Raw genomic sequence first — 57,671 nt, 5'->3', positions numbered from 1 at the left:
GAGGTCAATTCCGGCGGCGAGGGATTCGACCCGGGGCCAATCCTCGCGGTCGAGAATGCGGACGTCGTAGTCGGATTGGCGGAACCAATTGGAGAAGAACCGGCCCATGTTGCCCAGCCCGCCGACGATGAGAACCTTGGCGCCGGGGCGGACACTGCGTCGGCTGAGGGTGTTCAGTTGCCCCACGCGGGAATGGCGGAGGACAGCGCGAAACAGGTCCTCCACATAGTCCGGGTCGAGCCCGGCTTGGGTGGCCTGGACGCGGCGGGCGGAAATGAGGTTTTCCTCGCGGGCAGGGTGGAAAGTGGGCAGGTCGTGCTTTTGTTTGATAGCGGTGACCTCCTGGACGACGCGAAGTCGCCGGGCCAGCAAGTCCACCAACTTCTGGTCAATGCTGTCTATCTGCTCGCGCAATTGGTCCAGGCCCGCGTTGGAGACCGTCGGGGTGGCCGGGGCGGCCTTGGCGGATTGGGGGGACTTCGAGAGGCGCTTAGTCATAGCGGGGGCGCGGCGGGTGTATTGGAGCGGTCATCGGACCCAGACTAATGCGCGGGCGGAGCAAAAGCAAGGTTGCGGCCGGGAGAGTGCGCGGGGTGGTTTTTCGTGGCGAAAGCGGGTGGGGGCGCTAGACTTGGGCCATGCTAAGTCAACGTTGGCGTCCCGTGCTTGTTTCCGGGGGTGTGGTCTGCGCGATCTGGCTGGTGGCGCTGGCCGGCTACCGGATTGCCAGCAATGCCAAAATGACAGCGGAGAAGGTAAAGGCTTACGGCGAGTCGGTGGATATCAGCAAGTTGAGCGGAGCCGCGCGAGCGAAGGCGATACGAGAACTGGCGGACAAGCTCAACGCATTGTCATTGGAGGAGCGCCGCAAAGCGCGGCTGGATCGCACGGCCAGGGATTGGTTCGACCGGATGACGGAGGAAGAGAAGGGGGCGTTCCTGGAGGCGACGATGCCCAATGGCTTTAAACAAATGCTGACGGCCTTCGAGGAACTGCCGGAGGAGAGCCGGCGCAAGACGATTGACGACGCGCTGCGGCGTCTCCGGCAGGCGCGGGACCAGGCCGGCAGCGGCGCGCGCCGAGGCCCGCGCAATGGCACCAACTCGCCGCCGGTGCTCAGCGAGGAATTGGAGGCCAAGGTGCGCTCCATCGGGCTGAAGACGTTTTACAGCCAGAGCTCGGCGCAGACCAAGGCGGAATTGGCGCCGGTGCTGGAGGAGCTGCAGCGGGTGATGGAAAGCGGCCGGCCATTCCGGGGAAGGTGAGCATGGTGAGGGTGGCGAATCGCGAGCGGCGAGCGGCCAGGCGCCGCGCGGGGAGCACCCGGGCCGCGCACTCCTTCACGCTGATTGAGTTGCTGGTTGTGATTTCGATCATCACCATCCTCGCCGCGCTGTTGCTGCCGGTTTTGAGCCGCGCAAAGGAAGCGGGCCGAGCGACGGTGTGCTTGAGCAACCTGCACCAGATTGGCGTGGGGCTGCAGATCTACGTGGGAGACAACCACAATCGGCTGCCGGTCATGCGGGACAAGTCCGTGACGACGCTGATCAATGATCTGCCCGGCCCGGACCAGGTGCTGTCGAATTGCGTGGGGAATGTCAACGTGTTTAAGTGCCCATCCGACAGGTGGCCGGGGAACCAGGCCAAGCTGAGAGCCGGGGCGGGGGAAACCTTCTTTGGCCAGACCGGCTCCAGCTTCTCGTGGAACAGCCTGCTCAATGGCGAGAACGCCGATCATCTGTCCGCCATGGGCCTCAAGTTCGACCCGCACCAGATGCCCCTGATGTACGACAAGGACAAGTTCCACATCGCGCGTGGGGAATCCAAGGCGCAGAACTGGCTCTACGCGGATGGGCACATTAAGAACCTGCTCCTGTTCGAAGGGACCATTGAAAGGAAGCAATGATCCCGATTGCGCGTGGCTGATCCGAACATCAGCGTGGCGCCTGAACCCGTGATTCAACTCAACAACCTGTGCAAGAAGTTTGGCCGGCGCCCGGCGGTCGAGGACATGACGCTCCAGGTGCCGGCGGGCGAAATCTACGGCCTGCTGGGGCATAACGGCGCTGGCAAAAGCACCGCCATCGGCATGATGCTGGGGCAGGTTTGGCCAACCAGCGGCAAGGTGCGCGTTTGCGGCCACGACGTGACGGCCCACCGCCGCCTGGCGCTGCGAAAGGTGGGGGCGATCTTCGAGAGCCCGGCGTTCTACGAGTATCTGAGCGGTTGGAGAAACTTGGAGATACTTAGCTCCTACACGGCTCGGACCCCGCCCCAGCGAATGCGGGAGGTCATCGAGTGGGTGGGATTGAGCGGGCGGGAAGGCTCCAAAGTGGGGACCTACTCCCACGGCATGAGGGCGCGGCTGGCGCTGGCCCAGGCGCTCCTGCCCCAGCCGGAACTGCTGATTCTGGACGAACCCAGCGACGGCCTCGACCCGGAGGGCATACACGAAATGCGCCAGACGATCCTGCGACTGCACAAGGAACTGGGGCTGACCATTCTGTTATCGTCCCATTTTCTCAACGAGGTGGAGCAGCTATGCACGCGCATCGCGGTGTTGAACCAGGGCCGCAAGGTGTTTGAAGGCTCGCTGGCGGCGACAAAGCAGCGCGAGGCCTGGATACGGCTGCGCACCGGCGATTTCGGGCTGGCGGTGCGGGAACTGCGACAGGCAGAACTGATCACGCAGGAACGCGATGGCCGCCTCATTTCGCTGTGCCCGGGCGTGGGAACGGATCAGGTTGTCCGGCTGTTGGTGGAGCGCGGTATGGCCGTGCATGAGATTGCCCCGGCGGAGGAAACGCTGGAGGACTTCTACCTGTCGCTGATGAACGGGCAAAGGGAGGCCAGGTAAGCATGTTTTGGCGTCACCTGCGCAACGAGCTGTGGAAGCTGTTTGGCAAGAAGCGGACCTACATTGGCTTTGGCGCCTTTCTGCTGGCGCAGAATGCCATGCTGCTGACCTTCCGTTTTACTCGCTGGCAGTCCAGCATGGAGCGAATGCTGGCGGGCAACGGCTACCTGGCGCAGGAGTTCGTGTCGGCACTGACCGTGGCGGTAATCATGTTGATCCCCCAGATCCTGCTGCTGATGCCGCTGTATGCGGCGTTAGTGGGGGGAGACCTGGTGGCGAAAGAAGTTGAGGACGGGACGCTGCGCATGATCCTGTCGCGGCCGATCTCCCGCTTTCAACTGTTGCTGGTGAAATGGATCGCCGGGGTGATATTTGCGGCGGTCCTGGTGGTGGTGCTGGGCGGGACCGCGCTGGGTTTTGCGCGCCTGTGGTTCCCGTGGAAGGGCATGTTTGTATTTGTGCCGGGCGAGGTCTTCAATGTCCTGCCGGCGGGCGAGGGGCTGAAGCTCTATCTTTGGTCGCACCTGTCCATGACCTTGAACGCGAGCGTAGTGCTGGGCATCGCGTTCATGTTATCCTGCTTTAACATGAAGCCCGCAGCGGCCACCATCCTGTCACTGTCACTTCTGTTTGTGAACCTGGTGATGGAAGGCATCCCCTTCTTCGAGGCGTATCACGAGTACTTGCTGACCTATCATTTCCACGCCTGGCGCCACGTGTATGCCGAGCCCATTCCCTGGGCGCAGATAGGGCAATCCCTCTGCGCCCTGGTCGCGGTAAACCTCACCACCTTCCTCATTGGCGCGGCCGCTTTTCAGGCGCGCGACATCAAAACCTAGGTTGCTTTGGCGGGCTTGAAAAGGTAAGTTGTGGCACTTGGGACGGGCCCTCCAAAAGGCCCAATATATAGGCTGGGGCTGGTGGCGGCTCCACAACTAATGGTGCTTTCAGGGGCAGAAAAGCCGGAAATACCAGTTGTGTCAGGCGCCCATTTTCCCTAAAATTCGTACACCTTGAGCGGACGGATAAATTGCCCGTCCCAGATGACTTTATGGCTGACCAGAACGTGGATGACGAGACACAGAAAACACCTGCGCCCCTCGGCGCGCCGGAAAAGTACGACGCGTCGAAAATCGACAAGTTGGAGGGGTTGGAAGCGGTGCGCAAACGTCCCGGGATGTACATTGGCGACCCGGACGAGCGCGGCTTGCACCACAGCGTCTTTGAGGTGCTGGACAACTCGATTGATGAACATCTGGCCGGCTACTGCAGCAAAATTGAAGTCAGGGTGCACGTGGATGGCTCGGTGTCCATCCGTGACAACGGACGGGGCATCCCGGTGGACATCCATCCGAAGTGGAAAATCCCGGCGGTAGAACTGGTGCTGACCAACCTGCACGCGGGCGGCAAGTTTGGGCAGGGGGCCTACAAGTACTCCGGCGGCCTGCACGGCGTCGGGGCCAAGTGCGTCAACGCCCTGTCGGACTGGTTCAAGGTCGAAGTGTCGCGCGACGGCAAGGTCTACTCCATGGAGTTTGCGCGGGGTGTCACCACGCAGAAGCTGACCGTGGTCGGCAAGTCCAAGGGCACCGGCACCCTCGTCACCTTTAAGCCCGACCCCACCATCTTCACGATCACCACTGAGTTCAAGTTTGACATCCTGGCCAATCGCCTGCGCGAGCTGGCGTTCCTGAATCCGGGCGTTGAAATCGTCCTCGTGGACGAGCGGGACGAGAAGACCGAGACCTTTCTGTACAAAGACGGCATTGAGCAGTTTGTCAAACAACTGGGGCGAACCAAGCAGGTGCTGCATCCCAAGCCGATCGTCATCGGCCGGCAGAAGGAAGAGGTGTTTGTGGACTGCGTCATGCAATACACCGACAGCTACAACGACCAGATCCTGTGCTTCGCCAACTCGATTGCCAACCCGGACGGCGGCACGCACCTGACCGGCTTTCGCACGGCGCTGACCCGCGCGGTTAACCAGTACGCCAAGCAGAATGAGCTGCTGAAGGAAAAAGACCCCGCGATCTCGGGCGACGACGTGCGCGAGGGGCTGGTCTGCGTGCTGAGCGTGAAACTGCCGAACCCTCGTTTTGAATCCCAGACAAAGGTGAAGCTGGTCAACACGGAAATAGACGGCATTGTGTCGTCCGTCGTCTATGACGGCCTGATGACGCATTTCGACGCCACGCCGGCGGTGGCGAAGAAGGTGGTCGAGAAGGCCTTGCTGGCGGCGCGTGCGCGCGAGGCGGCGCGCAAGGCGCGGGAGACCGTTCGCAAGGGGGCGCTCACGGGCGGGGGGCTGCCCGGGAAACTCGCCGATTGCTCGGACCGCGACCCCGCCAACACGGAGCTTTACATCGTGGAGGGCGACTCCGCCGGCGGCTCGGCCAAACAGGGCCGCGACCGGAAGTTCCAGGCGATTTTGCCCATCCGGGGCAAGATCATCAACGTGGAGAAGGCGCGCCTGGACAAGGTGCTGCAAAACAATGAAATCCGCACCATGATCACCGCGGTGGGCACGGGCATTGGCGACGGCGAAGGCGAGGGCGCCTTTAACCTGGAAGGCCTGCGCTACCACAAGATTATTATCATGACCGATGCGGACGTGGACGGCTCCCACATCCGCACCCTGCTCCTGACGTTCTTCTATCGGCAGATGCCCGAGCTGGTCCGCCGCGGCTTCATCTACATTGCCCAGCCGCCGCTCTACCAAATCGCGCGCAAAAAGCGCGTGGAGTACGTGGATGACGATGCGCGCCTGAACCGGATTCTGATCGAGCTTGGCACCAACGAGGTCCGCCTGCGCAATTTGTCCGATGGCAACGAACTGACGGACAAGCAACTGGCCGAAATCCTGGAGATGCTTGAGTCGCTCGACAAATACGCCATCGCCTTGCGCCGCCACGGCGGCGACTTTGCCACCTACGTCGAACAGCGCCACCCCAAGACCCACGAGCTGCCGCGGCACCTGGTGAAGGTGCGCGACGGCAACGACGAAACGGTTCAATATTTCCACACCGAAGAGGAGCTGGAGGAATTTGGCTCCAAGAACTCCGATTTGCACCTTTTCGGCGAGGAGGAATCCGACACCAGCCTGCTGGAGAAGTCGAAGAATGGCCACACGCGCCGCGCCCGCCATGTGGAATTGCATGAGAGCAAGGCGGTGGCGGAACTGCTGGCCAGGCTCGCCAAGAAGGGGCTGAGCATCGAGCACTACTCCGCGCAAGACAAACCGCTGTTTGAAATTCTCGAAGGCGAGGGGGACAAGGAGCAGGTCAAGCCCCTCTTCTCGATCCCCGAAATTCTCTCCAGCGTCAAAGAGGTTGGCCGGCGCGGGTTGTCCATCAAACGCTTTAAGGGCCTGGGTGAAATGAACCCCAAGGAACTTTTCGAAACCACCATGAACCCGGCGCGGCGCAAGCTCCTGCGCGTGGACCTGACCGACGCGATCGAAGCGGAGGAGATGTTTGCGAAACTGATGGGCGAGGAAGTCGAGCCGCGCCGGCAATTCATCGAGGATAACGCGCTGAACGTGAGGAACCTAGACATCTGAGCGGCGCAGCGCCGATCTGCCGGCGCCGTCCGGCCGACCCGATTGGCTGAACCCGCGACCGGAGCCGCCAACCAGCATTATGCCCGAACCGACCGAACCTAACGAGACACCGGCAGTGCCCGCGAGCAGCACGCCCTTGTTCGCCGCCAACGAAAAAGTGGCGAAAATCAACGTCGCCGAGGAAATCAAGAACTCGTTCCTGGATTACTCCATGTCGGTGATTATCTCTCGCGCGCTGCCCGACGCGCGGGATGGCCTGAAGCCGTCCCAACGCCGCATCCTCTACGCGATGAACGACCTGGGGGTTATGCCCAACCGCAAGCACCTCAAGTGCGCCAAGATCGTGGGCGAAACCATGGGCAACTACCATCCGCACGGCGACCAGGCGATCTACCCGACCCTCGTGCACATGGCGCAGCCGTGGGCCATGCGCGAACGCCTCGTGGAAGGGCAGGGGAACTTCGGCTCCGTCGAGGGCGATCCGCCGGCGGCCATGCGCTACACCGAAGCGCGCCTGGCCCCGCTTGGGGCCATAATGATGGAGGACATGGACAAGGAAACGGTGGATTTTGTCCCCAATTACGACGAGACCCGCACCGAACCCACCGTCTTTCCCTCCGCGTTCCCCAACCTCCTGGTCAACGGCGGCACCGGCATCGCGGTCGGCATGGCCACCAACATGCCGCCGCACAACCTGGGCGAAATCATTGACGGCGTCTGCGCACAGATTGACAAACCCGACATCACCCTCAAGGAACTCATGCAGCATGTCAAAGGGCCGGACTTCCCGACCGGCTGCATGGTCTGCGGCCTGGAAGGAATCAAGCAGTACTTCCTGACCGGCCGCGGCAGCGTAAAAGTCCGGGGCAAAGTCGGCCTCGAAGAACTCAAAGGCGGCCGGGAGCAAATTATCATCACCGAAATCCCGTACAACGTAAACCGCGCCGTGCTGGTCGAGCGGATTGCCGACCTGGTCAACGAAAAAACCATCACCGACATCACCGCCGTGCGGGACGAGTCGGATGAGAACACGCGTGTCGTCATAGAAATCAAGCGCGATGCGGTGCCCAAGGTGGTGATCAACAACCTTTACCGGCACACCGCGCTCGAATCGGCCTTTGCCGTCAATGCGCTGGCCATTGACCATGGCCGGCCCAAGACCCTCGGGCTGAAGGACCTGATCAACTGCTACATCGAACACCGGCGCGAGGTGGTTGTCCGCCGGACCCGGCACGAGCTGCGGAAGGCCGAAGAGCGGGCGGAGCTGCTGGAAGGCTACCTGATTGCCCTTTCCAACCTGGACGAGTTCATCCGCATCATCCGCCACTCAGCCACCCGCGAGGAGGCGAAAATCAAGCTGCTGGCCTTCGACTTTACGCGCGCGCAGGTGGAGAAGATAGGCATCCTCATCCGCAGCGAGGCGCGCCTGGTGAGCGGCCGCTACTCCTTCAGCGAGGCGCAAGCCAACGCCATCCTCGAACTGCGCCTCTACCAGTTGACCGGGCTGGAAATTGACAAGGTGCGGGCCGAATACCGCGACTTAATGGCCCGGATCAAGGACCTCCTCGACATCCTGGCCAAAGAAGCCCGCGTGCTCGCCATCATCAAAGCCGAGCTGCAGGCCATCAAAGAAAAATATGCCACGCCCCGCCGGACGGACCTGGTGCCCGACGAAGGCGAAATTGCCATCGAGGACCTCATTGCGAACGAAGGGGTTATCATCACCCTGACGCACACCGGCCTCATCAAGCGGACCAACATCAGCTCCTACCGCGCCCAGCGCCGCGGCGGCAAAGGGGTGATTGGCATGACCACCCGCGACGGCGCGGGCGAGGAGGACCGGGACTTCATCGAGCACCTGTTCAGCGCCGGCACGCACGATCACCTGATGTTCTTCACCAACACCGGGCGGGTGTATGTGGAGCGCGTGCACGAGATCCCCGACATGGGCCGTGTCGCCAAAGGCCGCAGCATTGCCAACCTGCTCGAGCTCAAATCCGACGAGACCATCGCCGCCCTCATCCGCATCGAAGCCCGCACCGGCCCCAACAAGGAAGACACCACCTGGCAGCAGCCGGGCTTCCTCTTCTTCGCCACCCAGCAAGGCACGGTCAAGAAGACCCCGCTCGAGGACTTCGCCAACGTCCGCAAAGGAGGCATCATTGCCATTGGCATTGAGCCGGGCGACGCCCTGATCGAGGTGAAGCTGACCTCGGGCCGCGACCAGGTCGTTCTCATCACGCGCGACGGCATGAGCATCCGCTTTTCCGAAGAGGACGTGCGCGCCATGGGCCGCCCGGCCGCCGGCGTGCGAGGCATCAACCTCGAAAGAGACGATGCGGTCGTGGCCCTGGCCGTGACCAACCGCGACGCGACCCTGCTGGTGGCTGGTGAAAACGGCATTGGGAAACGCACTCCCTTCGACCTCGTCCGCGAGGATGGCACCGTCGAGCAGGTTTACCGGCTGCAATCCCGCGGCGGCAAAGGCATCATCACCATGAAGGCCAACGAGAAGACCGGCGCGGTCGTCGGCGCGCTCACCGTGCGCGATGCGGATGAAATCATGCTGATTACCTCGGGCGGGCAGTTGGTGCGCATCTTTGTCAAGGACATCCGCGAAGCGGGCCGCAACACGCAGGGCGTCAAGCTCATCAACCTAGCCGAAGGCGACAAACTGCAAGCCATCGCGCCGGTGATCAGCGAGCAGCAGGAAGACGATGCGGCCGGACAGGCCGGCGCCAGCTAGGCCGCGCCAAACCGCGCCCGCTCAAGGGAGCGTGGGGGGGGGCGGCGGCGGCTGGCGCAGAATGTCCTGCAGCAGGCTGGTGACATGGTCGGCGCGGCTGGAATATGAATCGAGCGAATCCGGCATTGTGTGCCGGGTCTCCTGGGGCACCTGCGTCACGTAAACAACCTCCCCGCGGTGCGCGGCCTGGCGGAGCTGCTGGGCCTTGGGCCCCTCGAGGTTGCCTGGGCTGGGCTCCGCCTCCAGCAATCCCGCCAGCATGCCTTCCCGCTTGGCCCGCTGGGCCAGCCAGCGATCGAGCCACTCCTTGACGGACGGCGCAAAATCACCTTCCGGCGCGGCGGCGACCACGACCACCTCCGCCTCCGCGGCCCTTTGCGCCGCCTGGCTCGCCGAGCCGAGCTCCGCCAGCAGCTCGAAGGACCACCAGCTTACGTCAAACTTGCATCGCTCCCTGAACCGGGCCGCCAGTTGATCGCAGAAGTCCACCGCCCGCTCGCGCGCGGCTGAATCCTCATACACGACCACCACTGACCGGGGCGCTTTTGCCCCCATCCGACTTTCGCTGTCGTCTGTCCCTGTCATGATTGCGTCGGCTCCGGCATGCCTCCCCGCACAACGGCGCAAGCGGCATAACCACAGCCACATCCGTGAATTTGCGCCCGCGCAGCGGGAAGGCAAGTTAAATATTGCGTTAAATGTAATCCCTCCAGGGCGATCTCGCCGAGAGCGTCACCGTTTAGCCGCCTCGGCAGGGCGGCCCCAACCAGGACCAAGGCCTTGCCGGCAAATCTGAGAGCTTGTTTGAGAATTCGCCCGGTCAGGGGACCGGGCCTACAGGATGGCGCCTTTTCGCCGATTCCCTGCAGGCCGGGTGTCCGCACCCGGCGTTAGACCGGCATTTTCAAACAGGCTCTTACGGCGACAAGCGCTCGATCAACCACCGCGCATCTGCCTGCCGCGTGTAGCGAAACCGGTCGTGCAGCCGGTTGGGCCGCCCCTGCCAGAATTCGAGCCGCCCGGGCGCAAGCACGTACCCGCCCCAAAACGGCGGACGCGGCACTTCCCGGCCCGCGTGCTGGGCCTCCACCTGCCGCCATTGTTCTTCCAGCGCCGCCCGGTCGCGTATCACCGCGCTCTGGTGCGAGGCCCAGGCCGCCACGCGGCTGCCTCGCGGGCGAGACTGAAAATACGCGTCCGACTCCGCCGCCGGCAGCGGCCTCACCTGTCCCGTCACGCATACTTGTCGCTCCTGGTGAGACCAGTAAAACACCAGCGCCGCGTGCGGGTTTTCGCCCAGCTCCCGCCCTTTGCGGCTTTCGTAATTGGTGAAGAACACAAACCCGCGCGCGTCCACCCCTTTGAGCAGCACCACCCGCGCCGACGGCCGCCCCTGCTTGTCGGCCGTGGCCAGCGTCGCCGCCGTCAAGTCCAGCGGCTCCCCGCCTGCGGCCAGCAGCAGCGCCTTGTAAGCGCGGATGCAAAACTTCCGCACCCGGCCGCCGGCCCGCGCCCCCGCCGCCTGGTCGAACCAAAGCTTGAACTGCGCCATCGGGTCCGGGTCCAAATCCCTTCGGCGCAAACCGGTCAAACTATATTCTCGTCGCAAGTCCGCGATTGCCATAGCTCCATGCTCACAGTGCCGGCTCCGGAACCCGCGCCGCCTCCGGCGCAAAATGAACCGTGCCGCGCCGGTAATCTTCCCTCCGCCACTGCAGGAATGTCGAGCACTTTGCGGTGGTGCCCTTGTTCCGCCGCGGCCAGTATCGGCGAAACTCCCGGTCCAGTTCGTCCAAAGCGCGCACGCCTGCGCGGGCCAGCCGCCGCGCCCCCGGCCCTCCTCCCCCGGCGACCGCCTGCTGCCAGAGCATGATCCGGCACGACTCCGCCGCCATCCGCGCCGCCAGGTCCAGCTCCAGCGCGAACATCTCCCCCCGGCGGCCGGACGCGGGCGCGCGCGGCAGCGTCCCCCGCAGCCTCTCCACCTCCTCCAGCGCCGCGCGGACCTTCGCCGCCGGAATGCGCGCGTAATACTTCAGCCCGTCCCGGCAATCCAGCTCCCCGGTGCGCGGGCGCGGCGCGGCGATCACCGCCCCGAACGGCGTAACGTTCAGCGCGCAATACTCGAACTTCCGGTGCGCCCAGCCCAGCCCCAGCGCCGCCTCGGCCAGGCGCCGGCTGGGATCCTGGAACACATCCCGGCTGATCACCGGCACCAGCAGCCGCTCATCCGCCGTCGCCGCGCACCAGCTCAGCGCCGCGCCGAGCAGATACGGCAGGTAGCTCACCGCCAGCGGCTGCGGGTGCCCGCCGTTGCCCCAATCCGTGTTCAAGTAACCCTGCGCCCCGTGGCGGGACCCCGCGGCCGCCGCCTGGCGCAAGTTGGCAAACGCCACGTCATGCTTCCCGATCAGGCTCATCCACGTGGACGTCCCGGGGCAGACGTAAAACGGGTGCCCGGCTTGCGCCCACCGTTCCGCCTCGACCGCGAACGGGTAAGTTGCCTCGTAGCCCCAGGCCAGCGCGACCATCTCCCGCGGCAGCTCCCGCACCAGCTCGGGGTGTTTCAACATCATGTCCCCCCAAAACATCATCCGCCGGTCGCGCGCCGAGACTTCCCGGTGCACTTGCTTCAAGAAATCCACATACACCCGACCGGCCCCTTTAGCCTGGCAAAGCCGCCGGCTTTGGCCGCGCCCGAGGTCCCACGTCTCGTCGCAACCGACATTGAACCGCCCGCTGCTGAAATGCGGCAGCAGCTCGTCATAAAGCCCGCGCAGGAAGGGCAGGGTGTCCGGATGGTTCGGGGCCAGCGTCGCCGGGTAGCGGAGATACGCGCCGCCCGCGCAGGCGTAAGGCGCGCGCACCTCCGCCAGCTTCCGGAGCGGCGGGTAGGCCAGCCAATACCGCAAATGCCCGAACGAGTTTTGATTGGGCACCAAATCAATCCCCAGCTCGCGGCACCGCGCGTCCAGCCGCAAAATGTCCTCGCCTGTCAACGGCCCCCAGCCGCGCCAGACTGGCTCGTAGTTCCGGTAAGCGAACGTGTGCTCCGTGTAAAGCTGCAGCTCATTGACCTTGAAATCAGCCAGGTCCCCGGCCAGCTCCAGCAACGTGTCCAGGCGGGGCACCCGTCCGCGCGACACATCCAGCATCACTCCCCGCCGCGCGAAATCCGGGTAATCCCGAATCCGCACCCGCGGCAGCCGCCGCCCGTGCCCGCGCAACAACTGGCGCAGCGTCGCCGTTCCCGCCCGCAACCCCCCTTCCTCCCGGTACAACAACGTCACCCCATCCGAACCGATGCGCAGCTCATATCCCTGGGCTTGGGCCGGTGCGGCGGCGCTCTGCACCGCGCGAATCGCCAGCCGCGGATGCTGCGCCGGTCCCGTTGCTACCTCCAGCTCGACCCCCGCCTCCGCCGCCGCCGACTTCACCCGCGCCGCCACGGGCCACAGCACCCGCTCCCGCGGCAGCCCGGCGTCCAGGTGCAGCACCCCGCGCTGCGGCAGCCGGTAACATCCCGGCAAACGCCGCACCCAGCGGGGATAAGGAAGCAATACCAAGCCGTTCAAGAACTCAAATCCTCGCCCGGGTCAGACCGTCCATTTTTCCGGTTGCCGCATATCGGCTCCTACTCTTCCCCAACCCGCGCCCCAATTCAAGCGACCCGCAACCCGCACCCGCCGCCGGCGGTGTACAGCGAAACCGCCCTGCCTTCGTCGAGGATTGGGGCGGCGCCTTCGGCGAGAGCAAAGGTTGGGCTGGGAATTGGCAAGCAGGGGGTGTAGCATCCCCGCCAATTGTCGTAATGCTTGTTCCAGCATTAATTCTCGGCCCCATCGCCGCTGGTGCGGGGCTGCTGTGGTTGAAGTCCGACCCGTTTCGCAAGATTCTGGTTAGCGCCGTCACGTTGCTGATCTGCGCCGGGGTGCTGGCGCTGGCGGTGCTGCCCGCGCCGGACCTCCTGCCGCTGGATTATCACTGGCTGAACGCCGCGCTCATGGCGATCGAAGGGGCCATGGGGCTCTACGTGATTTACGTGGGCCTGCGGGCGCGGCGCCCGTGGATCGTGGGGCTGATGCTGGCCCAGGCGGGGCTGATGGCCTGGCTGGAATGGGCGCACGGGGCGGAATTGAAGGCCGCGCACAATCTCCTGGCGGACAAGCTGTCCATCACCATGGCCCTGATCAACGGCCTGGTGGGCGGGGGGATATGCCTCTACGCGCTGGGCTACATGCGCGAGTATCACCGGGCGGCCCATCCCGAAGTGCCGGACCGGCGGCCGCTGTTCTTCGGGCTGCTGTTCATCTTCACGGGCGCCATGTTCGGCCTCATCTTCAGCAACAACCTGCTCTGGCTGTTCCTGTTCTGGGAAATCACGACGCTGTGCTCCTTCCTGCTGATCGGCTACACGGGGACGCAAGAGGCGCGGGCCAACGCCCTGCGGGCGCTGGTGATGAACCTGGCCGGGGGGCTGGGGTTCGCGCTGGCGATCGCCTGGTTTGCGCGCCAAAGCGGGAGCATCGAGCTGCGGACGCTCGCCGGCTCCCAACATTCGCTGGCCCTGCTGCCGGCCGCGCTGCTCTGTTTCGCGGGCATCACCAAGTCGGCGCAACTGCCCTTCTCAAGCTGGCTGCTCGGCGCCATGGTCGCGCCCACGCCCATCTCCGCCCTGCTGCACTCCAGCACGATGGTCAAAGCCGGCGTTTACCTGGTGCTGCGCATGGCGCCGGTGGTCACCGGGACGGCGGTGGGTTACCTGGTGGCCCTGGTGGGCGCGGTGACGTTCCTGGCGGGCTCCCTGGCCGCCATCACCACCAGCGACGCAAAGAAGGTGCTGGCGTGGTCCACCATCGCCAATCTGGGCTTGATCGTGCTGTGCGGCGGCATCGGAACGCACGAGGCGGTGTGGGCGGGCATCCTGCTGATCATTTTCCACGCGGCGGCCAAGTGCCTGCTCTTCCTCTGCGTCGGGGTGGTGGAGCACCGCCTGCACAGCCGCGACATCGAGGCGATGAGCGGCCTGGTTCTGAACATGCCGCGGGTGGCGGTGATGATGCAGTTGGGGATGGCGGGCATGTTCCTGGCCCCCTTCGGCATGCTGATCAGCAAATGGGCCGTGCTCAAAGCGGTAGTGGACGCCGCCCCGTCCCTCTCCATCTTCCTAGTCTTCGGCAGCGCGGCCACGCTGTTCTTCTGGGTCAAGTGGATCGGCAAACTGCTCGAGGTCCAGCGGCCCCGGCAAGCGGTCGCGCAAACGCTGGCCCTGGGCCAGAACATCGCGCTGTCCGGCCTGTCCGTGGTCACGGCCCTGGCCTGCCTGCTGTTTCCGCTCATCTCGGCCTGGCTCATCCAGCCCTACGTGGTGTCCGTTTACGGGCAATGCGGCGTGTTGACCCACGGCAACGTGGTCATCATGACCATTATGATGGTGATGATTCTGCTCTTCCCGCTCAGCTTCATCAACTACGGGCGCGGGGTCCGGGTCACAGACGCCTACCTGGGCGGGGCCAACCTGCACAGCAGCACGCGCTTCCTGGGCGCGGGCAACACCGAGCATGACGTGGCGACCAACAACTACCACCTGCACGGCCTGTTGAGCGAGGCGTGGCTGGCGCGCGGCGGCGTGATTTGCGCCGCGGCCCTGCTGGTGCTCCTGGCGGCCGCGGCCGTGTGGCCGATGCTATGAGCCCCTGGCTTCGACTCATCATCTTCCTGGTGGGGGCGCCCCTGCTGGGCGGCCTGCTGGCCGGGTGGGACCGGCGCCTCTCGGCGCGCATGCAGGCGCGGCGCGGTCCGCCCCTGCTCCAGCCGTTCTACGATGTGCTGAAGCTGTGGCAAAAGGAAAACGTCGTCGTCCGCCGCTCGCAGAACTTCTACATCTTCTTTTTCCTGCTGCTGGTGATCTTCACCGGGGCGCTGTTCTTCGCCGGGTCGGACCTGCTGCTGGTGATTTTTGCGCTGACGCTGGCGGCCATCTTCTTCGTGCTGGCTGCCTGCAAAGCCAGCTCGCCCTACAGCTTTGTCGGCGCGCAGCGGGAGCTCATCCAGTTAATGGCCTACGAGCCAATGGTGCTGTTGACCGCCATCGGGATGTACCTGGTCACCCGGAGCTTCTACGTGCACGACATCGCCGCCCATCCCACGCTCCTGGTGCTGGCGTTGCCCGGCATTTTCCTGGGCTTCCTCTACACGCTGGAGATCAAGTTCCGCAAATCGCCGTTCGACCTCTCCAGCTCGCACCACGCCCACCAGGAGCTGGTGCGCGGCCTCACGACCGAATTCTCGGGGCGGGCGCTGGCGATGATCGAGATCGCGCACTGGTATGAGACGGTGTTCCTGCTGGGCTGGGTTTACCTCTTCTTCGCCGCCTCCCCGCTGCTCGGGGTGCTGGTGTCGCTGGCGGTGTTCGGGTTCGTGATCCTGGTGGACAACGTGTTTGCCCGGCTCAAATGGCAAACCGCCCTCCGCAGCGCGTGGGTCGTGGCGCTGGTGCTGGGCTTTGGCAATATCCTGGTGCTTTCCTGGCTGCGGCACCTGTAGGCGAAGACACGAACTGACATGCACGGCATCAAAAAATCACCCTGGATCATCCACTACGACGCCTCGAGCTGCAACGGGTGCGACATCGAGACGCTGGCCTGCCTGACGCCGCTCTTCGACGTCGAGCGCCTGGGGGTCGTTAACATGGGCAACCCCAAGCACGCGGACATCTTCCTGGTCACCGGAGCCGTCAACCCGCAAAGCCAGGCGGTCATCCGCAACATCTACCACCAGTTGCCCGAGCCCAAAGTCGTGGTCGCGGTGGGCATCTGCGCCTGCAGCGGCGGCATCTTCCGGGATTGCTACAACGTCTCGGGCGGGGTGGATAGCGTCATCCCGGTGGACGTTTACGTGCCCGGTTGCGCCGCGCGGCCGGAGGCCATCATTGACGGCGTGGTCAAAGCCTTGGCCGTGCTGGAGGCCAAGCACCGCGAAATGAAGGCCCTGGCCAACAGCCTCGACCAAACCCTCTACCTGCGGGCCGACAAGAGCGATGCGCCGGAGATTCTGGCCCTGCAAAAGATCGCCTACCAGAGCGAGGCGGAGCTGTATGGGGACGACAGTTTGCCCCCACTGCAACAGACCCTGGCCGACCTGTTGGCCGACTTCGAGCGCACGCCCGAGCGGGTGGCGGTCCTGGCCCATGCCCCGGCGGCGGAAGACACCCACCCGGACGCGGACCAAATTGTCTTTCTCAAGGCCGTGGTCAACGGCAAGATCATCGGCTCCGTGCGCGGCTTCGCCATCGGTGCCACCGCCTACATCCGCCGGGTGATTGTCCACCCCTATTTTCGAGGCCGGGGCATCGGCCGGCGGCTGCTGCGAGAGATTGAAAATGCCTTTCCCGACGTTCAACGCTTCGAGGCGAAGACGGGCCATCAAAGCAAGCGCAACCTCTTCCAGCTCACCCACACCGGCTACCAGGTTTTGCGGACTGAGCCCTTCACGCCCCACATCAACTGGGTGTTCCTGCAAAAGGAGCGCGCGCCGGCGCCCGCAACAACCAAAAACGTAAAATGAGCAACGGACCAGCCCAGACTTTTGAGATCATACCCGTGTCGGCCCTCCTGGAGCGGGCAGGCACAATGCACAAACAAGGATACCGGCTGGTGCAGATCGGTGCCACGCGCCTGCCGGAGCAAATCGAGCTGACCTACAGCTTCGATCGCGACAGCCGCCTGGCCAATCTGCGCCTGCACCTGCCGGCCACGGCGGCCCGGGTGCCGAGCATCAGCGGGATTTACTGGTGCGCGTTTGTCTATGAAAACGAGGTCCACGACCTGTTCGGCGTCCAGGTGGACGGCATGGCGGTGGATTTCCATGGCCACTTCTACGAGACCGCGGTCAAGTTCCCGTTCGGCACGACCAAAGTCCCCGTGGCAAAGCCTGCGGCCGCGCCTCCAGTCGCCAACCCTCCCCCCGCAGCCGCCAAACACTGACCCGCACGCCATGGCCCGCACGATCATACCCTTTGGTCCGCAACACCCGGTGCTGCCCGAGCCTATCCACCTCGACCTGGTGGTCGAGGACGAAAGAGTAGTCGAGGCGCGCCCCTCCATCGGCTTCATTCACCGCGGCCTGGAGAAGCTGGTCGAGAAGAAGGACTATGTCGAGTTTGTCTATGTCGCGGAGCGCATCTGCGGCATTTGCAGCTTTATTCATGGCCAGACCTACTGCCAGGCGGTGGAAACGATCATGAACGTGGCGGTGCCGCCGCGCGCCCTTTACCTCCGGACGATCTGGGGCGAGCTCTCCCGGCTGCACAGCCATCTGCTCTGGCTGGGGCTCATGGCGGACGCCGTGGGCTTTGAAAGCCTGTTCATGCATTCCTGGCGCGTGCGCGAGCGCGTCCTCAATATCATCGAGGCCACGGCCGGCGGACGCGTCATCTTCGGCTCCTGCAAAATCGGCGGCGTACGGCGGGACATTGACGCCGCCGGCCTCCAGGCCATGCTGGCGGACCTGGGCCAGATCGAGGCGGACCTCCGTGACCTTACCAAGGTCTTCATCCGCGACGATTCCGTCAAAAGCCGCCTCTGCGGAGTGGGCGTGTTAACGCGTCAGGACGCCCGCGACCTGGGGTGCGTCGGCCCGACCTCGCGCGCCAGCGGGGTGGCCCAGGACATGCGCCAGTTGGGCTACGCCGCTTTCAAGGATCTGCCCGTCGAGCCGGTCACGCACACGGACGGCGACTCCTACGCCCGCTGCGCCGTCCGATGCGACGAGCTGTTCCAATCCATCAATCTGATCCGCGAGGCCGTCGCGCGGATGCCGGCGGGGGAGATCGCGGTGAAGGTGGCGGGCAATCCCAACGGTGAGTTCATCGCGCGCACCGAGCAGCCGCGGGGCGAGGTGGCGTATTGTGTGAAAGCGGACGGCACGAAGCACATCCAGCGCTTTCGCGTGCGCACGCCCACGTTTGCCAACCTGCCGGCCCTGGTGAAGATGCTGCAGGGCTGCGAGCTGGCGGACGTGCCGGTGCTGGTGCTCACCATTGACCCCTGTATCAGTTGCACCGAACGGTGATCTTATGGCCTATTTCGAAATGTCCCGGCTGGCCCTCAAGTGGGCGCTGACCAAACCGCCGACGAGCCGCTACCCCTTTGAGCCGCGGCGCGAGCTGGCCGGCTCCCGCGGGTGGCTGGTCTTCACCAAAGACACCTGCGTCTATTGCAACGTCTGCGCCAAGAAGTGCCCCACCGGCGCGCTGGTGGTAAACCGCGCTAGGAAGGAGTGGGCGATCGACCGCTTGCTGTGCATCACGTGCGGCTGCTGCGTGGAGGTGTGCCCGAAGAAATCGCTGGAGCTGGCCGCCAGTCACGGCACGCCGGCGGTGACCAAGGACGTGGAGATTTACTGACCGGCCATCTCCGGGACCTGTAGTTAGCCCGCGTCACTTGGGGATCATCCCCGTCTTGCGGGCGTAATTGAACAGCCCCCCGGCGTCCACTACCGGGCGCACATCGCCCAGTGGCTTGAGCTGGCAAACCTGGCCCGTGCTCTTGATGGTCACCGTGCTGGCGTTCAGGTCCACGGTGGCCACTTCGCCGGTCTTCAACACGTCGCAAAGCCGCTCGACGGTTTCGCAGGGGTAGAGTTCCCCGGTTGCGACGGAGTTGCGGAAGAAGATGCGCGCGAAACTCTGCGCGAGGACCACCTTGCAGCCCGCGGAGCCCAGGGCGATGGGCGCGTGCTCGCGGGAGCTGCCGCAACCGAAGTTGCGACCCGCCACCACGATCGGGTAATCGCTGTCGAGCTGGCCTTCCTGCACGTAGCGCTCCGGGTACGCCGATTCGGGCAGGCCGGCAAACGCGTAAGCGCCCAGCTTCTCGTACTCCTCGGGTATCGTTGGCACAAGATTCAGGTATTGCGCCGGGATGATCTGGTCAGTGTCTATATTATCCCGCACCACAAAGACCGGACCTGTAAACACAGATTGCATGGCGGCAGCTTGGCCGCTGGCGGGCGATTATTCAACCAGATTTGCAGGGTGTCAGATTGCGTCAATTTGCATTGCCTTCGCCGGATCGGTCTGGCATCCTGAGCGCTTGAAAGTTATGCGCCAGAAGAGTCGAGTTTCTGCCCCGCCGCTGGCTACCGGCCAGGTCTGGCGCATGGAGGATTCCGACCTGCACGTTGACCTCGTCGGCAAACACCTCGTTCATTACAAGCTCATCAAGCGCGACGCCAAGCGCACGCCCATGTCGCTTTCCAACAAGAAGGCCGTGGAGAAATACCTCAAGACCAACAAGGCCGTGCTGGTTCGAGGCTAGTCCTGTTTCAGGCTAACGGAGCACGCTCGCGGGCGGCAGGGGAGTCAGGGCTTGCGCTGGGGTGTGGTTGGCCGTAAAACGACCCGCATGAACCGAAGGGAATTCCTCCAGGCTGGCGCGGCGGGATTGGCGTTGTCCGCCCTCGGCAGTTATGCCGCTGAGTTCGCCGAGCAGCGGAAGCGCGTTGGCCTCATCGGCTGCGGCTGGTACGGCAAGTGCGACTTGCTGCGCCTGATCCAGGTGGCCCCGGTCGAGGTCGTCTCGCTCTGCGACGTGGACCAACGGATGCTGGCCGGCGCGGCGGACATTGTCGCCTCGCGCCAAGCCTCGAAAAAGAAGCCTCGCACCTACCATGACTACCGGCAGATGCTCCGCGAGCAGGACCTGGACATTGTCCTGATCGCCACGCCCGACCATTGGCACGCGCTGCCGATGATTGCCGCGGTCGAGGCGGGGGCGGACGTCTATGTGCAAAAGCCGATCAGCGTGGACATCATCGAGGGGCAAGCCATGCTGGCCGCCGCGCGCAAGCACGGGCGGGTGGTGCAGGTGGGCACCCAGCGCCGCAGCACGCCGCACCTGATCGAAGCGCGGGACACCATCATCCGCGAGGGGAAGCTGGGCAAGGTGGGCCTGGTGGAAATCTACAGCTATTACGGCGGCGGTGCCGGGCCTGACCCGGAGGACAGCGATCCGCCCGACCACCTCGACTGGGAGATGTGGACTGGCCCGGCCCCCATGCGGCCCTACAACCGCATGAAGCATCCCCGCGGCTGGCGCTCGTTCATGGAGTATGGCAACGGCACCGTGGGCGACCTGTGCATCCACATGCTTGACGCCGCCCGCTGGATGCTCGACCTGGGCTCGCCCCGGACGGTCAGTTCCTCCGGCGGCATCATCATGAGAAAGGGCCGCAAGGCCAACATCGCGGACACGCAGACGGCTGTGTTCGACTTCGGCGACCTGCAGGTGGTCTGGCAGCACCGCCGCTGGGGCCAGTCACCGGACCCGCGTTACCCTTGGGGTGTTACGTTCTGGGGGGACAAGGGCAACCTGAAGGCGAGCATCAACAGCTACACGTTCGCGCCCACCGGCAACGGCCAGCCCGTCCATCGCGAGGTCACGATGGAGTTCGACCAGTATCCCGAGGACCGCGACGAGAAGGACCTGGAGAAGCAAGTCGCCCCTGCGATTCGTGGCCACATGAGAGACTTCCTGGCCGCCATTGCGTCCCGCGGCAAGCCGGTTGCGGACATCGAGCAAGGCTACATTTCAAGCACCGCGTGCATCCTGGCAAACCTGTCCATGAAATTGGGCCGCAGCTTCGCGTGGGATGCCGCCGCGGGCAGGATCATCGGCGACGATGAAGCCAACCGGCTCTTGGAGCGGCCCTACCGTGCTCCGTGGGTGCACCCGCAGCCGTCGAAGGGCTGAGACCTTGTTTGAGAATTCGCCCGGTCAGGGGTCCGGGCCCACAGGATGGCGCCTTTTCGCCGATTCCCTGCAGGCCGGGTGTCCACACCCGGCGTTAGACTGGCATTTTCAAACAGGCTCTGAGACGCGCCGGCGGCGGCGGCGGGACCTGAATCAGACCTTGGCCGGAACGACAAACGGCGGGCGGTAATTGCGGCTGAGCAGTTCGTTGGCCTGTGCGTTGTCCACGAAGCGCTCCTTCCGGGGATCGAACTTCAGCGGCATGCCCAGCTGCACATTGTCTTTGGTGATGTCCACGCCGTTGGCGTCCAGGTGGCCGGCCATGCGGTTGTAGGCTTCGGTCAGGCTCCGGTTGTCGGCGAGCGCTTCCTTGATTTCGCCCGGCGCCTTTCGCGCGCCGAGGCGGTAGGAGATGTTTCCGGTGTGGACGAGGCCGGCCGAAAGATGGCCCTCCAGGATCTCCGCGTGCAGGTCTTTGCTTCTCCGGCTCCGGACTGCGGCGATCCAGTTGCCATGGTGGCCGCCGGATTCGGCTGTCAGCCCGACTGGGGTCTTCAGGTCCGGGACATTGCTCCTCCGCTTGCCAGTGAAGCGGGTGATTTCCTTGTTATACTTGTCATAAACGATGGCCTCGGTGTAGCTGGGGACCACGACGTAACCCTGTTCGCACTCGATGACGTTGCCCACGCCCACGCCCTTGTATTTGTCCATGTTCCAACCTTGCTCCTGGGACGCTTTGTCCTGCGGCAGGCCGCGCACCTCGAACAAGAGCGGCGTTTTGTAGCCGTGATAGACGACGAGGGTGTTGGGCGTTTCCGCGGAGTCCCGGTAGCCCAGGCGTCCTCCGACGGCGAGGGAGAAAGGCGCGATGGCCGTTTCGCCCAGGAACCAGCGCGCGATGTCCACCTGGTGCGGGGCCTGGTTGCCGTAGTCGCCGTTGCCGTAGTTCCAGAACCAGTGCCAATCGTAGTGGATCGTGCCAAAACTGGTGTTGCGGCGCGGGGGGTCTTTCGGAGCCGGGCCGCACCAGAGGTCGTAATCAATGTAATCGGGCACGGGTTGCGGGCCGTCCACCAGGCCAATGCTCTTGCGGGCTTTGTAGCAGAAGCCGCGGGCGAGGACGATCTTGCCCAGACTGCCGCCGCGCACGTATTCCACGGCTTGCTGCAGTCCCGCTGAAGAACGGCACTGTGTGCCGCACTGGACGATGCGTTTGTACTTGCGGGCCGCCTCGACCATTTGCCGGCCCTCGAACATGTTGTGCGATGCGGGCTTCTCCACATAGACGTCCTTGCCCGCCTGACACGCCCAAACAGTTCCCAGGGCGTGCCAATGGTTTGGCGTGGCGATGGAAATGGCGTCCACGTCCTTGTTTTCAAGCAGCTTGCGGATGTCGGTGTAGGTCTGGATTCCGCCACCCAGTTCCTGGGCTTTGGCATCGAGCACATGCCGGTCCACGTCGCAGAGGGCCACGAGGCGCACGCCTTTCAACTTGCTTAAGGTCTTGATGTGACCGGCACCCTGGCTCCGGAGGCCAACCTGCGCAACCCGGATGTCGCCGTTCGCGCCGGCGGCCCGGCTCCAGATGCGAGCGTCAAAGGTGAGTGCAGCGGCGCCCATGGCGGTCGCCTTGAGGAAATTACGGCGTGTGAAGTTCATGATCGTTTGCTTTATCGTTTGAATATCTATTAGGGGAAAGCGGCTCCCGCCTCAACTCCTTTCTCGTGTCGGACTTTGTCCGGCAGGACTGCTGGGCAGCGCGGGGACCAATCGGTGCCAGAGGCTGTGCAAGTTGAATCGTTGCAGTGGTTTGCATGGATGGTGCTGTAAAGAGCGCCCATTCCGGGCCCGAATTCGTGTAAGTTGCGTAACGACAGCGGTGTACGCTGGAATTTACCTCGGATGTCAAGGCTGTATCCACGGTGATGATACGGTGAGTATACGGTGAGTATTCGGTGTGACTGGCGTGGGCAGCGGGGGCGGATTCCGGCCGGTAACCGATTCGACCGCCTGGTTTGCGTAGAGTGGCCCACCGTTTGGCCGCCTCGACGAAGCGGCCGTGGCTGACTGAGGGATTACGCCAGCAGTGGGAAAAGTTTTGCGTCTGGCGGAGCGAGGCTGTTAGGCTCCGCTAATGTCTAAGCAGAAGCCTTCTCCTTCAACTGGGCCGTCCGGTCTGTCCCCCAGTAGCTCCTGGGGGGCAGGCTTAACCCGCCGGGATTTTCTTCGGCGCGCTGTGGTCGCCGGTGGTGCGGTGGCCGCGCCCTGGTTCATCCCGGCCTCGGCGCTGGGGCGGAATGGATTGGTGCCGCCGAGCGAGCGGATTGTGCTTGGGGGGCTGGGCGTTGGCGGGCGAGGCACCGGGGTCTTAAAGTGGATGCTGCCGGAGAAGGATGTGCAGTTCGTCGCCATCTGCGATGCGAAGAAGTCCCAGCGCGAGGCCATCAAGCGGCTGGTGGACGAGCAGTATGGCAACAAGGATTGTGCGATGTATCGCGACATGCGCGACTTTCTGGCCCGGCGCACGGACATTGACGCGGTGCTTATCGCGACGGGGGACCGCTGGCATGCGACCGCCTCCGTCATGGCGATGCGCGCGGGCAAGGATGTCTATTCCGAAAAGCCGTCTTCGATGACCATCGCCGAGGGGCAGGCGGTCGTCGCGACGGCGCGGCGCTACGGGCGCATCTACCAAACCGGCCTGCAGCGGCTCAGCGAGGACAACTTCACCTTCGCCAACGAGCTGCTCCGCACCGGCCGGCTGGGGCGGGTGCACACGGTTCGGGCGCATATCGCGCCGTGGGATGCCGCCGAGATGAAATTCGATTGGCTGCCCGCCGAACCCGAGCCGGCTAAGGATGAGGTGGACTGGGACCAGTGGCTGGGGCCGTGTCCCTGGCGGCCTTACAATGCCGCCTACACGCGCGGCGGCTGGCGTGGCTACTATGATTTTCACACCAGCTGCATCGGCGAGTGGGGCGCCCACACCTTCGGGCAATGCCAAGTCGCGATGGGGGCTGCGGATACCTCTGCGGTCCGTTACGGCTACGTCAACAACCCCACGGGCGATGGCATGGTTACCGTCTTTCCCAACGGCGTGAAGATGATTCTATCCCGCGGCGAGCAGTGGTGGCACGGCTCGTGCGGGGTCCGCTACGAGGGCTCGGAAGGGTGGGTGGCAGTGGCCGACGGCTACTCCAAGCCGGAAGCCTCATCGCCCGCGCTGCTGGCCGACTTCTCCAAGCTGGTCAAGGATTACATGGCGCGCACGGGCCGCCCGATGAGCCATGTGCGGAACTTGTTTGACTGCATCAAGTCGCGCCGTCCCACGGTGGCCAATCCCGAAGTCATGCACCGCTCCATGTCCACCGTGCACGCCGCCAACATCTGCATGTGGCTCAAGCGCGACATGAAGTATGACCCTGTGAAAGAGGAGTTCATCAACGACCCGGAGGCCAACCGCCTCCGCTCCCGCGCGATGCGGGAGCCTTGGATAATCGAATCTGCGTAATTTCCAATTATAACAACTATGCATCTCATTCGTCATTCCCTGACCCTCACCCTGACCATCGCCTGTGCGACTGCCTGCCTGGCAGAAAGCGCCCCGCTTACGACTAAAGAGCTGGTTAAGAAGCAAGTTGCCGTCCTGGAGTCTGGCGCCACTCAGAAGGAGAAGGCGGACGCCTGCCGCGAGCTGGCCCGCATCGGCACCAGTGACGCCGTGGCGCCGCTGGCTGCGCTGCTGTCGGACGAACAGCTTTCCCATATGGCCCGCTACGGTTTGGAGCCGATCCCCGGCTCCTCGGTGGACAAAGCGTTGCGCGACGCGGCTGGCAAACTCCAGGGCCGCCTGCTCGCTGGCGTCGTCGGCAGCATTGGCGTGCGCCGCGATCCTAAGGCCGTAAAGCTCCTGACCAAGCTGCTCCAGGCTCCCGACAACGACGTGGCCCAGGCCGCGGCAAGGTCCCTGGGCAGCATCGGCACTCCTGCCGCCGGCAAAGCGCTCCTGGATGCCTTGCCGGCTGTCTCCGCCGCCAACCAGCTCGCGTTGTGCGAGGGGCTGCTTCGCTGCGCGGAAACGCAGGCAGGCAAGGGCAATCGCAAGCAGGCGGTGGCGATTTACGATCGTCTGCGTGCCACAGCGGCGCCGCACCAGGTGCGCACCGCGGCCGTGCGTGGGGCCATTCTTACGCGACAGACGGATGGCCTGCCGCTGCTAAAGGCAACATTGCGGGACAGCAATTTCGCGCTTTTCTCCGCCGCGGTTCGCAGCGCGCAGGAGATGCCGGGCCCGGAGGTCACGCGACTTCTGGCCGGCGAGCTGCCAACAATCCCGGCCGAACGCCAAATTCTGTTGATGCAGACCCTTGCCCAGCGGGGCGACGCCGCGGCGTTGCCCGCCCTGTTCGCCGCCGCCCGGAGCGGGGACAAGAGCGCCCGGCTGGCAGCCGTTCGTGCCATTGCTCAATTCGGCGATGCCTCGGCGCTGCCAGTATTTGTGGAGTTGATGGATGATCCAGACAAGGACATCGCCGCAGCGGCCCAGGAAAGCCTGGGCGGCCTCCCCGGCAAGGACGCGGACGCCGCCATCATCAAGATGCTTGCGGACGGTCCAGCCGCGCGCCGCGCCAGCGCTTTGGACCTCATCGCGCGGCGGCGCATGACTGCGGCCATTCCCGCTCTATTCGATGCCGCGGGCGGACCGGACCTCAAGCTGCGCGTTGCTGCCACCAAGAGGCTCGGCGAACTGGCCGGATCGGCCGAAGTCCCGCGCTTGCTTGACCTCTTGGTTCGGGCGGCGAGTTCCGAAGACCTGGAGGCGGCCGAGCAGGCCCTTAGCGCTGCCTGCTTGAGGGCGCAGGATCCTGCTTCGTGCGTCAGCCAGGTCGAAGGCCGCTTGACGCAAGCCCCGCCTGCCCAACAGTGCGCCCTGGTTCGCGTGCTGGGAGCAGTCGGAGGCGAAAAGGCTCTCAAAGCCGTTCGGGGAGCCGTCCAGCATCCCAACACCGAGGTGCGCGCCACCGCTATTCGCGCGCTGGGCGCCTGGAGCACCGCTGACGCCGCGCCGCACCTGCTTGAGGCAGCAAAGGCCGCCTCTAACCCGACCGACAAGATGATTTGCCTGCGCGGTTACCTGCGCCTGGCGGGGCAGGCCGACCTGCCGGTGGACAAGCGCCTGGCGATGTGCCGCGAGGCGGCGGCTTTGACCCAGAAGGACGAGGAGAAAAGGCTGCTGCTGGCTGCCTTGGGCGGCATTGCCTCCGTCGAGGCGTTCGACCTGGTCGCGCCGCATCTGGACGAACCGGGCACAAAGGAAGAGGCCGCCACGGCCGCGGTGAATGTTTCCGACATGCTGTTGAAAAGCGCGGATGCGGCGAAGCTGGCGCCCCGGCTCGCCGAGGTGCTCGACAAGGTGTGCGGCTCGACAGCCAACGCCGACCTGGCCAAACGCGCCAAGGAACTCGGCGACCAGGCCAAGACCAAGGTGGGTGGCAAGTAACCTGGAATGTGGCCTGTCTGTGTTCGACTGCGGGGTGTCGTTGAATTGCTGCGACCGATGGTTCGCTCCTTGTGCACCGCCGCGCTCCTGACAATTGCCATTACTGCTTCGGCGCAGTGGCGTGTTCTGTCACCCAGCGACCAGCGCCAAACGCAGCCCCCCAGGAATTTCTCCGAAGGCACTCCCATTAAACTCGGCGACGCCTGTCCCGACGACCAGAAGTTCCGCTGGCTGGTGGCCGAGTTGGAGATTCCCGGCCACATCGGCAACGAAGCCACCGCCGGCAAGGTGGTGGGCCTGCAGATCAACTGCGCCGACGGCGGCGAGGCCTGGGTCAACGACGTCCTGCAGGCTCGCTTCGACAACGATCATCCCGCCCTCCTCATTCTGAGCGAAGCTGCCGCGCCTGGCGCCAGGGTGCGCGTCGCCATCCAGGTGTATGCGCACGTCCAAGGTGGCGACAGGTTTGACCAGGCCAACTGGGTGATCATTGATTCCTGGCGCGCCAAAGAGCCACTGGTTCTGACGGTTGACGCGCAGCATCCGGCAGGCAAGGTCCCCGATGGTATTGTCGGCCTCAGCCAGGGTGGCGGCGTGTCAGACTACGAGGACGCGACGGCGCGCAAGCTCAAGGAGGGCGGCTTCAGATGGTTCCGCATGGACAACGTCTTCACCGGCGTTCTCAAGACAGGGCAGGGGACCAACCTGGTCTATGACTGGTCGGACTTCGACCGCCGCGTGGACTTCATCAACAAGATCGGCGCGGACCCCATAATGGCTGTTTCCTACATGCCGCAAGTCCTCGACGCCGTGCCCAACGGCGAGCGCCAGAGCGCGCCCCGGGATTACGCCGCCTGGGAGGAGCTATGCTTCCAGGCTGCCCAGCGCAGTCTGCAACGCGGTAAACGCATCCCCTTCTGGGAGGTGTGGAACGAGGTCAACACCGGCTGGCTCAAGCCCGGTCCCGAGGACACCGGCAGCGACGCCTTCCAGCAACTCTACAACACGGCGCTGGGCAAGGAGCAGACGGACCACGGAGTCGTTCGCCGCTTCGAGGCTTACTGCAAGCTTTACCGCGCCACTGCCCGCGGCGTGCGGCGCGCGGATCCGCAGGCGAAGATCGGCGGCCCCGCCCTTGCCAGTGGCCCGTTCGAGAACTCGGAGCACGGCCATTGTCAGCATGGCAAAGGCTTTGCTCGCGGCCTGATGCTCTGGTGCCAGCAACAGAAGTTGCCTCTCGATTTTGTGAGCTGGCATGAGTACTTCCAGCCGCCCGAGATCATCGTCAAGGAAGCAGAAGCCTTTCGCACCTACCTGGCCGATTTCCCTGAGCTGAAGCGCACGGTCGCATCCTTCATGATCACTGAATGGAACGAAGCCTGGTGGGCGGACCGGCCGCAAGACCACGAGCTGGGTGCCGCCTGGTGCGCCAACTCCATCACCCGGGCCTTCCTCCCCGCGGGCATTGACCGCCCGTGCTTCTTCTATGTCAAGCAGGGCGACCTTGGCTTCCGCGGCGATTACAGCCTGCTGATGAAGGATAATTTGCCCAAGGCCTCCTATAACGTCGCCAAGGTCTTCAACGGCCTGCGTGGCAACTGGCTTCGCGTCACGGGCACCGACGATGATGTCTCCGCCGCCGCCGCCTGGGACGCCGGGCAAGCTCGCCTGGCGATTGTCCTGGTGAACTTCCGCGACCGCTACCCGTTACGGCGGACCGTCCGCCTTCGCCTTGACCCGCTCCCCACGGCCCTGAAAGCCGGTCGCTGGCGGGAATCCACGGTGGACGCCACTCATAGCAACGCCTGGAACGACCAGAGCAAAGCCGAGCTTGCTGTCAGCCGGACCGGCGAGAACAACCAGCCAGCGTTCACCTGGCAGCAAGTCCTGCAGCCGAATTCCGTGACCCTGCTGGAGTTGGAGAAGCGCTGAGCCGCCAGCGTTGCAGAACGGGGCGGGCATTAACTGCCCCGGGTGCTGCCGTGGCGATAGTTCGCCTTCCGGCTTTCCGGTGCTATTGCCAGCAGGCTTGACCTTGGTGCCGACATCCCGCACGGTATGGCCGATGGCATGATCGGCTGGGTTGCGCAGGAAGTTGCGGGCCGGCGCGGGCGCCACCTGCGGCTTGCATACGGTCGGCCAGCGGTAATAGAATCAAACATACTGCCTATGGGCTCATTGAAGAAACGACGGAAAGCGAAGATCAATAAGCATAAACGGCGCAAGAAGCTGAGGGCGCATCGTCACAAGAAGCGCACCTGGCAGAAATAGCGCGGAGGCCCTGCGGGGCCGCCGAGTTGCCGATTCAGCGCCACCCGCTGCCGGAACGGGGCGGGTGGCGTTTTACCGTATGCTTTGCCGTCATTGGAATCTGTGGGCGGCCGTGGCTGCGAGCAGCATGCTGGTGGCTGGATGCGGCTCCGTGCCCACGCGGCAGCCCGGCAGGCCCGATGGCCAGGCCCAGGATGTCTCGGAACGCGAACAGGTGGACAGCAAAGCGGCCGAGCGATTGGCCCGGGCGCACGCCCGTTACGCCGCTGGCGTCATACACGAGGTGGACGGAAACTCGGCCGAAGCGGATGAGGATTACTACGAGGCGGCACTGCTGGACCCCGACGACGAAACGCTCATGCTGGAAGTCTCCGCCCGGCTGCTGCGGAACAAGCAGCCGCAGAAAGCCCTCGAATTGGTGACACGCGCGGCCCAGCGGCCCAATGCATCGGGCGAGATTTATGGGCGCCTGGGCTTGATTTACGCACAACTCGATGAGCCCGATGAGGCTCTCGCCGCCAACCGTCAGGCGATCGAGAAATCGCCCGCTTCGCTGACCGGCTACCAAAACCTGTGCCAGGTTTACCTCGGGAAGAAGCAACCAGTGGAAGCGCTGCAAGTGCTGTCGGAGGCCGCACAGCAACCAGACGCGGAAGCTGACTTTCTGATCGGCGCAGCCGAACTCTGCGCGGCAGTTGGACTGCAAGCGCCAACGCAACGGTCAGATGCTAACGCCAAGGCGCTGGAGTTGCTTAACCGCGCGGCCAGGCTGGGGCCCGGCACCCCGCTGTCGCGCCTCAAGCTGGCGGATGGCTTCAACCTGTTGGGTGAATCAGATCAGGCCGCGCAGTTTTATCTCGAAGTGCTGAAGGACCCGCCGGACTTGCCGCTGGTGGAGGAGCGGGTGCGGGCCAATTTGGCTTCCATCTACCTGCACGGCAGCGACCACCAGCGGGCGAGCGAACAGCTCCAAGCTATTTTGCGCGATGACCCGACCAATCCGCAAGCATACTATTACCTGGGCCGCATGGCGCTGGAGGACAAGAAGCCGGCGGAAGCTGCCGACCATTTCAGCAAGATGCTGGTGCTGCGCCCCGACCAGGAACCTGCCTACTATTACCTGGCGCTGGCGCAAATTGAGTTAGACAAGGTCGGTGAGGCCCTGGCGACGCTGGAAAAGGCGCGGCAGAAGTTTGCCCAGAGCTTCGCGCTGGAGTATTACAGCGGGCTAGCCTACAGCCGGAAGAAGGCGTATGCGGAGGCCTCGCGGCATTTTCTGGCCGCCGAGGTCATCGCCAAGGTCACGGACCCGGGCCGATTGAACGAGGATTTCTACTTCCGGCTGGGGGCGGCCTGTGAGCGGAAGGGAGATTATGCCCAGGCTGAGAAATACTTCGAGAGGTGCCTGCAGCTCGCGCCCGGCTTCGCCGAGGCGCAGAATTATCTTGGCTATATGTGGGCGGAGCGCGGGGAGAAACTTGAACGGGCACGCGAATTGATTGAGAAGGCCGTCAAGGCGGAACCGAGGAACGCGGCATTCCTTGATAGCATGGCATGGGTGCTTTTCAAGCAGGGCCAGCCCGGCGAGGCGCTGCCCTACGCGTTGCAGGCGGCGGAGTTGATCGAGCAACCAGACGCCACGGTCTATGATCACCTCGGTGACATTTACGCCGCGCTCAAACAAATTGACAAGGCGCGGGAGGCCTGGCGCAAGTCTCTATCCATCGAACCGAGTGAGGAAGTGCGGAAGAAGATCCAGGCGGGCGGCTCCAAATGAGTCGAAAGGGCAGCCCAGCATCGAAATGCGAATTCCATGGCCTACCAATTCCAAACACACTACACTCGGGATGAAGCCCGGAAACTGCTGCCCGAAATCCGGCAGTGGCTGAAACGGCTTGCCGAACTGCACGCCGAATTGGAGAAGCTTGAACAGCGCATTGGCGGGCTGATGTCTCCGGGCTGCGATCTGGGGGGCAACCTGGTGGACACGCGGATCAGGGCTATCGCTGACGTGGCGGAAGCAATGGCGGAATTCCGGCGGCGCGATATTCAGGTCAAGGACATTGAGCGTGGCTTGGTGGATTTCCCGGCTATAATCGGCGGGAAGGAGGTCTTTTTGTGCTGGGAGAAAGACGAAGAGGACGTTGAATTTTGGCACGAACTGGATGCCGGTTACGCGGGGCGGGAGCGGTTGTAGGGCAGGGGAAGTGGCCGGTCCGGAGGCCTGAATCTGGAAGCTGAAGACGGCTCGCCGCGTCGGATCACACTTGCCCTTAAGTTTTTTTGAACAGAAATGCCCGAATTTAATCCAAATCTGCCGAACAGGCCCCGCAGGCTGCAACTGTGCGGGCGGGCGATTTGGTGTAAGGCCTCAATCCTGGGCAGGGCTGTATTGCCGAGGCGGCCAAACGGTGGTGCTTTCGGCGAAAGCGCCCTACCAGATTGAGGGCTTACGATTTGGTGAAGAAGACACTTTACTCTTTGGCCTAAACAGGTTATCTCCACCGGTCGTTTTCGGATGAATGTGAAGAATCGATATGATTAAGGTTCAGAATCTGGCAAAAGTTTTCGGGACCAAGCGGGCGGTAGATGACGTCTCGTTTGCGATCAACCGTGGCGAGGTGCTGGGCTTCCTCGGCCCCAATGGCGCCGGCAAGTCCACCACCATGCGCATGATCACAGGTTTCCTGCCGCCGTCCGGCGGTTCGGTCACCGTTGGAGGCTTTGACATCGTCGAGCACCCGATTCAAGCGCGGCGTTTGATCGGCTACCTGCCGGAAAACGCGCCCGCGTACACGGACATGACGGTGTATGGCTTTCTCAATTTCGCGGCGGAGATTCGCGGCCTGCGCGGCGATGCCAGGAAGCAAGCCGTCAACCGCGTCGTGGAGATGTGCTTCCTGGAAGCGGTGCTGCACCAAAGTGTCGAGACCCTCTCCAAAGGGTATCGTCACCGCACCTGCTTCGCTCAATCCATCGTTCACGATCCCGACGTGCTGGTCCTGGACGAGCCGACGGACGGACTGGACCCGAACCAGAAGCACGAGGTGCGGCAGTTAATCCGGCGAATGGGAGAGAAGAAGGCGATCATCTTCTCGACGCACATCCTGGAGGAAGTGGACGCGGCGTGCTCGCGGGCAATCATCATTGATCGGGGCAAGATTGTCGCGAATGGCACGCCGCAGGAACTTCGGCAGAAGTCGGAGTGGGCCGGCGCTGTGACGCTGCGGGTTAAAGGCGCGGCAGCCAGTGCGGTTAGCAGCAAGTTGTATCAGGTGCCGCTGGTTAAGCGGGTGACGGTGGTAGAGGAGGCCGAAGGGCGCGTGACGGTGCGGGCCTTTCCGAAGAGCGGCGCCAACGGAGCCCTGGCGCAGGCGATTGGCGAGGCGGCCCGCGAATGGCAGATTGAACAGCTGCAGACCGAGGAAGGCCGGCTCGACGAGGTCTTTCGGAGCATCACCATGCCCGACACGGCGAAGGAGGCTGCATAATGAACGCCTGGCGCAATGTTTGGACCATTACGAAGCGCGAATTGGGCGCTTACTTCACCTCGCCGCTGGCCTACGTTTTCATCGTCATCTTCCTGCTGCTGTGCGGCTTCTTCACGTTCTTCGTGGGCGGTTTTTTCGAACGGCAGGAGGCTTCATTGGTGCGGCCTTTCTTTGACTGGCACCCGTGGTTCTACCTGTTCCTGGTACCGGCCGTTGGCATGCGGCTGTGGGCCGAGGAGCGGCGGGTAGGCACCATTGAGCTGCTGCTAACGATGCCCATCACCGCCTGGCAGGCGATCGTTGGGAAGTTCCTTGCGTCGTGGCTGTTCCTGGCGCTGGCGCTGGTGTTGACTTTCCCGGTGGTGATTACTGTGAATTACCTGGGCCATCCGGACAATGGCGTCATTCTGACGGCCTACATTGGCAGTTGGCTTATGGCAGGCGCTTACCTGGCTATCAGTTGCATCACCTCAGCGCTGACGCGCAGCCAGGTCGTCAGCTTCATCATTTCGCTTGTGGTGTGCCTGTTCCTGATCCTGGCCGGATTTCCTCCAGTCATTAACGTGCTCGAACAGGTTGCGCCTTCGTTGGTGGACCTGGTCACGTCGTTCAGCGTGATGACCCATTTCGATGGATTCCAGAAAGGAGTGCTCGATTCCCGTGACATCCTCTTCTTCCTTTCGGTCATTGGGTTTTCGCTCTTTACAACCAGTGTGATCCTGCGCACGCATCGCGCGGGTTAAGAAGGAGAGCTCCGATGCAAAAGAAATCGCTTCAGACAATACTCTACTCGACCGCTGGCATCGTGGTGATGCTGGTCATTTTGATTGCGTTCAACTTCATCGCCGGCGCGGCGCGCACGCGGGTGGACCTGACCCAGGAGAAGGCCTACACGCTTTCTGCCGGGACCCGGGCGATCTTGAAGAAGCTCGATACACCGGTAACGATTCGTCTTTACTGCACCCAGAGCGAGAGCGCAACACCCGAGACCGTGTTTCTCAAGGGTTATGCGCGGAAGGTTGAAGACCTGGTCGCCGAATACAGGCAAGTCGCGGGGGGCAAACTCAAGGTGGAGAAATACGACCCGCAACCGGATTCGGACGCCGAGGACTCGGCACGGCTGGATGGGATCGAGGCGCAACCGCTGCCGGGCGCCGACAGGTTCTATCTGGGCCTGGCGGTAAAGTGTGCCGACCAGGTCCAGTCCATTCCCTTCCTGGCGCCCAATCGCGAGCGACTGCTCGAATATGATCTGGCGCGCGCCATTGTGCGCGCCGCGAATCCGGAGAAGCCGACCATCGGGCTGATGAGCCCGCTGCCGGTCTTCGGCATGCCGTCCAATCCCATGATGCAACAGATGGGGCAGCAAGGCAGCCAGCCATGGGCGATCGTCAACGAGCTGAAGAACGACTTCACCGTTCAGCGGGTCGGTATGGACGTTGACAAGATTGACGAAGAGATCAAGCTGCTGGTGGTCGTCGCGCCCAAGGACATTTCCGAGAAGGCGCAGTACGCCATAGATCAGTTCATCCTGCGGGGCGGCAAGCTGATCGCTTTCCTCGACGCCCAGTGCCTGGCCGACAACCGCCAGCAGAATCAAATGATGGCGAACATGGGCGGGGGCGGGTCCTCGCTGGACAAGCTCCTCAAAGCTTGGGGCATCCAGTTTGACACCGGCAAGGTAGTGGCTGACTTGAAGTTCAAAATGCAGTTGCGCGGGCGTGCCGGCGAGCCGCAGGAAGCCCCAGCCTGGCTGGGCCTGACGGCGGATGCGATCAACAAGGATGACGTGGCCACGAGCCAGATTGACAATATCTGGATGCCGTTGAGCGGCGCGTTCACTGGCACCCCGGTGGCGGGCTTGAAGGAGACCGTGCTCCTTCAAAGCTCGAAGGATTCGCAACTGGTGGACGCCATGCTCGCCAATCTCTCGGGCGAGAGTATCATGAAGGAATTCAAGCCGTCCGGCGTGAACTATAACCTGGCGATTCGCCTGACGGGCAAGTTCAAGACCGCGTTTCCTGACGGCGCTCCCGCGGAGAAGAAGGACGATGCCGAGAAGAAGGACGAGAAGCCGGCCGAGGAGAAGAAGGCCGATGATTCGCTCAAGGAGACCAAGGGCGATAATACCGTGGTGCTGTTCGGCGACGCTGATATGCTCTACGATCCGTTCACGATGCGCCGGATTGACAGCCCGTTTGGCGCGCTGCAAATGGCCATGAACGCCAATCTGAATCTGGCGCAGAACATCGTCGAACAGATGACCGGCGACAACAACTTGATCGCTGTGCGCAGCCGGGCCACCATGAACCGGCCCTTCACCCGTGTGAAAGAGATGGAGGCTGCCGCCAACGTGAAGTTCCAAAGCGAGATCAAGCGCCTGGAGGACAGCGCGGCTGAGGCGCAGCGCAAGATCAACGACTTGCAAGCGCAGAAGAAGGACAAGGACCAGCGCTTCATCCTGTCGCCGGAACAGCGCACCGAACTGGAGAAACTCCGGAAGGAAGAGGCGGAATCCCGCAAGCGCTTGAAGCAAGTGCAGAAGGACTTGCGCAAGGAAGTTGTCTCGCTGCAAACGCGCCTCAAATGGGTCAACATTCTGGCCATCCCCCTGGCGGTGACGGCCACAGGCATTGTTATTGCGATTGTTAACCGTAGAAAGACTTCGGCAAAATGAATCGGAAACAGCTCTTCATTCTACTGGCATTGGTGGTGGTTTTGGGTGTGCTTGGGCTGGTCGTGCACCAGCGGAACCAGAGCGCCTGGCAGGGCGCTGGTCGGAAGGGATCGGCCGGAAAGCTCCTGGGCGAACTGCCGGTCAATGACGTCGCGTCCATCATGATCAAGGGCGGCACCAACCAATTGGATCTGGTCAGGAAGGATAACCTGTGGCGCGTGAAGCAACGCAACGATTACCCGGCCAACTTTTCTGAGATCAGCGGTCTTCTCCTTAAAGCCGCGGACCTCAAGGCGGCCCAGAGCGAAGAGATCGGTCCTTCCCACTTGGGCCGTTACAAGCTGCTGCCGCCCGGGCCGGGGACCAATACCGCCGTGCTGGTGGAGTTGCGCGACGAGGCCGGCAAGGTGATCCGGTCCTTGTTGCTCGGGAAAACCCACATGCGCAAGTCCGAAGGCCGCCCTTCGCCGATGGGCGAAATGGGTGAGAGCGAAGGCTGGCCCGATGGCCGTTACGTCATGGTTGGCACGTCGGCCAAGACGGTGGCTGTGGTCTCCGATCCGTTGAGCAACATCGAGGCCAAGCCCGAGCAGTGGCTCAACAAGGACTTCTTCAAGGTGGAGAAGATACGCTCGGTTGCTGTGACGTATCCGCTGGCAACCAATTCCTGGAAGGTGACGCGCGACACTGAAAACGCTACTGACTGGAAACTGGCGGATGCCAAGGCTGATGAGAAACTGGATTCGTCCAAGACCTCCAGCTTCTCCTATGCTCTCTCATCACCATCCTTCAACGACGTGCTCCCGGCGGACACCAAACCGGAGGAGGTTGGCCTCGACAAGCCGACCGTGATCACGCTGGACACCTTCGACAACTTCACCTACGCGATCAAACTCGGCCAGAAGACCAACGATAGCCTGCCGATGACCTTGTCCGTCACGGCGCAAATCCCCCAGGAACGCACGCCCGGCAAGGATGAGAAGCCCGAGGACAAGGACAAGCTGGACAAAGAGTTCAAGGACAACCAGAAGAAGCTCCAGGACAAGCTGAGCCAGGAGCAAGCCTACGGCAAGAGGATCTATCTTGTTTCCAATTGGACGGTTGATTCGCTGCTCAAAGAGCGGGGCCAGCTCCTGACTGAGAAGAAAGAGGAACCTAAGAAGGAAGAAAAGGCGGCAGCGACCAACGACAAGGACGCGGCAGACCTGATGGAGCCGCCCAAACCCTAGCCGGATCAAGAGAACTGACGCCGCATTGCCCGGCGCGGTTTCCTGGATAACTCGCCCGACCGGCAAGGGGAGCGCCTGGGGCCAAGGCTTGTTCTCATTTCCATGGAAGCAGCGGACTTAGCCCCCTATTCGAACGCAACCCAGGCTGACAGCATTGGGTGACCCTAGTACCTCAAGATACCAGGGATGGCCTTCTTCATCACCTTTGTGGGAGGGGAAGGTTGCGGTTTTCATGGCACAAATCGTGCGGTTCTCCGGCATGGCTGCCTGGTCCGAACTGACCCGGTGCCGGTGATTTAGTGAGCATGAATACTTATCGATCTAGTCGCTGTGCCGCAAGATGGCTGGCGTGGTGTGCGCTGGCGGTATCCTGGACATTGTCCTCGGAGAAGCTGGTATTGGCTGAGGAGCGTTTCGATGTGCTCCAAACGAAGACAACGACGTATAGCAACGTGACAGTCTTCACCAAGGCCAAGAACTATATCATCATTCACCACGACAGCGGTCTGGCCAGTCTCAAGATCCCCGAGTTGCCGCTAGTGGTTCAGCAGGACCTCGGTTACGCGAAGGTCCAGACCAACTCGGCGGCGGCCTGGGCAAAGCGGGAAATCGCCAAGATTGACGCGCCGCAGGTGAAGGCTCTGGGGCAGCAACTGGGGCAACAACTGGGACAACAGTTGGGGCAAGAGCCGCAGAAGCGTTCGCTCGCGGCACTGGATTGGCGGGCTCTGATTCGAATGAAGGTGCTCTGGGCCGTGTTGGGGGTGATGCTCCTGTTCTATCTGTTTTACTGCTACTGCTGCATGTTGATCTGCCGCAAAACCGGCAACCCGGGAGGCATCATGGTGTGGCTGCCGGTGCTACAGACGATTCCCATGCTGCGTGCTGCCGGCATGTCGGGGTGGTGGTTCCTGGCTTACTTTGTGCCGTTATTGAATCTGGTGCCGACAGTTCTCTGGCCGTTCAAGATTGCCCAGGCGCGGTGCAAGAGCCTCTGGGTGGGGGTGCTGCTGCTGCTGCCGTTGACCAGCCTCTTCGCGTTTCTTTACCTGGCATTCTCTGACGGCATCCAGGCCGAGGAGGACGAGGATTCAGAACCGAGGGCAATCTCGCTGCAGATAGCCTGACCCATCGGTGCTACTCCCGTGCTTTGGTATCCAGAAGGATCGTCACTGGTCCGTCGTTCGTGAGGCTCACCTGCATGTCGGCGCCAAACTCGCCGGTCTGGACCGGCTTGCCAAGGTCCTGCGTCAGCCTTTGGATGAACTGCTCATAAAGCGGTACGGCGATATCAGGGCGGGCTGATCGGCTGTAGGATGGCCGGTTGCCCTTCTTTGTGCTGGCAAACAAGGTAAATTGGCTGACCAGCAGGATGTCTCCCGCCGCCTCCTGGACCGAGCGATTCATCACGCCCTGCTCGTCATCAAATACCCGCAGCCGCACAATTTTGCCGCTCAGCCATTCGATGTCCGCCGGCGTGTCGGCTTCTTCCACCCCCAGCAGCACGAGCAAACCCCTCTGGATGGCGCCCTTGACAACACCTGCGATGGTGACTTTGGCCTCGGCGACCCGCTGGACGACGGCTCGCATCAGTGGGATTTATTCGGCAAGCAGCCCAGCTTCGCGAATGCCAGCGCGTAGGTGAGAGAACCTACGATCAGCAGCCACGGTTCACCTTTGACCGCGAGGAGAATGCCCCAGCCGAGCACGACGGCGATGGCCAGGTAAGCAATGAACGCCAGGAGCAGTTTCATCCAAGGATGTTACCGCCATCGCGTTCCGGCGCAAGTGCCACCCGCCAATCCGTGCGAGTGCCCTCAGCAGATCAGGCTGCCTGGCCGTAGTCGAAAAGCCGCAGGTGGGTGTCGTAAAACCCCTGTTGCTCAGTGTCAAGCTGCAGGACCAGTTCCACCTCGCTCAGGCGGTAGCGCAGGCACGTTTCAATAGCTTTGCCTGCATCGGGGAAATTCTGGGCCTGTGCCGGGTCCGGCGTCCAGCAGCCCTGGCCGAAATACTCGTGGGTCGTTAAACTCCTGAGCAACCGCCGCATGTCGCCAGAGTTGTTAACAAGTCAGTGAATAGCAAGTGCGCGAAGCAAATACTTATTCACAACTTATTCACAGCAAGGGGCCTTTCTTGTGCTGAAGTCCCGGTTTCCCGGTCTTCCCTGGTTGGTCCCCCCATGAGGAATGGCTTTGCCCGGGAGGCTCAGCCCGACTGGGCGAAGGCGGCACAGGCAGCACCAGGTCGTAACGCGGGTCGTCATAGCAAAGGAGAATCTCCACGTTCTCGAGCCGTGTCTCGAATATCTGCTCCACGGCTCGCGCCACCTGGCCCATGTCTTGCGCCGACCCCTGTTCAGGAGTCCACTGGGATGGCCCTTGATAGTACCACCCGGTTTGAGTGTTGCGCACAAACACCTTCATTCCTTAATTCCTCTGCCAGACACCGCCAAAGTGAGTTCCATTCTGTAATTTGGCAGTGCGTCCGGTCGTACGAGCCCACTGCGTACAGGAATCGTCGCACAGACGCAAAGAATGCACAATCCGCACTTATACTGAAGCGGAGGGGCGGGTGAATACGGAGCCTGCCCGCAAGGTGCGGACGCGGAGAGCGCGGCTCAAATGCCGGATCCGGCGGTCCGGCAATCACTACACAGGAACTGCTGCCCATCGAAGAACATCTTCAGTGCTCGCGTCCTGCAGCCGCACTGATCACAGAATTCGTAGATCTCGCGTGGGTCCACTCTTACGGCGATCAAGACTTGCCCCTCGGCTTTGCGGAGCAAGTCAATTCGGTCCGCCACGTGGTCAGCGTGGTAGTCGAACACCCTGGCTTTGCGCCGGTCATCCGTGAACTCCCACTGAAAGGCGGTGCCGGCGAGATACAAGCCGTTTTCGTTTACGATCAACACCTTGATCGCTTCACGGTCATTCATGGACAGCACCGGGTTACGGGGAAATCGCCCCCGCCAGGACTCTTGCGGGTGGCTTCATGGGCCGCTATTGAAGGGAGAGATTCACACGGCTTTGGCCTTTGGCAGCGCCCGTCGTGGTCTTGGGCGTAACGATGAACAGGCGTTCAGCGGTGACCTTTCCGCCCTGGAGGATCAATGCCTGCACCGCCTGGGCTCTTTGCTTCATCAGCGCGCCTTGCTCGTTTCCGGAAACCTGGACGACGGAAGCGAGTTTGGCCTCGAGCTGGTCGGTGGTGAGGGGGGTGCCTGCGGGAGTTGCAGGAAGTTGGGCCGAACTGGGTTGTTTGGAGGGTGAAGAGCTCCTGGCTCCGAATCCTATCAGCCCTGCGATGCCTTTGCGCTTTGCAGGCTTTGCCGCGGGGGCTTTGTCCGAAGCCTTGGCGACGGCCTGAAGTTCCTTCGGATCCGGCAACGAGGTGACGGGAGGCGCCGAGACAGCGTTCGTATCTGTGGCCCCGGCAACGGGCGGCAGAACAAGCGTTTGGTTCGTGCCAAGTTCCAGATACACCTGCTTCAGAAGGCGTTCCCTTGCCGCCGGTTCAAGTTGAATGCCGGAGGGGCTGGGGACTGTCTTGCCGGCGTCGGCGAGCTCCTTGAGGTGGAGCACCTTGAGGTGTTGCTCCAACTTCATGCGGGCCAATGCCGGGTGGTCCCGCTCCAGGTCGAATGAGCCGGCGATTTCCAGGTTGACGGCCGGGCGTTCGTATAGAGCTTGGACGAGTTTATCGAGCTTTTGCGCTTCGGCGTCCGGGATCTCGGCCAGGCCGGGCTGGAACTCCACGAAGCTGAGTTCTTCGCCGCCGCCCACCAGGCCGCCCAGCAGTGAGAAGGGAGAAGTGGCTGCTTTCATGATGAGGTTGACCACGACCTTGGCGACAATGGGGGCGATCTTGAACTGCGGGTCGTCGGTCCGGCCGCTTAGCGGGATATCGAGGTTGATTTGCCCATTGCGGTCCTTCAACAACGCCACGGCCAGCTTAACTGGAAGGGAGGTGGCGTTAGTGCTTTCATTGCGTGGCCCGAGGGTGAAGTGGTCAATGCGGAACTTGTTCTCGGCCTTGAGCTGCCGCTGGCTGATGTCGTAATGGAGATCCATGAATAGCTTGCCTTTATTGAGGGGGTGGCCGGCAAACTTCTCCAGGTAGGTGCTCAGGGCTGTGAGATCCATGTTGGTGAACGCCACGGCCAGGGCCAGTTGCGGATCCCTGGCCAGCGGATTGACCTTGCCGAGAATGGAAAACGGCGAGGTGGCTTCCACCTTGCCGCCGAGGTCCACCATGGCCGTGCTCTGCTCCTGGGAAGACAGACCCTTGACGGTGCCGCTGAGCTCCTGCACGTCAAAGGTGCAATGCGGCTGGATGGACTCGTCGGCGAAATGGAACGCAGCGTTCTCCAGCACCAACGCGCCAAGCTGCATTGGGAACTCGCCGGCTTTGGCCGGTGGCGCATTTGTGGCGGGGGCAGCGGGGGCGCCCGCCGGTTTTTCGGGGAGGATGGTCTTGAGATTCGGGCGCTGGTCCGGGCCAATGAGGATGCTGCCTTCGAGTCCGCGCCACTTGACTTCCTGCACTTGCAGTTGATTGGGCTGCAGGTCGAAGTCAATGCCGGTCACATCGAGCGCGTCCCATTTCACGAACTCCTTGAAAAGCACCTGGTCGGTGGTAACGAAATTGGTGAGGCTGAGTCCGCCGGTGAACTTCAGCATCGGCGCGCCGGCGCCGGGGGGAGTGTAGAGCACCCGGCCTTGCGTGCTGAACTTCCCGCTGGCGATGCCGAGGCGCACCGCTTCATTCACGTACGGTTGGAAGGGCCGCAGATCGAGGTCGTTCAGGCGGATGGCCATGTCAGCCGCAGGGGGGGTGATCTTCGCGGTGCCTTGCGCCGCCAGAGTGCCGGCCTGGTTGAGGCGTGCCGACAGCGACACTTTGATCGGCTCATTGCTCACGGTGCTGAGTCCTTGCACGTTGAACGTGAGCTGGTCGAGGGCAAGGGCAGCCGGCTTGGCGGGTTTCTGGTCCTCCAGCTTGATGGCGTAGCCGTCGAACGCGATCTCTTTGAGGAGTGCGGTCCAGGGGGCTGCGTTCGGGGCGGGGGCGTTGGTTTCGACGGGCTTGGGCGCTGGCGGATTCAACAGCCCGAGCAGGTTGATTTTTCCGTCCTTCGACTGACGCGCGAGAATGGAACCGCCGGTGGACTTGACCATGCCGACCTGAATTCTGCGCTCCGCGAGGCTGGCTTCGGTTCCCTGGATCGAGAAGGACGGGATGCTGACTACGGTTTCCCCTGTGTCCGCGGCTTTGAGCTGAAAGCCGGTCAACGTCACCCCGGCGTTGGAGACTGTGACAAGCGGCGCGTTGGAGGCGGCGGCAAAGCGGTAGCCGACACCGACATCCACCTTGCCGGCGAGCACTTCGCCGCGCAGGCTGTCCTGGTAATAGGGCGCATATTTCCTGATCTGGATCCCGGACAGTTTGACTTCGCCGGCCGACCGCAATGGCGCGAGGGCTAACGTGCCGCTGCCGGTGATCGTCTCCCCGACTTCAGTGGCCATGCTGAAATCCCACGCCGCATCGGAGTCGGAGCGCGTGGCAAAGCGCTGCAAGTGGACCTGAATTGGCTTGAGCGTGGTTTCAAAGCGGTTGGACCGGCTCAGGTCGGCGAACGAAACGGCCGCGTCCTTCACGGTGACATCATTCACCGCGATGACCCACGGCGCCGCGGAAGCTTCGGGCGCGGTGTTGGTGGGAGCGGGCTGCGCCGGGCGCGGGTCCAACAGCCGGGCGAGGTTGAGCGCGCCGTCTTTCTCCACGCGGACGATCTGGTCGTATCGCACCAGCCTGACGTTCCCGATCCGCACCTCGCGGCGGCGCAGGTCAAAGTCCACTTCCCGAAGGGCAAACCACGGCACGGACGTCACGGTCTCCCCGGTGTTCAAGTCCTTGACCTTGAAGGCCGCCAGCTCGGCGGCGCAATTGGTCAAGCTGGCGTCGAAGCCATTGGTTCCAGCGGCCAGCGCGTAGTCCGCGCGGACGCTGAGCCGCCCGCCGGTGATTTCCGCTTTGACGAAGTCCCGTGCCACGGGCGTCCATTTGCTAAGGTCGGCGCCTACCATCTCGAAGCGGCCGCGCGATTCGAACGGCTGTACCGTCAGGCTGCCGGTCCAGGCAAAACTGCGGCCGGAATCACTGCGGGCTTCGAAGGAGTAGACGCTGTCTTTGCCGAGGCGGGTGGTTAGATTGGTTAGCGAGATGTTGATGGGTTTGAATTCGGTGTGCAGCGGCAAGCGATGCGTTCCGTCGTCGAACACCACCACGCCGTCATCAATGTGCAGCCGCCGGACGTTGATGCGGGGCAGGGCGCCGGGCTTCTCCGGCTTGGGCGGTGGCGGCTCGGTCTTTTCAGCCATGTTGGCGAAATTGAACTGCCCGTCCTTGGACAACGCGATGTGGCCGTAGGGCTGCTTGAGGCCGATCTCCGCGAACGTCCAGGCGAAGCGGACGAGCGACGAAAGTTGAAGGTTCACATACAGCTCTTCCCACGACGCGAAAACCGCCCCGTTCGGCTCGGTGAGCGAGAGCCCGCGGATAGTCAGCGAGAGGGCCAGCGGATTAAACTTCACCTGGCGGACCGCCACTTGCCGCTTGGTGATGGGTGGCAAGCGTTTGACCAGTTGGGATTTGATGATGGGCGGCAGCACGAAGAAGCCAACCAGCACATACAGCAGCAGCACCGCGCCTGCCCAGAGCAGGCGTTTGTACCAGCGCGACTGCTTGAGCCCCTGGAGAGAAGGGATTTGGATTCGCATGTGACCGGGCGGCAGTGTAGCACGGATCAGGGCAGACTACACGCGGAAAAATCTTCTGGCCATGTCCGCTGGCGCTAACCACATTCCCGGTCATACTATGTTCGAGTCTTCCAAACTGACGCGCATTCCATCGCTCAAGACCGTGGCCGAGTTTCGTGCCCACGTCGCTTCGCTGGGGATAGACTTGCCTTGCGAAGACGCCATCGCCACCGGGGCTGCGTCGCCGCTGGCCCAGCCGGTCCCAGCGGTCGCCATCAACGGCAAGCATTTAGGCAACCGCTACGCCGTGCAGCCGATGGAAGGCTGGGATGGCACCACCAGCGGCGGGGTGACCCCTGATGTGCGCCGGCGCTGGCAGCGATTCGGCGAGAGCGGCGCGAAGCTGATCTTCGGCGGTGAAGCGATGGCCGTCCGGCCCGATGGCCGAGCCAATCCTAACCAGCTCATCATTGGCGAGCAGACCAAGGCCGATTTGGCCGGGCTCCGCGAATCCCTGCTGGCCGCCCACAAGCAGCGCCACGGAACCACCGACGACCTTGTGATCGGTTTTCAACTCACTCACTCGGGCCGGTTCTGCAAACCCAACGACAATGCCCGCCTGGAACCGCGTCCGGCCTACCGCCATCCTCTGCTGGACGGCAACTTCAAGGTCACCAGCGACGCGCAAGTCTGGACGGACAGCGACCTGGACCGCCTCGTGGAGGATTACGCCGCCGCCGCTCGCATCGCTTGGGACGTGGGTGCCGACTTTGTGGACATCAAGCACTGCCATGGATACCTGCTCCACGAGATCCTCAGCGCCTTCACCCGGCCCGGCAAGCACGGCGGCTCATTCGAAAATCGGACTCGCCTGCTGCGCGACATCGTGGCCGCCATCCGCGCCAGCGGGAACCGGATTGACTTGGCGGTGCGGCTCAGCGCCTTCGACTTCGTTCCTTTCCGGCCGGATCCCGCACTGTCCCGGCCCGGCAAACCCGGCCCCGGTGTCCCGGTGGATCATGCCCATTGCCTGCCTTACCGCTACGCCTTTGGGGTGAACCAGCACAACCCGATCGAGTATGACCTGACGGAGACGATGCAATTCCTCGACTTGTGCGCAACGCTCGGTGTCAAGATCGTCAACCTCACCGCCGGATCGCCCTATTACAACCCCCATATCCAACGGCCGGCTGCCTATCCGCCGTCCGATGGTTATCAACCGCCCGAGGACCCGCTGGTGGGCGTGGCACGCCAGATCAACGTCGTGCGTCAGCTCAAGGCTCGCGTACGGAAGAACCTCCTGCTTGTCGGCACCGCGTACAGCTATCTTCAGGAATATCTCCCGCACGTGGCGCAATACGTCCTGCGCCACGGCTGGGCCGACCTCATCGGCATTGGGCGCATGGTGCTGGCGTACCCGACGATCCTGGCCGACGCGATAGGGCAGGGGACTCTCTCGTCCAAATCCATCTGCCGCACCTTCAGCGACTGCACGACGGCGCCCCGCAAAGGCCTCGTCAGCGGCTGCTACCCCCTGGACCGCTACTACGCCGCCAAGCCCGATGCCCAGCGGTTGAAGCAGTTCAAGAAAGCTGCCGAGTGAGTGGGTTGGCCGCGGGGAGGCCTACGTGGTCGGGGGAGCGCGCTTGCTCCCGCTAGTTGTCTCACAGCGGGGTGAGTTGGTTACGCAAATCGTTCAATGGTCGAGTAACCGTGTAAGTTCAATCGTTACAGTGGTTTACCGCAATCTGATCGGGAGAAAGCCCGGCTGTGGGTCTGATTTGATATAAGTCCTGCAATCACAACGTGTTACGCCAAAATCCACCGGAGGTGTCAAGGCTGTATCCACGGTGTGGATACGGTGTGGAGACGGAGAGGATATGGTGAGACTCCCTCCTGCGTCGGACTGTTCTTGCCCACGTTGGCCGGGACGGTTACAATTGGCGCAGCATAAAAAGCCATGGGAACCTTGAATAGTCACGGGAGACAACGCTCAATCTTCGGTTTTGCTCAATCCCCAGGAACTTGCCCAAGACGCTTTGTAACAGCACTCCTGGCGTTGGGTTGTGCGGTTTCGCTGCTTCAAAGCGCGACGGCCGCTCGCGCGGGAGGGCGGCAACAACTGCGGGGCCAGTTGCCGTCTGCCGTGGAGGGTTTGTCGGCATTGGGCCAACTGCCAGGCGCCAATGAGATCGAGCTGGCCATCGGCCTGCCGCTGCGCAACCGGGAGGCCCTGACCAACCTGCTCGAAGAGCTCTACAATCCGGCCAGCCCGGATTACCGGCAATACTTGACCCCCGCGCAATTCGCAGAGCGGTTTGGGCCGACGGAGGAGGAATACCAAAAAGTCGTCGCCTTTGTGGAATCCCGCGGCCTGCGCTTGAACGGTCAGCAACAGGACCGAGGGCTGCTCAATGTGCGGGGTGCGGTGGCGGACATCGAGCGCGCCTTTAATGTAAATCTGAAGACTTACCGGCACCCGAAAGAGAACCGCACGTTCTTCGCGCCGGATGCCGAGCCGTCGCTCGACCTGGATGTCCCGTTGGAGGGGATCAACGGATTGGACGACTTTGACCTGCCACGGCCTTTGGGACTGCAAGCCAGCCCGTTTGACTCGATTCCGTACTCGGAACCTGTGGCGACGGGCTCAGGTCCCAGAGGCACGTTTTGGGGCGGAGATTTCCGGGCGGCTTACGCTCCGGGTGTGCAGCTGGACGGCACCGGGCAAACGGTTGGGCTGGTGGCGTTTGACAGCTACTATCCTAGCGATATTCGCGCCTACGCGAGCCTGGCAGGATTGCCAAATGTTACGCTGACACACGTGTTGCTCAATTCGGTCAGCGGGCAGCCGGGCCCGAACAACATCGAGGTCGCCCTGGACATTGATATGGCCATTGCCATGGCTCCGGGCTTGTCCGGGATTGTCGTTTATCAGGGCAGGCTCCTGAACACCATCCTGAGCCGCATGGCCACCGACACCAACAGCCTGGGGCAGCCACTGGTCCGCCAACTCAGCTCTTCGTGGGGGTTCGGCTCACCCCGGGACACTACGCGGGACAACTTGTTCCTGCGGTTTCAGGCGCAGGGGCAGTCGTTCTTCCAGGCCTCTTCGGACGACGGCGCCCGCTGCGTTGCGTGTCCTCCCTTTCCGCCAACGGACAATCCATTCATCACAGTTGTCGGAGGCAGTTCCCTCACCACCAGTGGGCCGGGAGGAGAGTGGGTATCGGAAACCGTCTGGTCCGGGAGCGGCGGCGGGGTCAGCACCACCTTCCCCATGCCGATCTGGCAACAGGGCCTTGACCTGACTTGCAGCGCGGGCTCCACGACCAACCGCAACTTTCCGGATGTGGCCGGCCTGGCTGACGCGATGATCTGGCTCATCGCTAACAACGGCCAGCAATACCGCGTTGGCGGCACCAGTGCATCGGCGCCCCTGTGGGCCGGATTTGCCGCGCTGGTCAATCAGCAGGCGGCGCTCAGCGGCAAGCCCGCTATCGGATTTCTCAACCCTGCTATTTACGCCATCGGCTCTGGGCCCGGCTACGGCGCCGCCTTTCACGACATCACGGCCGGCAACATCACCAACACCTGCTGTGGCGCTGAGAAGTACTTCGCGTGCCCGGGCTACGACCTCGCCACGGGCTGGGGCACTCCCAACGGGAGCAACCTGATCGCCGCTTTGCTGGCACCGCCGGATGCTTTGCAGATTACGCCGGCCACCGGCTTCACGGCCAGCGGCCCGGTCCAGGGTCCGTTCAATCCTGCGATTCAAAGCTGCGTTCTGACCAACGCCGGCGCGGTCTCGCTGATGTGGACGCAGGCAAACACACCCGTCTGGCTCGACGTGTCGCCGTCCAGCGGGACCCTGGTTCCCGGCGGACCGGCTGCCACCGTGACGTTCAGCCCGAATGCTGATGCCAACGCCCTGCCTGCGGGCAGCTACACTGCTGCAACCTGGTTCACGAATCTCAACAACTACTTCGGGCAGAGTCGTGGCTTTGTGCTGAACGTTGTCACCCCGCCTGCGATCACCTCACAGCCGGCGAATCTGTCCTTGCTCGAGGGCATGACCGCGGCCTTCAGCGTGGAGACGGCGACCAACGCGCAGCTCTTCTATCAGTGGCAATACACGAATGGAACAACACTCTCGAACCTGACCGACGGCGGCAAGGTCTTCGGGACTGCCAACAGCACCCTGATATTCAGCAATGTATCTCCCGCCCAGGAGGGGGGGTATTTGGTCAACATTCGTAACGTCGCGGGGGGTGTGACAAGCGCAGTCGCACAGCTCACGGTTCTCGCCTCGGCCCCGTTCATCACCGCGCAGCCGGGCAGCCAGGCGGCGGTGCCGGAACAGACTGTAACGATGAGCGTGTCGGCCGTCGGCACCCCGCCGCTATTATACCTATGGCTCAAAGACGGGACTTTCTTGACCGACGGAGGCAACTTGTCCGGCACCGCGACCAGCACACTGACCATCGGCAACGTGTCGGTCGCGGACGCCGGAACCTATGCCGCAGTGGTGGTCAATGGCCTTGGGTATGTCCTCAGTTCCAATGCCCTGCTGACCATTGATTCGGTGACCGCGCCGGGAGTGACTCTGGAATCCCTCTACTCGTTCGGCGGCGGCAACGATGGAGCCAATCCGAATGGGCTGGTGCAGGGGGCCGATGGCCAATTGTATGGCACGACACAAACCGGTGGCACCAATTCCTTCGGCACCGTGTTCCGCATGACTACTGGTGGCGTGTTGACGCCAGTATGGTCGTTCAATGGTGTTGGCGATGGGGCAAATCCCCGGGCGGCCCTGGTGCGAGCCGGCCTCGGCGAGTTCTACGGCACGACCTATGGCGGTGGTTCCAACGGCCTTGGCACCATTTTCAAGACTGGCACCAATGGCGGACTGGTTAGCTTGGTTTCGTTCGATCTACCCGGCAGTGCGCTGCCATACTCGGAATTGACGCAAGGGACGGATGGCCACTACTACGGCACCACTTATGGCGGCGGTGTCACCCAGTTCTTCGGCACGGTGTACCGCATGACGCGCAACGGAATGCACGGCACGATCAGCAACCTGTATTCATTCAGCGATGGCAATGACGGCGGATTGCCTTACGCCGGGCTGGCGCGAGGAGTTGATGGGAGCCTTTACGGGACAACCTACAGGGGGGGCGCTACTACAAACGGCACCGTGTTCCGAATCACGACCAACGGCGTGCTTGGCACAGTAGCTTCCTTCGATGGCGCCAGCAGCGCATTTCCCGCTGCAGCGCTGGCGCTGGGCAGCGATGGCAACTTCTATGGCACCACGACCGGGGGCGGCAGTTACGGCAAGGGCGCGGTCTTCCGCGTGGCGCCCGATGGCAACGTGCTCGCCGCGCTGTGGTCTTTTAGTGGTGGTTCTGATGGGGCAAGTCCGATGAGCGGCTTGCTGCTTGCCAGCGACGGGGCACTTTATGGCACCACCGCCATTGGCGGAGACTATGGCGCTGGAACCGTTTTCGGCATTACCACCAACGGCGCACTGCTGACACTGGTGCAGTTCGACGGCTACAACGGCGCCAATCCCCAGGCCACTCTGATCCAGGGGCCCGACGGCAGGCTTTACGGCACGACCCGGGACGGCGGTGCGAAGGGCAAAGGCGTTGTTTTCGCTATCCATGTCAACTCCTTCCCGCAAATCACGCGTCAACCCGTCAGCCAGGATGAATTTACCGGCGCTGATGTCGTGCTTAATGTTGGCGCCTTTGGCGGTGCGCCTTTGGGCTACCAGTGGCGAAAGAACGGAACCAATGTGAGCGACAGCGGCAACCTTGCCGGTTCGGCCACGGACACCGTGACGCTGTCCAATGTAACGCTTGCCAATGCCGGGACTTATTCGGTGCTCATCACGAACTCCCTGGGCTCAGTTCTAAGCAGTAACGCCATCCTGTCCATCACCTCATCACCGCCGATCTTTACGCTCCAACCGGTGGGGGGGGCGTTGATTCCGGGTTCCAGGGCGAGTTTCTGTGTGGAGGCGGTCGGCAGTTTGCCTTTGTCCTACCAATGGAGGAAGAACGGAATTCCCCTGGCCGATGGCACCAACGCATCGGGTTCCTCCAGCCACTGCCTCACCCTGAACGCTGCGATGGAACCTGACAGCGGCACCTATACTGCGATCGTGACCAACAGCATCGGGTCGGCGGTCAGTTCCGAAGCGGTATTGGCGGTCATTCCTGCCAGCTTGCCGGGGACTCGCATGGCCACTTTGCACTGGTTCACAGGCGATGAAGGCGGCGGCAGTCCGAATGGACTGGTGCAGGCCAGCAACGGAAGTCTCTACGGCACGACGGTTTACGGAGGCGCGCATCAAGGGGGCACTATCTTCCGGGCGTCTCCTGATGGAGCATTTGTAACCCTGTTTTCATTAAGTTGGACCAACGGGGCGTTGCCCGCGGCGGCGCTGGTGGAGGGGGCCGATGGCTTCTTGTATGGTACGACCGAGTACGGCGGCGATTATGGCGCCGGCACTGCCTTCAATGTGACGTTGGATGGTGAACTGGCAAGCTTGCACTCCTTCTCAGGCTTGGCGGACGGACGGAATCCGTATGCGGCGCTGTTGCACGGCGCTGACGGCAACTTCTACGGCACGGCTCAGGGTGGTGGGCTCTATGATGAAGGCACGATTGTCAGGCTTACCCCCGATGGGGTGCTCGAGTCCCTTTACTACTTCAGGGGTGATGCCAGTGGCGGTGCCCCCGTGGCCGCCCTGGTGCAGGGGGCGGATGGCAGCATCTACGGAACCACTCCGAATGGGGGCTCCAACAATTGCGGCAGTGTGTTCAAGCTGCTGCCTGATGGCAGGCTGACCAACCTTTACTCGTTTCGCAGCGACGCAGGCAGCTTTCCACCAGCTCCCAATCATACAGTCGCCGCCTTGGTGCAGGGCGCGGATGGCGCTTTTTACGGCACCACCAAGCATAGCACTTTGATGGGTGTGCCAGTGGAGGGAGCAATTTTCAAGCTCACCACCAATGGCGTATTCACTTCGTTGTATGCGTTCAATGCGTTCGTTCCTTCGGATGGCTGGTTTCCCGAGGCCAGCTTGATACAAGGCGCCGATGGCAACTTCTATGGCACTACTTACGGCGGAGGCGTCAACCGTCTCGGCACCGTCTTTCGCGTCACGCCTGCCGGGGTCATGACCACACTGGTGAGTTTCGATGGCTTCGATACCGGCGCGCATCCAATGTCGGCTCTCGTGACGGGGACCAATGGCAGCTTTTACGGCACCACCACCGACGCGGGCCTGGGGGGGCACGGGACGGTCTTTCGCCTCAGTTTCGCTCCGCAAGTCATCGCGCAGCCGGCCGACCTGACGGTGCTTGCAGGGGCCAATGTGATCTTTGAAGTCTCGCTCTTCGGCAGCCAACCTTTCTCCTACAATTGGCGGCGTAACGGCATCCAACTGGCAGACGGCGGCAATATTGCCGGCTCTGCCACCAGCAGCCTGACCCTCACCGACGTCTCCCTGGCGGATTCGGGGGCGTATTCTGTCGTTGTCACCAACAGTCTGGGCTCCACAGTAAGCGCGAGCGCAGTTCTCACGGTGCTATCGCCACCGGTATTCCAGGCGGTCACCCAATCCAACGGTGCTGTCAACCTGGTGTGGAGCTCGGTTTCGGGACAGATCTACCAGCTCCAGTATAAGGAAGTCTTGGACTCCTCCGATTGGACCAATTTAGGTGCTGAGACCGTGGCGACGGGCACTGCGATCACGGCGTCCGATACTATCGGCTCAAAAGTGCGCCGTTTCTATCGCGTAGTTCTAATCCCTTGAATCTGGACCGAGGAATGTCGCCGTGAGACTTGATCATGGCGGATTGCTGTGAGTGTATGGTTCCGGCAAACCGCTAACGTATTACCTGCCCGGAGCTAAGCGATTAGACTCGTGCAGGCTTTCGCTTTATGAAGGGAAAACGGGACAAGATGTGCCGATCAACCTGAGCCTAAAGGTCACTTCCGGGTCGTGGTTGATTTGGCCAGGCGCTCGAGGTCTCGATTGCCGGGCTGCTCGGTATTATTGATGCTGACGAGCAGGGTGCGCGGGTCCCGATGCCGCCAGATTGCAGAGTGACCATCCGCAAAATTGAGGGCGTAGCTGAGATTGTGGCGCGCATTGGAAATGGCTGGGAAGTCATACCATATCCGGCCTGTGGGATCGGTAACGAAGAATCCGTCGTTGATGCTGCGCTCGTCTTCCTCCACCAAGACCCACATGTTGTCCGGGCGTGGGATTTCCGAGTACTTGGCATAGAACCGCACATAGTCGCCAGCGGTGGACGGTATGGGTGGGTTAAGAGAATTGCGCGCACCCATAAAACTGTTCATCGAGTAACTACGCACGGTAGGCACCAACTTGCCGTCGATACAGACGCCCCGGTCAGCGGCACAATGATAAATACCCAGGCTGCGGTTATAGGGGAAGAGCTTGCCTTGCCGAATCAGGTCTTTGTTGCCCGCTTCGGCAAGCTTGTTCATGTCTCCGCGAACCCAAACCTCGGGGTTGATGTCCGTGGCGCTGCTGCCCGGATAGGATTCGGCGATGTAGTCGCTGTTGTCATCTCGGTACATAGCCCAAGCAAATCCCAGTTGCCGAAGGTTGGAAAGGCAGGTAGTGCGTTGAGCCTTGCCTTTGGCTTTGCTCAGAATTGGGAGCAACAGGGCGGCCAGTATGCCAATGGTAGCAATGACGGTCAGTAGTTCGACGAGCGTAAAGCCTCGCCACCGCTGTAACTTACGCGAATTTGAGTTCGCTAATCTCACGGTCATTGCCGTATTACGCACGGAAATATACCGCTTGGATCGTGCCAGATGCAAGCCCCTTTTTTGCTTTTTTCTTGAAGGGGGCCGTTGGTCTGCAAGCACTGGTCGGCGGAGATAACGGCACAACTCTCCAGTCACCAGAACGCCCGCCTCTGCGCAACTCGTCAAACCCAACCCAATAAGCGCCCCCCAACATGGGTCAGGAAGGCCAAGCCCCAAGCCAGCGCGCCCATGTATAACCACTGGAAAAATGGCCACTTCCAGCCATTGGTCTCGCGGCGTACGATGGCGACTGTGCTGACGCACTGCAGGGCAAAGACGTAAAAGACCATTAGCGTGACCGCAGTCAAAGGGGTGTAGACGGGCGTGCCGTCCGGCCTTTTCTGGGCTTGGAGGGTCTGAACGAGGTTGGTCATGCTGGAGGGGGCGGTGTCTGACCGGCCCACGTTATAGACAGTGGACATGGTGCTGACAAAAACCTCCCTAGCGGCAAAGGAGGTAATGATGCCGATACCGATTTTCCAATCGAATCCGAGGGGAGCAATCACTGGTTCAATCAGGCGGCCTAACCGTCCGGCGAAGCTCTGGCGCAGCCGCTCGCCGGCGGCCTGGTCGTCGAGCCCTTGGAGTTGGGTGCGGATGGCGGCGGCCTGTTCAGAGGAGAGGGGCTGGGCCATTTCGGCCTGCAAGCGTGCGCGCTGGGTCGCGGCGGCCAACTGCGATTCGGTTGCATGGGGATAGGTGGCGAGGAACCAGAGCAGGATATTGATGCCGAGGATCACGGTTCCCGCACGGCGCAGGAAGAGTTTCGAGCGGTCCCACATGTGGCGGAGGACAACCCGCAGCAGCGGCCGTTTGTAGGGCGGCAATTCCATGATGAGCATGGGCGTGTCTCCCTTGAGCAGGGTCTTTTTGAACAGCCAGGCCATCAACAGGGCAACCACGATGCCTAGCAGATACATGGCCAGCATCGTCAGCCCGGGCAGTTTCAGAAAACCGAGCACCGTGAGGTTGGGGATGCAGGCGGCGATGAGCAGCGTATAGACGGGGAGCCGGGCGGCGCAACTCATCAACGGCGCCACCAGGATGGTTACCAAACGGTCCTTGGGGCTCTCGATGGTGCGGGTCGCCATAATCCCAGGAATGGCGCAGGCGAAGGAACTCAGCATCGGGATGAAGCTTTTGCCGTGCAGGCCGACCTTGCTCATAAGGCGGTCCATAAGAAACGCCGCACGGGCCATATAACCGGTGTCTTCGAGAAAGCCGATGAAGAGAAACAGCAGCAGGATTTGCGGAAGAAACACCACCACGGCACCCACGCCGGCAATCACCCCGTCTACCAACAGGCTGTTCAGATCCCCGGGGGGGATTAGGTTTCCCACGGCGTATCCGAGCCAGTCTACGCCCATTTGCATCGCGTCCATGGGAATGCGGGCGAAGGTGAAAATGCTCTGAAACATGAAGGTCATGACGGCCAGAAAGATGATCGTGCCCCAGAACTTGTGCGTCAGCACGCGGTCCAGTTTGTCACTGAACGTCTCGCCCGGAGGCGCGAGTTCGGAGGTGACTGCGCGCTGGATCGCCGCCACAGCCAGGTAACGGCTCTCGATGGTGACGCCGCGCCAATCAATCCCTCCGGCCTCGAGACGGGTTCGCGCGGCGGCAACGGCTTCCTGTATGGGCGCCGAGTAATGCTGGAGGCTGGAGGCCAGCGCCTTTTCGTTGCCAAGAATCAGCAACGCCTCCGCCGCAGCCTGCGGGCGGCGCTCGTGGAAGGTCCCCGCGAGTAATTGGGCCAGCGCGTTTGCCTCCGCTTCGACCGACGCTGGTAACTTGGAGAATTGGGGCGGCCTGGACCGGAGTGGTTCTTGGAGCTTGGAAAGGACCGCCTCGCGGAGTGCGGGCACACCGCGACCGGTGCTGGCGATGAGCGGCAGCACAGGCACGCCCAATTCGCCGGACAGTTTCGCCGCGTCGATGTAATGTCCATTCTCCTCCGCCACATCAATCATGTTCAGTGCGATGATTGTTGGATATCCCAGTTCAATCACTTGCGTGGAGTAGTAGAGATTGCGCTGCAGATTCGAAGCATCGACTACCACGATGATGACTGACGGCGCGGGCACCTCCGGCAGCCGATTGAGCAACACGTCGCGCGAAATCTGCTCGTCAAGTGAGCGCGGGCTCAGGCTGTAGGTGCCGGGCAAATCCAACACTCGCGCGTTGATGCCAGCCGGCGCGCCGAGCAAACGGCCCTCCTTGCGCTCGACCGTTACTCCCGCGTAGTTGCCGACCTTCGCGCGCAAACCAGTCAGGGCATTGAACAGCGTCGTCTTGCCTGAGTTCGGATTGCCTGTCAGCACGACATACGGAGGAAAAGCGCCGCCTGCCGCCTGGGAGGACTTGGTCGAGGAACTGGGGGCGGCAGCGCCGACCGGCGCCGCCCCGGTAGGCAAGACTGCCTGCCCTGGATCGGTGGAAGATGCTCCGCCGGGCTTACCCATTAACTTGCACCAGAATCTGCTCCGCTTCGTGCTTGCGCAAAGTCAAATGGTAACCGCGAACCTTGATCTCCACCGGATCGCCGAGCGGAGCAAAACGCACAAGCTCAACCGGAGTTCCCACCAGCAAGCCCATTTCCATCAATCGCGGCCGCGTTTCGGAGGGCAGTTTGATATCAACGACGGTGGCCGTGGTCCCTAAGGCAAGCGAAGTCAAGGGTTGGAGGGAGGGGGGCATGGCTTCGTTGTGGGGCAAGTCGGCGCGACTCAAGCCCGCTGGGTGGATGCCGGGACAGCTTCCACCATGATCGAGTCTGCCAGTTCACCGGAAATCGCCAGCCGCGCGTTGCAGACCTGACAAATGAAATTCGATTGCCTGGCCAGGAGTTTGATCCGCTGCTCCTCACAAAGGCCCAATTCCCGCAACCGGTCGGTGACCTCGGGGGATGTGACAAGCTTCTTGATGCAGACGACTGTCCCGGTACGCACCCGACTGAGGGGGCACATCGCATGTCCGGCACGACAACCTTCGAGAACCGCGAGTTCGGGCAACAGCTTCTGTTTCACTGTCGGCAGAGTAGGACAATTGAGACTCAGTTGCAAGAGCCATTTTCTCACAGAATGTCCGGCGCTCGACATTCACCAACCAGCTCGCTAGGTTTCAAACTATCCAGTTGCGCAGCACTTGAATATGAAGCCCGCACCACCCGTCAGCCGCCGCCATTTCCTACGCCAATCCACCACCGTCGTTGCTGCCGCGTTCGCCGCGCCGACAATCGTTCCGGCGTCAGTTTTTGGCCGGGGCGGGGCGCTCTCGCCCAGCGAACGCATCACGATGGGGTTCATCGGCGTCGGCGGCCAGGGGGGCGGCCACTTGCTGGGCGGCGCATGGACATATGTCGCCGGGGGCTATGCGGGGCGCAAGGATGTTCACGTATTGGCCGTTTGCGATGTCTGGCGCAACCGCCGCGAAAACGCCTGCAAGAAAGTGAACGACCACTACGCCGAGATTTACGGCGTCGGCAACTACAAGTCGTGCGAAGCGTATACGGACTTTCGCCAGGTCCTCGACCGGGCCGACATAGACGCCGTGTTGATCGCCAGCCCCGCCCACTGGCACGCCATAATGACCGCCATGGCTGCCGAGGCGGGCAAGGATATCTATTGCGAGAAGCCGACCGCGGTGACCGTGCGCGAGAGCCAGGCTATGCTCGCGGCGGTGCGGCGGTATGGCCGCGTCTTTCAAGCCGGCACTCAGCAGCGCAGCGAATACGACGGTAAATTCCGTCGCGCCTGCGAATTCATCCGCAGCGGCCGCATTGGCAAGTTGCAGGCTATCTACGCCTATCGGGATGGCGGCGGCGTCTTCTGGCCACAGCGATTTGGCTCCGCCAAGCCAGTGCCCGATGGTCTGGACTGGGACCTTTACCTGGGTCCCGCGCCTTGGATCCCTTACGACGGCAATGCCAGCGCGCACCGCTTTGACATCGGCGAACTCAACTGGGGGCAGCACCACTACGACATAGTCCAGTGGGCCGCGGCGGCCGACGACACGGGACCGGTGGAGATCTTCATGGAGGAAGATCGTTCCTGTTATAAGTACGCCAGCGGGATCGTGGTTTATGGTAAAGCCTATCCGGGCGAAGCGGTTGGCAACGTCGGCGGCGGGGTCTTCGTCGGCACCGAAGGCCGCATCGCCGTGGACCGCGATGCACTGGTGTCGGATCCGCCGGACATCGTGCGCGAGCCGCTCCGGCCGAACGAATTGCACCTATACCACAGCAGGAGCCACGCGGGCAACTTCCTGGACTGCGTCCGCACCCGGCAGAAGCCGATCTGCGATGCGGACATCGCTCACCGCGCCGCCAGCGCCTTGCTGTTGGGCGGCGTCGCCAAGCAGTTGAAACGCAGCCTCAAATGGGATCCCGAGGCTGAGCAGTTCATAAAGGATGACGAGGCCAATCGCTTTCTCGCGATCGCCAAGCGCCCGCCCTGGTGTATCTGAACCCGTGCCCACCCATCCCGTCACCCTGCCAGACACCGCCATGAGAAGACTCCCCCTCCTGATCTTGACTCTCAGCATCCTGCTGCCTGCAATTCGCACTTCAGCGCAGGCCGCGACAACGAACGAGGAGCAACGCCTGATCGCAGTCTTGAAATCCGGTTCATCCGCAGCTGAGAAAGATGCCGCTTGCGCGCGGCTCAAGCTCATTGGCACAGACCGGTCGGTTCCCGCGCTCGCGGCGCTGCTTACCGACGAGCAACTCTCTCATTCCGCTCGCTATGCACTTGAATCCATGTCCTCTGTCAAAGCAGGGCATGCTTTGATCGACGCATTGCCCAGGACCGCATCGTTGACGAAAGTCGGCATTATTAACTCTCTTGGTTTGCGGGCCGAGAAACGAGCAGTATCTGGTCTGGTCAAATTGCTCAAGGACCACGACGCTCAGGTGGCTGCCGCCGCAGCAACTGCTTTGGGCCAAGTCGACGCTCCCAGAGGCCTTAAAGCACTGTGTGCCGCTCGTCCGGATTCCGCGGGGCCTGTCCGTGACGCAATCGTGGATGCGTGCCTCCGCTGCGCCAGCCGCCTTCTGGTGGAAGGCAGCCAATCAAAGGCTATGGCGATCTATCAGCAGCTTTACGATTCTGAGAGAAGGGACTCTGTCCGTACTGCTGCCTATCGCGGAATGATCCAGTCTTCCGGAAAAGAGACCCTGCCTTTGATGTCCCGGGCCATCACTGGCAAGGATGGTCCCAGCCAGACCGCTGCGCTGCAACTGGTAGGCGTAGTGACTGTTCCCGATGCGACCGAGACCATGGTTGGCTTGCTAAGCGGAGTTGATCACCCGGTCCAGGCCGCCCTGGTTGAAGGCTTGAGCCAGCGCGGTGATATATCCGCGACGCCAGCCATCGCAGCGACCGTGAGCAGCCCTGCGCCCGAGGTGCGGCTGGCGGCTATTAACGCGCTGGGCATTCTGGGTGATGCCTCGATGGTTCCTGTGTTGTCAGCCTGCGCGGCGTCCTCGAACGGCGAGGAGCAAAGAGCTGCCCGGCGGGCATTGGTGCAGCTGCAGCGAGGCAATCCAACCGAAACACTGCTTCGGGTTTTGCCCGATGCCAAACCCGATATCCAGGCTGAAATCGCTCGCGCGCTGGGCGAGCGCGGTGACAAGTTGGCGGTTCCCAAATTGATGGAGTTGGTGCGGCAGGGGTCTGGGTCGGCCCGTAAAGCGGCACTCAAGGCGTTGGCCGTGCTTGTGGACGACGCCGAATTGGACGCCATGGTCAAGTTTGTGGCGGAGGCAAAGACCGACACCCCCCGTGCTGAGGCTGTTGAAGCCCTCAGCTCCGCCTGCCACCAGGCTCAAATCCGGCGTGGCCGCGTGAACACGGAGCCTCTGCTGGAAGCGTTAGCGACCGGCACCACTGATACCCGCATTGCTCTCCTCCCAGTGTGCGGCGGTCAGATTGATCCCAAGACCCGCGCAGCCCTGCGCGCTGCTGTCGCGGCCTCC

The 57,671-nt window shown here is 62.6% G+C and carries 45 protein-coding genes and 1 pseudogene (2 of these 46 cut by a window edge); 30 read left to right on the top strand and 16 right to left on the bottom strand.

All coding sequences use genetic code 11. The annotated features are described in order from the left end of the window. On the bottom strand, nucleotides 1-498 hold the beginning of the coding sequence (tyrA, locus tag P5205_08185) for a bifunctional chorismate mutase/prephenate dehydrogenase (GenBank protein HSA10337.1). The gene continues 687 nt to the left of window position 1, outside the view; the window shows 498 of its 1,185 coding nt (coding positions 1-498); the start codon lies at nucleotides 496-498; its stop codon lies off the left edge, out of view. A gap of 140 nt (nucleotides 499-638) precedes the next feature. Here tyrA and P5205_08180 point away from each other — a divergent pair, with 140 nt between their 5' ends. From P5205_08180 to gyrA, 6 genes are all read left to right on the top strand, one after another. Next, on the top strand, nucleotides 639-1,265 hold the full coding sequence (locus tag P5205_08180; GenBank protein HSA10336.1) for a hypothetical protein: 627 nt from the start codon (nucleotides 639-641) through the stop codon (nucleotides 1,263-1,265). Between the two features lie 11 nt (nucleotides 1,266-1,276). Then, nucleotides 1,277-1,906, top strand: coding sequence for a type II secretion system protein (locus P5205_08175; GenBank protein ID HSA10335.1), 630 nt, complete (start codon nucleotides 1,277-1,279; stop codon nucleotides 1,904-1,906). 12 nt (nucleotides 1,907-1,918) lie between these two features. Continuing rightward, nucleotides 1,919-2,857 carry an ABC transporter ATP-binding protein gene (locus P5205_08170; protein ID HSA10334.1) on the top strand — a complete coding sequence of 313 codons (939 nt, stop codon included), beginning with the start codon at nucleotides 1,919-1,921 and terminating at the stop codon, nucleotides 2,855-2,857. A gap of 2 nt (nucleotides 2,858-2,859) precedes the next feature. Beyond that, the gene (locus tag P5205_08165; protein ID HSA10333.1) at nucleotides 2,860-3,696 is read left to right on the top strand and encodes an ABC transporter permease subunit; all 837 of its coding nucleotides are present in this window, start codon (nucleotides 2,860-2,862) and stop codon (nucleotides 3,694-3,696) included. A gap of 212 nt (nucleotides 3,697-3,908) precedes the next feature. After that, nucleotides 3,909-6,416, top strand: coding sequence for a DNA topoisomerase (ATP-hydrolyzing) subunit B (gyrB, locus tag P5205_08160; protein ID HSA10332.1), 2,508 nt, complete (start codon nucleotides 3,909-3,911; stop codon nucleotides 6,414-6,416). Nucleotides 6,417-6,495: 79 nt separating this feature from the next. Continuing rightward, nucleotides 6,496-9,162, top strand: a complete 2,667-nt coding sequence (gyrA, locus tag P5205_08155; protein ID HSA10331.1) for a DNA gyrase subunit A — start codon at nucleotides 6,496-6,498, stop codon at nucleotides 9,160-9,162. Between the two features lie 21 nt (nucleotides 9,163-9,183). Here the strand turns inward: gyrA and P5205_08150 are convergent, their stop codons facing one another. From P5205_08150 to P5205_08140, 3 genes are all read right to left on the bottom strand, one after another. Further along, nucleotides 9,184-9,747: a hypothetical protein gene (locus P5205_08150; protein HSA10330.1), complete on the bottom strand. Its 564-nt coding sequence runs from the start codon at nucleotides 9,745-9,747 to the stop codon at nucleotides 9,184-9,186. Between the two features lie 331 nt (nucleotides 9,748-10,078). Further along, a complete protein-coding gene (gene pdxH, locus P5205_08145; GenBank protein ID HSA10329.1) occupies nucleotides 10,079-10,786 on the bottom strand; it encodes a pyridoxamine 5'-phosphate oxidase in 708 nt (235 codons plus the stop codon). A gap of 10 nt (nucleotides 10,787-10,796) precedes the next feature. Further along, complete coding sequence (locus tag P5205_08140) at nucleotides 10,797-12,737, bottom strand: glycoside hydrolase family 20 zincin-like fold domain-containing protein (GenBank protein HSA10328.1); 1,941 nt, start codon at nucleotides 12,735-12,737, stop codon at nucleotides 10,797-10,799. A gap of 236 nt (nucleotides 12,738-12,973) precedes the next feature. On the opposite strand from P5205_08140, the gene P5205_08135 reads away from it, so the two are divergent. From P5205_08135 to P5205_08105, 7 genes and pseudogenes are all read left to right on the top strand, one after another. Beyond that, complete coding sequence (locus P5205_08135) at nucleotides 12,974-14,854, top strand: proton-conducting transporter membrane subunit (protein HSA10327.1); 1,881 nt, start codon at nucleotides 12,974-12,976, stop codon at nucleotides 14,852-14,854. Next, nucleotides 14,851-15,708 carry an NADH-quinone oxidoreductase subunit H gene (locus P5205_08130; protein ID HSA10326.1) on the top strand — a complete coding sequence of 286 codons (858 nt, stop codon included), beginning with the start codon at nucleotides 14,851-14,853 and terminating at the stop codon, nucleotides 15,706-15,708. Before P5205_08135 ends, P5205_08130 begins: the two co-directional genes overlap by 4 nt. Before the next feature lie 18 nt (nucleotides 15,709-15,726). After that, nucleotides 15,727-16,140: pseudogene (gene nuoB / locus P5205_08125) on the top strand (NADH-quinone oxidoreductase subunit NuoB). 3 nt (nucleotides 16,141-16,143) lie between these two features. Continuing rightward, entirely contained in the window at nucleotides 16,144-16,728 is a 585-nt protein-coding gene (locus P5205_08120; GenBank protein ID HSA10325.1) for a GNAT family N-acetyltransferase, read from the top strand. Next, nucleotides 16,725-17,147: an NADH-quinone oxidoreductase subunit C gene (locus P5205_08115; GenBank protein ID HSA10324.1), complete on the top strand. Its 423-nt coding sequence runs from the start codon at nucleotides 16,725-16,727 to the stop codon at nucleotides 17,145-17,147. The genes P5205_08120 and P5205_08115 overlap by 4 nt, the downstream gene beginning before the upstream one ends. Before the next feature lie 10 nt (nucleotides 17,148-17,157). Continuing rightward, a complete protein-coding gene (locus tag P5205_08110; GenBank protein ID HSA10323.1) occupies nucleotides 17,158-18,234 on the top strand; it encodes a nickel-dependent hydrogenase large subunit in 1,077 nt (358 codons plus the stop codon). A gap of 4 nt (nucleotides 18,235-18,238) precedes the next feature. Continuing rightward, nucleotides 18,239-18,568 carry a 4Fe-4S binding protein gene (locus P5205_08105; protein ID HSA10322.1) on the top strand — a complete coding sequence of 110 codons (330 nt, stop codon included), beginning with the start codon at nucleotides 18,239-18,241 and terminating at the stop codon, nucleotides 18,566-18,568. 33 nt (nucleotides 18,569-18,601) lie between these two features. Here the strand turns inward: P5205_08105 and P5205_08100 are convergent, their stop codons facing one another. Then, a complete protein-coding gene (locus tag P5205_08100) occupies nucleotides 18,602-19,150 on the bottom strand; it encodes a 3-isopropylmalate dehydratase (GenBank protein HSA10321.1) in 549 nt (182 codons plus the stop codon). A gap of 115 nt (nucleotides 19,151-19,265) precedes the next feature. On the opposite strand from P5205_08100, the gene P5205_08095 reads away from it, so the two are divergent. Then, nucleotides 19,266-19,481, top strand: coding sequence for a hypothetical protein (locus tag P5205_08095; protein HSA10320.1), 216 nt, complete (start codon nucleotides 19,266-19,268; stop codon nucleotides 19,479-19,481). 87 nt (nucleotides 19,482-19,568) lie between these two features. Continuing rightward, entirely contained in the window at nucleotides 19,569-20,915 is a 1,347-nt protein-coding gene (locus P5205_08090; protein HSA10319.1) for a Gfo/Idh/MocA family oxidoreductase, read from the top strand. Nucleotides 20,916-21,068: 153 nt separating this feature from the next. Here the strand turns inward: P5205_08090 and P5205_08085 are convergent, their stop codons facing one another. Beyond that, on the bottom strand, nucleotides 21,069-22,574 hold the full coding sequence (locus P5205_08085; GenBank protein ID HSA10318.1) for a Gfo/Idh/MocA family oxidoreductase: 1,506 nt from the start codon (nucleotides 22,572-22,574) through the stop codon (nucleotides 21,069-21,071). A gap of 577 nt (nucleotides 22,575-23,151) precedes the next feature. On the opposite strand from P5205_08085, the gene P5205_08080 reads away from it, so the two are divergent. The 11 genes from P5205_08080 (at nucleotide 23,152) to P5205_08030 (ending at nucleotide 37,210) form a co-directional block, all read left to right on the top strand. Further along, a complete protein-coding gene (locus P5205_08080; protein ID HSA10317.1) occupies nucleotides 23,152-24,426 on the top strand; it encodes a Gfo/Idh/MocA family oxidoreductase in 1,275 nt (424 codons plus the stop codon). 18 nt (nucleotides 24,427-24,444) lie between these two features. Next, the gene (locus P5205_08075; protein HSA10316.1) at nucleotides 24,445-26,415 is read left to right on the top strand and encodes a HEAT repeat domain-containing protein; all 1,971 of its coding nucleotides are present in this window, start codon (nucleotides 24,445-24,447) and stop codon (nucleotides 26,413-26,415) included. Between the two features lie 57 nt (nucleotides 26,416-26,472). Beyond that, complete coding sequence (locus P5205_08070) at nucleotides 26,473-28,347, top strand: hypothetical protein (GenBank protein ID HSA10315.1); 1,875 nt, start codon at nucleotides 26,473-26,475, stop codon at nucleotides 28,345-28,347. Between the two features lie 237 nt (nucleotides 28,348-28,584). Then, nucleotides 28,585-28,686 carry an AURKAIP1/COX24 domain-containing protein gene (locus P5205_08065; protein HSA10314.1) on the top strand — a complete coding sequence of 34 codons (102 nt, stop codon included), beginning with the start codon at nucleotides 28,585-28,587 and terminating at the stop codon, nucleotides 28,684-28,686. Between the two features lie 79 nt (nucleotides 28,687-28,765). Then, nucleotides 28,766-30,463, top strand: a complete 1,698-nt coding sequence (locus P5205_08060; protein HSA10313.1) for a tetratricopeptide repeat protein — start codon at nucleotides 28,766-28,768, stop codon at nucleotides 30,461-30,463. A 36-nt stretch (nucleotides 30,464-30,499) separates the two neighbouring features. Next, nucleotides 30,500-30,883, top strand: coding sequence for a DUF2203 domain-containing protein (locus P5205_08055; protein HSA10312.1), 384 nt, complete (start codon nucleotides 30,500-30,502; stop codon nucleotides 30,881-30,883). 340 nt (nucleotides 30,884-31,223) lie between these two features. Continuing rightward, a complete protein-coding gene (locus tag P5205_08050) occupies nucleotides 31,224-32,177 on the top strand; it encodes an ATP-binding cassette domain-containing protein (protein HSA10311.1) in 954 nt (317 codons plus the stop codon). Further along, a complete protein-coding gene (locus P5205_08045; protein HSA10310.1) occupies nucleotides 32,177-32,920 on the top strand; it encodes an ABC transporter permease in 744 nt (247 codons plus the stop codon). The genes P5205_08050 and P5205_08045 overlap by 1 nt, the downstream gene beginning before the upstream one ends. 14 nt (nucleotides 32,921-32,934) lie before the next feature. Next, on the top strand, nucleotides 32,935-34,854 hold the full coding sequence (locus tag P5205_08040; protein HSA10309.1) for a Gldg family protein: 1,920 nt from the start codon (nucleotides 32,935-32,937) through the stop codon (nucleotides 34,852-34,854). Beyond that, entirely contained in the window at nucleotides 34,851-36,083 is a 1,233-nt protein-coding gene (locus tag P5205_08035) for a DUF4340 domain-containing protein (GenBank protein ID HSA10308.1), read from the top strand. Before P5205_08040 ends, P5205_08035 begins: the two co-directional genes overlap by 4 nt. A gap of 305 nt (nucleotides 36,084-36,388) precedes the next feature. Then, nucleotides 36,389-37,210: a hypothetical protein gene (locus P5205_08030; GenBank protein ID HSA10307.1), complete on the top strand. Its 822-nt coding sequence runs from the start codon at nucleotides 36,389-36,391 to the stop codon at nucleotides 37,208-37,210. Between the two features lie 10 nt (nucleotides 37,211-37,220). Here P5205_08030 and dtd read toward each other — a convergent pair whose 3' ends face one another. The 6 genes from dtd to P5205_08000 form a co-directional block, all read right to left on the bottom strand. Then, on the bottom strand, nucleotides 37,221-37,673 hold the full coding sequence (gene dtd / locus P5205_08025; protein ID HSA10306.1) for a D-aminoacyl-tRNA deacylase: 453 nt from the start codon (nucleotides 37,671-37,673) through the stop codon (nucleotides 37,221-37,223). Further along, on the bottom strand, nucleotides 37,673-37,837 hold the full coding sequence (locus P5205_08020) for a hypothetical protein (GenBank protein HSA10305.1): 165 nt from the start codon (nucleotides 37,835-37,837) through the stop codon (nucleotides 37,673-37,675). Before P5205_08020 ends, dtd begins: the two co-directional genes overlap by 1 nt. Nucleotides 37,838-37,908: 71 nt before the next feature. Further along, nucleotides 37,909-38,133: a hypothetical protein gene (locus P5205_08015; protein ID HSA10304.1), complete on the bottom strand. Its 225-nt coding sequence runs from the start codon at nucleotides 38,131-38,133 to the stop codon at nucleotides 37,909-37,911. Between the two features lie 67 nt (nucleotides 38,134-38,200). Continuing rightward, entirely contained in the window at nucleotides 38,201-38,509 is a 309-nt protein-coding gene (locus P5205_08010) for a hypothetical protein (GenBank protein ID HSA10303.1), read from the bottom strand. Between the two features lie 194 nt (nucleotides 38,510-38,703). Continuing rightward, nucleotides 38,704-39,021, bottom strand: coding sequence for a hypothetical protein (locus P5205_08005; GenBank protein HSA10302.1), 318 nt, complete (start codon nucleotides 39,019-39,021; stop codon nucleotides 38,704-38,706). A gap of 64 nt (nucleotides 39,022-39,085) precedes the next feature. Continuing rightward, nucleotides 39,086-42,865 (bottom strand): DUF748 domain-containing protein, encoded by a 3,780-nt coding sequence (locus P5205_08000; GenBank protein ID HSA10301.1) that lies wholly within the window; start codon nucleotides 42,863-42,865, stop codon nucleotides 39,086-39,088. Between the two features lie 97 nt (nucleotides 42,866-42,962). Here P5205_08000 and P5205_07995 point away from each other — a divergent pair, with 97 nt between their 5' ends. Both P5205_07995 and P5205_07990 read left to right on the top strand, forming a co-directional pair. Then, nucleotides 42,963-44,447, top strand: a complete 1,485-nt coding sequence (locus P5205_07995) for an NADH:flavin oxidoreductase (GenBank protein ID HSA10300.1) — start codon at nucleotides 42,963-42,965, stop codon at nucleotides 44,445-44,447. Nucleotides 44,448-45,008: 561 nt separating this feature from the next. Continuing rightward, nucleotides 45,009-50,669: an immunoglobulin domain-containing protein gene (locus P5205_07990; protein ID HSA10299.1), complete on the top strand. Its 5,661-nt coding sequence runs from the start codon at nucleotides 45,009-45,011 to the stop codon at nucleotides 50,667-50,669. A gap of 176 nt (nucleotides 50,670-50,845) precedes the next feature. On the opposite strand, the gene P5205_07985 is transcribed toward P5205_07990, so the two are convergent. The 4 genes from P5205_07985 to P5205_07970 form a co-directional block, all read right to left on the bottom strand. Further along, nucleotides 50,846-51,709: a prepilin-type N-terminal cleavage/methylation domain-containing protein gene (locus P5205_07985; protein ID HSA10298.1), complete on the bottom strand. Its 864-nt coding sequence runs from the start codon at nucleotides 51,707-51,709 to the stop codon at nucleotides 50,846-50,848. Nucleotides 51,710-51,819: 110 nt separating this feature from the next. Continuing rightward, nucleotides 51,820-54,159 carry a ferrous iron transport protein B gene (feoB, locus tag P5205_07980; GenBank protein HSA10297.1) on the bottom strand — a complete coding sequence of 780 codons (2,340 nt, stop codon included), beginning with the start codon at nucleotides 54,157-54,159 and terminating at the stop codon, nucleotides 51,820-51,822. After that, nucleotides 54,152-54,394 (bottom strand): FeoA family protein, encoded by a 243-nt coding sequence (locus P5205_07975; protein ID HSA10296.1) that lies wholly within the window; start codon nucleotides 54,392-54,394, stop codon nucleotides 54,152-54,154. Before P5205_07975 ends, feoB begins: the two co-directional genes overlap by 8 nt. 29 nt (nucleotides 54,395-54,423) lie before the next feature. Beyond that, entirely contained in the window at nucleotides 54,424-54,723 is a 300-nt protein-coding gene (locus P5205_07970) for a FeoA family protein (GenBank protein HSA10295.1), read from the bottom strand. A 124-nt stretch (nucleotides 54,724-54,847) separates the two neighbouring features. Here P5205_07970 and P5205_07965 point away from each other — a divergent pair, with 124 nt between their 5' ends. Further along, nucleotides 54,848-56,161: a Gfo/Idh/MocA family oxidoreductase gene (locus P5205_07965; GenBank protein ID HSA10294.1), complete on the top strand. Its 1,314-nt coding sequence runs from the start codon at nucleotides 54,848-54,850 to the stop codon at nucleotides 56,159-56,161. 682 nt (nucleotides 56,162-56,843) lie between these two features. Then, nucleotides 56,844-57,671 carry the start of a HEAT repeat domain-containing protein gene (locus P5205_07960; protein HSA10293.1) on the top strand. It continues 996 nt past the right edge of the window, so 828 of the gene's 1,824 nt are visible here — the first part of the coding sequence; it begins with the start codon at nucleotides 56,844-56,846; the stop codon falls past the right edge of the window.

The organism is Candidatus Paceibacterota bacterium (genome assembly GCA_035452965.1).
Lineage (GTDB): Bacteria > Verrucomicrobiota > Verrucomicrobiia > Limisphaerales > UBA8199 > UBA8199.
Note: the sequence above shows the minus strand (reverse complement) of the source record. Positions and strands in the feature narration are given on the sequence as shown.

Bases quoted from the DNA above. Each gene is read 5' to 3' on its own strand.
- P5205_08045 (HSA10310.1), top strand. From the start codon at position 32,177: ATGAACGCCTGGCGCAATGTTTGGACCATTACGAAGCGCGAATTGGGC.
- P5205_08150 (HSA10330.1), bottom strand. From the start codon at position 9,747: ATGACAGGGACAGACGACAGCGAAAGTCGGATGGGGGCAAAAGCGCCC.
- P5205_08085 (HSA10318.1), bottom strand. From the start codon at position 22,574: ATGAACTTCACACGCCGTAATTTCCTCAAGGCGACCGCCATGGGCGCC.
- P5205_08135 (HSA10327.1), top strand. From the start codon at position 12,974: ATGCTTGTTCCAGCATTAATTCTCGGCCCCATCGCCGCTGGTGCGGGG.
- P5205_08010 (HSA10303.1), bottom strand. From the start codon at position 38,509: ATGAAGGTGTTTGTGCGCAACACTCAAACCGGGTGGTACTATCAAGGG.
- P5205_08180 (HSA10336.1), top strand. From the start codon at position 639: ATGCTAAGTCAACGTTGGCGTCCCGTGCTTGTTTCCGGGGGTGTGGTC.
- P5205_08030 (HSA10307.1), top strand. From the start codon at position 36,389: ATGAATACTTATCGATCTAGTCGCTGTGCCGCAAGATGGCTGGCGTGG.
- gyrB (HSA10332.1), top strand. From the start codon at position 3,909: ATGGCTGACCAGAACGTGGATGACGAGACACAGAAAACACCTGCGCCC.
- P5205_08105 (HSA10322.1), top strand. From the start codon at position 18,239: ATGGCCTATTTCGAAATGTCCCGGCTGGCCCTCAAGTGGGCGCTGACC.
- P5205_07975 (HSA10296.1), bottom strand. From the start codon at position 54,394: ATGCCCCCCTCCCTCCAACCCTTGACTTCGCTTGCCTTAGGGACCACG.
- P5205_08060 (HSA10313.1), top strand. From the start codon at position 28,766: ATGCTTTGCCGTCATTGGAATCTGTGGGCGGCCGTGGCTGCGAGCAGC.
- P5205_08095 (HSA10320.1), top strand. From the start codon at position 19,266: ATGCGCCAGAAGAGTCGAGTTTCTGCCCCGCCGCTGGCTACCGGCCAG.
- P5205_08000 (HSA10301.1), bottom strand. From the start codon at position 42,865: ATGCGAATCCAAATCCCTTCTCTCCAGGGGCTCAAGCAGTCGCGCTGG.
- P5205_08165 (HSA10333.1), top strand. From the start codon at position 2,860: ATGTTTTGGCGTCACCTGCGCAACGAGCTGTGGAAGCTGTTTGGCAAG.
- gyrA (HSA10331.1), top strand. From the start codon at position 6,496: ATGCCCGAACCGACCGAACCTAACGAGACACCGGCAGTGCCCGCGAGC.
- P5205_08015 (HSA10304.1), bottom strand. From the start codon at position 38,133: ATGCGGCGGTTGCTCAGGAGTTTAACGACCCACGAGTATTTCGGCCAG.
- P5205_08090 (HSA10319.1), top strand. From the start codon at position 19,569: ATGAACCGAAGGGAATTCCTCCAGGCTGGCGCGGCGGGATTGGCGTTG.
- P5205_08070 (HSA10315.1), top strand. From the start codon at position 26,473: ATGGTTCGCTCCTTGTGCACCGCCGCGCTCCTGACAATTGCCATTACT.
- P5205_08110 (HSA10323.1), top strand. From the start codon at position 17,158: ATGGCCCGCACGATCATACCCTTTGGTCCGCAACACCCGGTGCTGCCC.
- P5205_07965 (HSA10294.1), top strand. From the start codon at position 54,848: ATGAAGCCCGCACCACCCGTCAGCCGCCGCCATTTCCTACGCCAATCC.
- P5205_08005 (HSA10302.1), bottom strand. From the start codon at position 39,021: ATGAATGACCGTGAAGCGATCAAGGTGTTGATCGTAAACGAAAACGGC.
- P5205_08075 (HSA10316.1), top strand. From the start codon at position 24,445: ATGCATCTCATTCGTCATTCCCTGACCCTCACCCTGACCATCGCCTGT.
- P5205_08115 (HSA10324.1), top strand. From the start codon at position 16,725: ATGAGCAACGGACCAGCCCAGACTTTTGAGATCATACCCGTGTCGGCC.
- P5205_08040 (HSA10309.1), top strand. From the start codon at position 32,935: ATGCAAAAGAAATCGCTTCAGACAATACTCTACTCGACCGCTGGCATC.
- P5205_08065 (HSA10314.1), top strand. From the start codon at position 28,585: ATGGGCTCATTGAAGAAACGACGGAAAGCGAAGATCAATAAGCATAAA.
- P5205_08020 (HSA10305.1), bottom strand. From the start codon at position 37,837: ATGAAACTGCTCCTGGCGTTCATTGCTTACCTGGCCATCGCCGTCGTG.
- P5205_08130 (HSA10326.1), top strand. From the start codon at position 14,851: ATGAGCCCCTGGCTTCGACTCATCATCTTCCTGGTGGGGGCGCCCCTG.
- P5205_08055 (HSA10312.1), top strand. From the start codon at position 30,500: ATGGCCTACCAATTCCAAACACACTACACTCGGGATGAAGCCCGGAAA.
- feoB (HSA10297.1), bottom strand. From the start codon at position 54,159: ATGGGTAAGCCCGGCGGAGCATCTTCCACCGATCCAGGGCAGGCAGTC.
- P5205_08050 (HSA10311.1), top strand. From the start codon at position 31,224: ATGATTAAGGTTCAGAATCTGGCAAAAGTTTTCGGGACCAAGCGGGCG.
- P5205_08100 (HSA10321.1), bottom strand. From the start codon at position 19,150: ATGCAATCTGTGTTTACAGGTCCGGTCTTTGTGGTGCGGGATAATATA.
- dtd (HSA10306.1), bottom strand. From the start codon at position 37,673: ATGCGAGCCGTCGTCCAGCGGGTCGCCGAGGCCAAAGTCACCATCGCA.
- P5205_07995 (HSA10300.1), top strand. From the start codon at position 42,963: ATGTTCGAGTCTTCCAAACTGACGCGCATTCCATCGCTCAAGACCGTG.
- P5205_08120 (HSA10325.1), top strand. From the start codon at position 16,144: ATGAAGGCCCTGGCCAACAGCCTCGACCAAACCCTCTACCTGCGGGCC.
- pdxH (HSA10329.1), bottom strand. From the start codon at position 10,786: ATGGCAATCGCGGACTTGCGACGAGAATATAGTTTGACCGGTTTGCGC.
- P5205_08035 (HSA10308.1), top strand. From the start codon at position 34,851: ATGAATCGGAAACAGCTCTTCATTCTACTGGCATTGGTGGTGGTTTTG.